General features: G+C 65.8%; 50 protein-coding genes (2 of these 50 only partly in view). 21 read left to right on the top strand and 29 right to left on the bottom strand.

Annotated features, from left to right (window positions below):
- Positions 1 to 209 carry the end of a single-stranded DNA-binding protein gene (gene ssb, locus SPHI_RS05635; protein ID WP_076743898.1) on the top strand. The gene continues 334 nt to the left of window position 1, outside the view, so the window shows 209 of its 543 coding nt (coding positions 335-543); its start codon lies beyond the left edge, outside the window; the stop codon is at positions 207 to 209.
- A 350-nt stretch (positions 210 to 559) separates the two neighbouring features.
- The gene (locus tag SPHI_RS05630) at positions 560 to 2041 is read left to right on the top strand and encodes a sensor histidine kinase (RefSeq protein WP_076743897.1); all 1482 of its coding nucleotides are present in this window, start codon (positions 560 to 562) and stop codon (positions 2039 to 2041) included.
- Here SPHI_RS05630 and SPHI_RS05625 read toward each other — a convergent pair.
- Genes SPHI_RS05625 through metX form a run of 3 tightly spaced genes read right to left on the bottom strand, consistent with a single transcriptional unit; the run spans position 2019 to position 4146 of the window.
- Positions 2019 to 2408 carry a response regulator gene (locus SPHI_RS05625; RefSeq protein ID WP_198927817.1) on the bottom strand — a complete coding sequence of 130 codons (390 nt, stop codon included), beginning with the start codon at positions 2406 to 2408 and terminating at the stop codon, positions 2019 to 2021. The genes SPHI_RS05630 and SPHI_RS05625 overlap by 23 nt on opposite strands.
- A 23-nt stretch (positions 2409 to 2431) precedes the next feature.
- Positions 2432 to 3031 carry a methionine biosynthesis protein MetW gene (gene metW, locus SPHI_RS05620; protein ID WP_076743895.1) on the bottom strand — a complete coding sequence of 200 codons (600 nt, stop codon included), beginning with the start codon at positions 3029 to 3031 and terminating at the stop codon, positions 2432 to 2434.
- Positions 3028 to 4146, bottom strand: coding sequence for a homoserine O-acetyltransferase MetX (gene metX / locus SPHI_RS05615; protein ID WP_076743894.1), 1119 nt, complete (start codon positions 4144 to 4146; stop codon positions 3028 to 3030). The genes metW and metX overlap by 4 nt, the downstream gene beginning before the upstream one ends.
- Before the next feature lie 85 nt (positions 4147 to 4231).
- Here metX and SPHI_RS05610 point away from each other — a divergent pair, with 85 nt between their 5' ends.
- From SPHI_RS05610 to SPHI_RS05600, 3 genes are all read left to right on the top strand, one after another.
- Positions 4232 to 5821, top strand: coding sequence for an alpha-amylase family glycosyl hydrolase (locus tag SPHI_RS05610; RefSeq protein ID WP_076743893.1), 1590 nt, complete (start codon positions 4232 to 4234; stop codon positions 5819 to 5821).
- Entirely contained in the window at positions 5821 to 6828 is a 1008-nt protein-coding gene (locus tag SPHI_RS05605) for a glycosyltransferase family 4 protein (protein WP_076743892.1), read from the top strand. The genes SPHI_RS05610 and SPHI_RS05605 overlap by 1 nt, the downstream gene beginning before the upstream one ends.
- 209 nt (positions 6829 to 7037) lie before the next feature.
- Positions 7038 to 8210, top strand: coding sequence for an alpha-hydroxy-acid oxidizing protein (locus SPHI_RS05600; protein ID WP_076743891.1), 1173 nt, complete (start codon positions 7038 to 7040; stop codon positions 8208 to 8210).
- A 166-nt stretch (positions 8211 to 8376) separates the two neighbouring features.
- Here SPHI_RS05600 and SPHI_RS05595 read toward each other — a convergent pair whose 3' ends face one another.
- On the bottom strand, positions 8377 to 10857 hold the full coding sequence (locus tag SPHI_RS05595) for a PhoX family protein (protein ID WP_076743890.1): 2481 nt from the start codon (positions 10855 to 10857) through the stop codon (positions 8377 to 8379).
- 421 nt (positions 10858 to 11278) lie between these two features.
- On the opposite strand from SPHI_RS05595, the gene rplJ reads away from it, so the two are divergent.
- Positions 11279 to 11794 (top strand): 50S ribosomal protein L10, encoded by a 516-nt coding sequence (gene rplJ / locus SPHI_RS05590; protein WP_076743889.1) that lies wholly within the window; start codon positions 11279 to 11281, stop codon positions 11792 to 11794.
- 48 nt (positions 11795 to 11842) lie between these two features.
- The gene (gene rplL / locus SPHI_RS05585; protein ID WP_076743888.1) at positions 11843 to 12220 is read left to right on the top strand and encodes a 50S ribosomal protein L7/L12; all 378 of its coding nucleotides are present in this window, start codon (positions 11843 to 11845) and stop codon (positions 12218 to 12220) included.
- Between the two features lie 158 nt (positions 12221 to 12378).
- Here the strand turns inward: rplL and SPHI_RS05580 are convergent, their stop codons facing one another.
- The 3 genes from SPHI_RS05580 to SPHI_RS05565 form a co-directional block, all read right to left on the bottom strand.
- Positions 12379 to 13209, bottom strand: a complete 831-nt coding sequence (locus tag SPHI_RS05580) for a PP2C family serine/threonine-protein phosphatase (RefSeq protein ID WP_076743887.1) — start codon at positions 13207 to 13209, stop codon at positions 12379 to 12381.
- Positions 13210 to 13340: 131 nt separating this feature from the next.
- The gene (locus SPHI_RS14840; protein ID WP_144036157.1) at positions 13341 to 14474 is read right to left on the bottom strand and encodes a superantigen-like protein SSL4; all 1134 of its coding nucleotides are present in this window, start codon (positions 14472 to 14474) and stop codon (positions 13341 to 13343) included.
- Positions 14475 to 14528: 54 nt separating this feature from the next.
- A complete protein-coding gene (locus SPHI_RS05565; protein WP_076743885.1) occupies positions 14529 to 16451 on the bottom strand; it encodes a CocE/NonD family hydrolase in 1923 nt (640 codons plus the stop codon).
- Between the two features lie 321 nt (positions 16452 to 16772).
- On the opposite strand from SPHI_RS05565, the gene rpoB reads away from it, so the two are divergent.
- The 3 genes from rpoB to SPHI_RS05550 all read left to right on the top strand — a co-directional run bounded on the left by rpoB (position 16773) and on the right by SPHI_RS05550 (position 26067).
- Positions 16773 to 20924 carry a DNA-directed RNA polymerase subunit beta gene (gene rpoB / locus SPHI_RS05560; protein WP_076743884.1) on the top strand — a complete coding sequence of 1384 codons (4152 nt, stop codon included), beginning with the start codon at positions 16773 to 16775 and terminating at the stop codon, positions 20922 to 20924.
- Between the two features lie 124 nt (positions 20925 to 21048).
- On the top strand, positions 21049 to 25341 hold the full coding sequence (gene rpoC / locus SPHI_RS05555; protein ID WP_076743883.1) for a DNA-directed RNA polymerase subunit beta': 4293 nt from the start codon (positions 21049 to 21051) through the stop codon (positions 25339 to 25341).
- 303 nt (positions 25342 to 25644) lie between these two features.
- Positions 25645 to 26067: a hypothetical protein gene (locus tag SPHI_RS05550; RefSeq protein ID WP_076743882.1), complete on the top strand. Its 423-nt coding sequence runs from the start codon at positions 25645 to 25647 to the stop codon at positions 26065 to 26067.
- Positions 26068 to 26225: 158 nt separating this feature from the next.
- Here SPHI_RS05550 and SPHI_RS05545 read toward each other — a convergent pair whose 3' ends face one another.
- The 4 genes from SPHI_RS05545 to SPHI_RS05530 form a co-directional block, all read right to left on the bottom strand.
- Entirely contained in the window at positions 26226 to 26717 is a 492-nt protein-coding gene (locus tag SPHI_RS05545; protein ID WP_096348723.1) for a GNAT family N-acetyltransferase, read from the bottom strand.
- A gap of 32 nt (positions 26718 to 26749) precedes the next feature.
- On the bottom strand, positions 26750 to 27550 hold the full coding sequence (locus SPHI_RS05540) for a LysR family transcriptional regulator (RefSeq protein ID WP_076743880.1): 801 nt from the start codon (positions 27548 to 27550) through the stop codon (positions 26750 to 26752).
- Between the two features lie 224 nt (positions 27551 to 27774).
- Positions 27775 to 28173: a Co2+/Mg2+ efflux protein ApaG gene (gene apaG / locus SPHI_RS05535; RefSeq protein WP_076743879.1), complete on the bottom strand. Its 399-nt coding sequence runs from the start codon at positions 28171 to 28173 to the stop codon at positions 27775 to 27777.
- Positions 28170 to 29378 carry a trans-sulfuration enzyme family protein gene (locus tag SPHI_RS05530; RefSeq protein WP_076743963.1) on the bottom strand — a complete coding sequence of 403 codons (1209 nt, stop codon included), beginning with the start codon at positions 29376 to 29378 and terminating at the stop codon, positions 28170 to 28172. The genes apaG and SPHI_RS05530 overlap by 4 nt, the downstream gene beginning before the upstream one ends.
- A gap of 591 nt (positions 29379 to 29969) precedes the next feature.
- On the opposite strand from SPHI_RS05530, the gene SPHI_RS05525 reads away from it, so the two are divergent.
- The gene (locus tag SPHI_RS05525; RefSeq protein ID WP_076743878.1) at positions 29970 to 31181 is read left to right on the top strand and encodes a glycosyltransferase family 39 protein; all 1212 of its coding nucleotides are present in this window, start codon (positions 29970 to 29972) and stop codon (positions 31179 to 31181) included.
- A 69-nt stretch (positions 31182 to 31250) separates the two neighbouring features.
- On the opposite strand, the gene SPHI_RS05520 is transcribed toward SPHI_RS05525, so the two are convergent.
- The 6 genes from SPHI_RS05520 to SPHI_RS05495 all read right to left on the bottom strand — a co-directional run bounded on the left by SPHI_RS05520 (position 31251) and on the right by SPHI_RS05495 (position 36722).
- Complete coding sequence (locus SPHI_RS05520) at positions 31251 to 32351, bottom strand: glycosyltransferase family 2 protein (protein ID WP_076743877.1); 1101 nt, start codon at positions 32349 to 32351, stop codon at positions 31251 to 31253.
- Positions 32348 to 33388 carry a 3-isopropylmalate dehydrogenase gene (leuB, locus tag SPHI_RS05515; RefSeq protein WP_076743962.1) on the bottom strand — a complete coding sequence of 347 codons (1041 nt, stop codon included), beginning with the start codon at positions 33386 to 33388 and terminating at the stop codon, positions 32348 to 32350. Before leuB ends, SPHI_RS05520 begins: the two co-directional genes overlap by 4 nt.
- 46 nt (positions 33389 to 33434) lie before the next feature.
- Positions 33435 to 34166 carry a DNA repair protein RecO gene (gene recO, locus SPHI_RS05510; protein WP_076743876.1) on the bottom strand — a complete coding sequence of 244 codons (732 nt, stop codon included), beginning with the start codon at positions 34164 to 34166 and terminating at the stop codon, positions 33435 to 33437.
- 183 nt (positions 34167 to 34349) lie between these two features.
- Positions 34350 to 35132 (bottom strand): GNAT family N-acetyltransferase, encoded by a 783-nt coding sequence (locus tag SPHI_RS05505; RefSeq protein ID WP_233130704.1) that lies wholly within the window; start codon positions 35130 to 35132, stop codon positions 34350 to 34352.
- A gap of 98 nt (positions 35133 to 35230) precedes the next feature.
- Positions 35231 to 36181: a polysaccharide deacetylase family protein gene (locus tag SPHI_RS05500; protein ID WP_076743875.1), complete on the bottom strand. Its 951-nt coding sequence runs from the start codon at positions 36179 to 36181 to the stop codon at positions 35231 to 35233.
- Between the two features lie 97 nt (positions 36182 to 36278).
- Positions 36279 to 36722 (bottom strand): EF-hand domain-containing protein, encoded by a 444-nt coding sequence (locus tag SPHI_RS05495; protein ID WP_076743874.1) that lies wholly within the window; start codon positions 36720 to 36722, stop codon positions 36279 to 36281.
- Between the two features lie 220 nt (positions 36723 to 36942).
- Between SPHI_RS05495 and purB the strand changes: the two genes are divergently transcribed.
- Positions 36943 to 38253 (top strand): adenylosuccinate lyase, encoded by a 1311-nt coding sequence (purB, locus tag SPHI_RS05490; RefSeq protein ID WP_076743873.1) that lies wholly within the window; start codon positions 36943 to 36945, stop codon positions 38251 to 38253.
- A gap of 53 nt (positions 38254 to 38306) precedes the next feature.
- Here purB and SPHI_RS05485 read toward each other — a convergent pair whose 3' ends face one another.
- The 3 genes from SPHI_RS05485 to rpsD all read right to left on the bottom strand — a co-directional run bounded on the left by SPHI_RS05485 (position 38307) and on the right by rpsD (position 41749).
- On the bottom strand, positions 38307 to 39272 hold the full coding sequence (locus tag SPHI_RS05485; RefSeq protein ID WP_076743872.1) for an agmatine deiminase family protein: 966 nt from the start codon (positions 39270 to 39272) through the stop codon (positions 38307 to 38309).
- On the bottom strand, positions 39269 to 40915 hold the full coding sequence (locus SPHI_RS05480) for a M28 family metallopeptidase (protein WP_076743871.1): 1647 nt from the start codon (positions 40913 to 40915) through the stop codon (positions 39269 to 39271). Before SPHI_RS05480 ends, SPHI_RS05485 begins: the two co-directional genes overlap by 4 nt.
- Positions 40916 to 41134: 219 nt before the next feature.
- The gene (rpsD, locus tag SPHI_RS05475) at positions 41135 to 41749 is read right to left on the bottom strand and encodes a 30S ribosomal protein S4 (RefSeq protein WP_076743870.1); all 615 of its coding nucleotides are present in this window, start codon (positions 41747 to 41749) and stop codon (positions 41135 to 41137) included.
- A gap of 295 nt (positions 41750 to 42044) precedes the next feature.
- On the opposite strand from rpsD, the gene SPHI_RS05470 reads away from it, so the two are divergent.
- Genes SPHI_RS05470 through SPHI_RS05460 form a run of 3 tightly spaced genes read left to right on the top strand, consistent with a single transcriptional unit; the run spans position 42045 to position 45942 of the window.
- A complete protein-coding gene (locus SPHI_RS05470) occupies positions 42045 to 42356 on the top strand; it encodes a chorismate mutase (protein ID WP_076743960.1) in 312 nt (103 codons plus the stop codon).
- Positions 42357 to 42397: 41 nt separating this feature from the next.
- Positions 42398 to 44869 (top strand): DegT/DnrJ/EryC1/StrS family aminotransferase, encoded by a 2472-nt coding sequence (locus SPHI_RS05465; protein ID WP_076743869.1) that lies wholly within the window; start codon positions 42398 to 42400, stop codon positions 44867 to 44869.
- Complete coding sequence (locus tag SPHI_RS05460) at positions 44866 to 45942, top strand: glycosyltransferase family 2 protein (protein WP_233130702.1); 1077 nt, start codon at positions 44866 to 44868, stop codon at positions 45940 to 45942. The genes SPHI_RS05465 and SPHI_RS05460 overlap by 4 nt, the downstream gene beginning before the upstream one ends.
- Here the strand turns inward: SPHI_RS05460 and SPHI_RS05455 are convergent.
- On the bottom strand, positions 45924 to 46628 hold the full coding sequence (locus SPHI_RS05455; RefSeq protein ID WP_076743867.1) for a murein L,D-transpeptidase catalytic domain family protein: 705 nt from the start codon (positions 46626 to 46628) through the stop codon (positions 45924 to 45926). The two genes, SPHI_RS05460 and SPHI_RS05455, sit on opposite strands and share 19 nt — an antisense overlap.
- A gap of 205 nt (positions 46629 to 46833) precedes the next feature.
- On the opposite strand from SPHI_RS05455, the gene SPHI_RS05450 reads away from it, so the two are divergent.
- Entirely contained in the window at positions 46834 to 47460 is a 627-nt protein-coding gene (locus SPHI_RS05450) for a L,D-transpeptidase family protein (RefSeq protein WP_076743866.1), read from the top strand.
- A gap of 132 nt (positions 47461 to 47592) precedes the next feature.
- On the opposite strand, the gene SPHI_RS05445 is transcribed toward SPHI_RS05450, so the two are convergent.
- A complete protein-coding gene (locus tag SPHI_RS05445) occupies positions 47593 to 48549 on the bottom strand; it encodes an isopenicillin N synthase family dioxygenase (protein WP_076743959.1) in 957 nt (318 codons plus the stop codon).
- Between the two features lie 156 nt (positions 48550 to 48705).
- On the opposite strand from SPHI_RS05445, the gene SPHI_RS05440 reads away from it, so the two are divergent.
- The 3 genes from SPHI_RS05440 (at position 48706) to SPHI_RS05430 (ending at position 49853) form a co-directional block, all read left to right on the top strand.
- A complete protein-coding gene (locus tag SPHI_RS05440; RefSeq protein ID WP_076743865.1) occupies positions 48706 to 49056 on the top strand; it encodes a DNA primase in 351 nt (116 codons plus the stop codon).
- A gap of 88 nt (positions 49057 to 49144) precedes the next feature.
- Positions 49145 to 49474: an MliC family protein gene (locus SPHI_RS15475; protein ID WP_083719843.1), complete on the top strand. Its 330-nt coding sequence runs from the start codon at positions 49145 to 49147 to the stop codon at positions 49472 to 49474.
- Between the two features lie 40 nt (positions 49475 to 49514).
- Positions 49515 to 49853, top strand: a complete 339-nt coding sequence (locus SPHI_RS05430) for a DMT family protein (RefSeq protein WP_076743864.1) — start codon at positions 49515 to 49517, stop codon at positions 49851 to 49853.
- A 3-nt stretch (positions 49854 to 49856) separates the two neighbouring features.
- Here SPHI_RS05430 and SPHI_RS05425 read toward each other — a convergent pair whose 3' ends face one another.
- Positions 49857 to 50435, bottom strand: coding sequence for a nitroreductase family protein (locus SPHI_RS05425; RefSeq protein ID WP_076743863.1), 579 nt, complete (start codon positions 50433 to 50435; stop codon positions 49857 to 49859).
- Between the two features lie 181 nt (positions 50436 to 50616).
- On the opposite strand from SPHI_RS05425, the gene SPHI_RS05420 reads away from it, so the two are divergent.
- On the top strand, positions 50617 to 52221 hold the full coding sequence (locus tag SPHI_RS05420; protein ID WP_096348721.1) for a peptide MFS transporter: 1605 nt from the start codon (positions 50617 to 50619) through the stop codon (positions 52219 to 52221).
- A 173-nt stretch (positions 52222 to 52394) separates the two neighbouring features.
- Positions 52395 to 53075: an NnrU family protein gene (locus SPHI_RS05415; protein WP_076743861.1), complete on the top strand. Its 681-nt coding sequence runs from the start codon at positions 52395 to 52397 to the stop codon at positions 53073 to 53075.
- Between the two features lie 270 nt (positions 53076 to 53345).
- Here the strand turns inward: SPHI_RS05415 and mobA are convergent, their stop codons facing one another.
- The 6 genes from mobA to SPHI_RS05385 form a co-directional block, all read right to left on the bottom strand.
- A complete protein-coding gene (gene mobA, locus SPHI_RS05410) occupies positions 53346 to 53873 on the bottom strand; it encodes a molybdenum cofactor guanylyltransferase (protein ID WP_076743860.1) in 528 nt (175 codons plus the stop codon).
- Positions 53874 to 53981: 108 nt separating this feature from the next.
- Positions 53982 to 54554 carry a glycine zipper 2TM domain-containing protein gene (locus SPHI_RS05405; RefSeq protein ID WP_076743859.1) on the bottom strand — a complete coding sequence of 191 codons (573 nt, stop codon included), beginning with the start codon at positions 54552 to 54554 and terminating at the stop codon, positions 53982 to 53984.
- Positions 54555 to 54647: 93 nt separating this feature from the next.
- Complete coding sequence (locus SPHI_RS05400) at positions 54648 to 55076, bottom strand: OsmC family protein (protein ID WP_076743858.1); 429 nt, start codon at positions 55074 to 55076, stop codon at positions 54648 to 54650.
- Positions 55077 to 55149: 73 nt separating this feature from the next.
- Positions 55150 to 55458 carry a glycine zipper 2TM domain-containing protein gene (locus SPHI_RS05395; protein WP_076743857.1) on the bottom strand — a complete coding sequence of 103 codons (309 nt, stop codon included), beginning with the start codon at positions 55456 to 55458 and terminating at the stop codon, positions 55150 to 55152.
- A 128-nt stretch (positions 55459 to 55586) separates the two neighbouring features.
- Positions 55587 to 56402 carry a 2,3,4,5-tetrahydropyridine-2,6-dicarboxylate N-succinyltransferase gene (dapD, locus tag SPHI_RS05390; protein WP_076743856.1) on the bottom strand — a complete coding sequence of 272 codons (816 nt, stop codon included), beginning with the start codon at positions 56400 to 56402 and terminating at the stop codon, positions 55587 to 55589.
- Positions 56399 to 56769: the 3' portion of a pyrimidine 5'-nucleotidase gene (locus SPHI_RS05385; protein ID WP_076743855.1), read on the bottom strand. It continues 295 nt past the right edge of the window; only the last 371 of its 666 coding nucleotides appear in the window; its start codon lies off the right edge, out of view; it ends in the stop codon at positions 56399 to 56401. Before SPHI_RS05385 ends, dapD begins: the two co-directional genes overlap by 4 nt.

Raw genomic sequence — 56769 nt, 5'->3', positions numbered from 1 at the left:
CAATGCTCGATGGCCCCGGCGGCGGCGGCGGTGATCGCGGCGGCAGCCGTGACGACTTCGGCGGCGGCGACGATTTCGGCGGTGGCGGCGGCTTCGGCGGCGGTCGCGGCGGCGGCGGTGGCAATCGTGGCGGCGGCAGCAACGGCGGCGGCTTCGGCCAGTCGCGCGGTGGCTTCGCCGACGATCTCGACGACGACGTCCCGTTCTAGGATCGGCCGGCGCGGCGGGGGGCCCGCCTCGCCACACTTCAAACGTCATCCCGGCCTTGCGCCGGGATCCCACGACCCGCAGGCGCTGTCGCTTGCGCCTCCAGCCTCCCAGCCCCCTCCAGCGTCAGCCCGCGCGGCACCATGGATCCCGGCGCAAGGCCGGGATGACGACGCATGCGAGGCGCGGTAGAAGCCAATCATCCCGCATGAACATCACGCAACCGCGGGATCGTTAATCACCACCGCTTCGTTCTGATCGCACGCCCCACCCCGGCCGCGACCAACCACCCAAAGGACCTGTGACGCCCCCCGCCCCACCTCCGCTCGACGAGACCGCCCGCGCGCGCATCATGGCGCGCTACGATCTCGCCGGCGCGCGTGACGAGGGTGCGCTCGACGATCTCGCCGCCTTCGCCGCGGAGCTGTGCGCCGTCCCGATCGCCATCGTCAGCCTGGTGGAGGAGGAAACCCAGTTCTTTGTCGCCCGCGTCGGCCTCGCCGCGGACGGCACCCCGCGCTCGCAATCCTTCTGCGCGCACGCAATGCACGGCCACAGCGTGATGGAAGTGCCGGACGCGACGCAGGACGCGCGCTTCGCCGCGAACCCGCTCGTCACCGGCGCGCCGCACATCCGCTTCTACGCCGGTGCCCCGCTCGTCTCGCGCGAAGGCGTGCCGCTCGGCGCGGTCTGCGTGATCGATGATCAGCCCCGCGCCGGCCTCACCCCCTTCCAGACGCGCGGGCTGGAGATCCTCGCCGCCGCCGCCATGTCGCGGCTCGAGGCCCGCCGCGCCGCGCGCGACAAGCGCGAAACCGCCGCCGAGAATCGCGCCGCGCTCGCCGACAGCGAAGGCCGCTTCCGCACGCTCGCCAACGCCATGCCGCAGATGGTCTGGTCGACGCTGCCCGACGGCTATCACGATTATTACAACGCCCGCTGGTATGAATTCACCGGCGCGCCCGCCGGCACCACCGATGGCGCAGGCTGGAACGACATGTTCCACCCCGAGGACCAGGACCGCGCGTGGAAGGTCTGGCGCCACAGCCTGGAAACGGGCGAACTGTATCAGATCGAGTATCGCCTGCGCCATTTCGACGGCACCTATCGCTGGGTGCTCGGTCGCGCGCTGCCGATCCGCGATGCCGAGGGGAACATCACCCGCTGGTTCGGCACCTGCACCGACATTCACGAGCAGAAGCTCGCGATGGAGGAGCGCGAGGTCATCAGCCAGGAACTGTCGCACCGCATCAAGAACATCTTCGCGGTGATCGGCGGCCTGATCCAGTTCGCCGCGCGCACCCATCCCGCGCTGGCGCCGCTCGCCGCGGACCTGCGCGCGCGGATCGCCGCGCTCGGCCGCGCGCATGATTTCGTTCGCCCGCACAGCAACAATTCGCGCCCTTCGGCACATCAGGACAGCCTGCGCGGGCTACTCGAACAGCTGCTGGCGCCTTATCAGTCGCATCCGGGCGAGCGCGTGACGATTGACGGGGTGGACATCCCGGTGGACGATCGCGCCGCCACCCCGCTGGCCTTGCTGTTCCACGAGCTCGCCACCAATGCGAGCAAGTACGGCGCCCTGTCGACCAACGAGGGTCATGTCACGATCGACATCCACACCGTGGGTGATCGTGCGCGGCTTACCTGGCGTGAGGAAAAAGGTCCGGCGCTGGCAGGCAGCGGCATGCCAAGTGGCTTCGGCAGCCAGCTGATTGAACTAAGCGCCGTGCGTCAGCTCGGCGGCACCGTCACGCGCGATTGGCGGCCGGATGGGCTGACGATCGTGATCGAAGCGCCGCTGGCGGCGCTCAGCCGAGCGCGCCGATCCTGATCACGTCGTCGCTGGCCATCTGCTGCCCGCTCGCCAGTGCGGCGGCGGCAAGGATCGCCTGGTCGCTGAACGGCTTGCGGACATAGCCCAAGGCTTCGCACGGAATGCCGATCTGCGACGGATTGGCGGTGACGAACACCACCTTCACGCCATGGTCGCGCGCGAGCTGCTCGGCGATCTGCGGACCGGTCGCCCCGTCGCGCAGGTTGATATCGACAAAGGCGATCTCGCATCCCGGCGCGGCGGCCAGCGCCTGCTCGCTGTCGGCGGCGATCCCCGCCACCCGATAGCCGGCGTCGGTAAGGATGCGCTCCAGGTCGAGCGCGACGAAGATCTCGTCTTCGATGATGAGGGCGGTCTTGCTCATGATATGTCGGTCGGCAACAATGATTAACCTTGGTTGGTTCCCCGAAGCAGGAAGATTGCATGTTCGGCGAGGAAATTTGCCGCCGCCGATGTGGTTTTCTTGTCACCCGACAGGAACCACGCGCCCTCCACCGCCACGCCGCGTTCCTTCAGATGGGCGCGGAAATCGTCCACCGTCAGATGGTGGATGTTGGGGGTGTCGTACCAATGCTCGGGTAACAATCGCGTTACCGGCATCCGCCCGCCCCACAGCAGCGAGGCGCGCACGCGCCAATGGGCGAAATTGGGGAAGCTGACAAAGGCATGCCGCCCGATCCGCAGCAATTGCCCCAGCACCGCATCGGGCGCCCGGCAGGTCTGCAGCGTCTGGCTCAGGATCGCATAGTCGAAGCTCGCATCGGGATAGCCGGCCAGATCGACGTCAGCGTCGCCCTGGATGACACTGAGCCCGCGCCCCACCGCCGCCGCAACGTTACGCGGGTCGAGCTCCAGCCCGCGCGCATCTGCCTGCTTGCTATCGCGCAGCGCCGCCATCAGCGCCCCGTCCCCGCAGCCCACGTCGAGCACCCGGCTTCCGCCCGCAACATGATCTGCGATGATCGCGAGGTCCGCGCGGAGGCTCACAAACCCGTCCCCATGAACCCTGCGACCACCCGGTTCATCTCTGGCGAATCAAGCAGAAAGGCATCGTGTCCGTACGGGCTGGACAGCTCAACGAAACTCACCGGCGCTCCGGCGGCGTTCAGCGCCTGCACGATCGCGCGCGATTCTCGCGTCGGATACAGCCAATCGGTATCGAAGCTGATCAGCGCGAACCGTGCCTTGGTCTGCCGGAAAGCATTGGCGAGCAGCCCGCCATGCTCTTCCGCCAGATCGAAATAATCCATCGCGCGGGTGATATAGAGATAGGAGTTCGCATCGAAGCGATCGACGAATGCGATGCCTTGATAGCGCAGGTAGCTCTCGACCTGGAAATCGGCGTCGAAGCCGAAGGTCTTCGCCTCGCGCGCCTGTAGCTTGCGCCCGAACTTCTCCGTCAGCCCAGCTTCGGAAAGGTAAGTGATGTGAGCCGCCATCCGCGCCACCGCGAGGCCCGCCGCGGGCGTCGAATGCCCGTAGTATTCGCCCCCGCGCCAATTCGGATCGGCCATCACAGCTTGCCGTCCGACCTCGTGGAACGCGATGTTCTGCGCGGAATGCCGCGCGGCAGAGGCGATCACGACCACCGCCTCTACACGATCGGGGAAGGTTGCAGGCCAGCTCAGCGCCTGCATCCCGCCCATTGATCCGCCGATCACCGCCTTCAGCCGCCCGATGCCCAGGTAATCGAGCAGCATCGCTTGCCCGCGCACCATGTCGCGGATGGTGATAACCGGGAAGCTCATTCCGAACGGCGCGCCGGTCGCCGGATCCACCGTCGCCGGCCCCGAAGATCCCATGCAACTGCCCAGCACATTGGCGCACACAACGAAAAAGCGGTCAGTATCTACCGGTCGCCCGGGCCCAACCATCTGCGTCCACCAACCCGGCTTGCCCGTGCGCGGATTAGCGCCCGCGACATGCTGATCCATGGTCAGCGCGTGACAGATCAGCACCGCATTGCCGCCGTCGGGCGCCAGGGTGCCATAGGTCTCATACGCGATCTCGACCGGCGCGAGCCGTCCCCCGCCGTCGAGCGGCAGCGGGCCGGGCAGGATGACGTGGCGCTGGAGACCGAAACGCTGGTCGTCGGCGGACATGCGGGCCGCGCTAGCATCATGAAACGATCGGGGGAAGCACGGAGGCGATGGTGAACCCATCCGTTGCCGCTGCGTTACGATTGCCATGAGCGAGGGAACTCCCGCCGCGCCCTGGTGGCAGCGCGGCGTCATCTATCAGGTCTATCCGCGCTCCTTCGCGGACAGCGATGGCGACGGCATCGGCGATCTCGCCGGCATCGAATCGCGCCTAGATCACATCGCGAGCCTTGGCGTGGACGCGATCTGGCTCTCGCCGATCTTCCCGTCGCCGATGGCCGATTTCGGCTATGACGTCGCCGATTACACCGGCATCGAGCCGATGTTCGGCGATCTCGCGGCGTTCGGCCGGCTGCTCGCCGCCGTCCATGCACGCGGGCTCAAGCTGCTGCTCGATTTCGTCCCGAACCATTCATCCACGCAGCACCCGTGGTTCGTCGAAAGTCGCTCCTCGCGCGACAATCCAAAGCGCGATTGGTACATCTGGCGCGACCCCGCGTCGGACGGCGGCCCGCCCAATAATTGGATCAGCGACATGGGCGGCCCCGCCTGGGAGTTCGATCCCGCGACCGGCCAATATTACTTGCACACCTTCCTGAAGGAACAGGCCGACCTCAACTGGCGCAACCCGGCAGTCGCGCAGGCGATGACCGACGTCATGCGCTTCTGGCTCGATCGCGGCGTGGACGGCTTCCGCATCGACGTGCTCTGGCACATCGTGAAGGCGGAGGGCTTGCCCGATAACCCGGCGAACCCCGACTGGCGCGAAGGCATGGCCGAGAAACTGCGCCTCCTCCAGCATCATTCTACCGACCAGCCCGAAGCGCACGCCCATACTCGCGCCATGCGCCAGCTCGCCGACGATTATGGCGAGACGCTGCTGGTCGGCGAAATCTTCCTGCCGCGTGATCGCCTGATGCGCTGGTACGGCACCGCCGCCGAGCCCGGCGTCCACCTCCCCTTCAATTTCGAGCTGATCGAGAACCGTTGGGATCGCGACACGCTGGCGAAGCTGATCGCGGACTATGACGCCGCCATTCCCGCACACGGCTGGCCGAACTGGGTGATCGGCAGCCACGACGCGCCGCGCATTGCCGCGCGCATCGGAGAGGCGCAGGCGCGTGTCGCCGCCATGCTGCTGCTCACGCTGCGCGGTACGCCGACGCTCTACCAGGGGGACGAGATCGGCATCGGCACCGTCCACATCCCGCCCGATCGCATCCGTGACCCACAGGATCTGCGCCAGCCCGGCATGGGCCTCGGCCGCGACCGCTCGCGCACCCCCATGCCCTGGGACGCTTCGCCCAACGCCGGCTTCTCCAGCGCCGAGCCATGGCTCCCGCTTCATCCCGATTGGCGCACCCGCAACGTCGCCGCGCAGGACGGAGATCCGCAATCGATGCTCACGCTCTACCGCCGCCTGCTTGCCGCGCGCCGGAACAGCCCCGCGCTATCGCTCGGCACGCTGACGATGCGCGATGCACCGCCCAACGTTCTCGCCTTTGAACGCTGCCACGGTGAGCAACGAATATTCGTGGCGCTCAACCTAGCGGATGAGCCGCGCGAAATCTCACGGCCGGGCGCCACCGGCGCGATCCTCGTCGCCACCGGTGATCGAAGCGCGTTCGACGGGCGTATCGAAGCAAATGAAGGGTTCGTCGTGGAGCTGAATAACTGATGCGCATCGCCATGTTGTCGTCGATCTCTTGGCCCACGCCGCCGACCGGCTATGGTCCCTGGGAATTGGTGACGAGCCTGCTGACCGAAGCGCTCGTCGCTCGCGGCGTCGACGTTACGCTCTTCGCCACGCAGAACTCACACACCGCCGGCAAGCTCGAAGGCGTTGCTCCGCGCGGCTATTCCGAGCCGCCACACCTCGATGCCAAGGTGTGGGAAGCGATGCACATCGCCAATTGCATCGAACAGGCCGGCAAGTTCGACCTCATCCACAACCAGGCCGATTTCATGCCGCTCGCTTGGTCAAGGCTGATCGACACGCCAATGCTGACGACGATCCACGGCTTCTCGTCCGAGCGGATCGTGCCGGTCTACCAACGGTACGACGACAACGTACACTACGTTTCGATCAGCGACGCCGATCGCCACCCGTCGCTCAGCTATGCCGAAACGATTCATCACGGCATTCCGCTGGATGATTTCCCCTTCGATCCGGTCGGCAGCGACGATCTTCTGTTTTTCGGCCGAATTCACCCCGACAAGGGCCCACACGATGCCATTTCCGCCGCCCGGATCGCCGGAAAACGCCTGGTCATGGCCGGCCTGGTCCAGGACGAAGGCTATCACGAGCGCCACGTCGCGCCACACATCGACAACGACCGTGTGATCTTTCACGGTGTGGTCGGCGGCGAGGCTCGCACCCGCGCGCTCGGGCAGGCGGGCGCGCTCCTCCACCTGATCGGCTTCGACGAACCCTTCGGCTTGTCGGTCGTTGAGGCCATGGCTTGCGGCACCCCGGTGATCGCCTTCAATCGCGGCTCCATGCCCGAGTTGATCGAGCACGGCGTCACCGGATTCCTCGTCGACACGGTGGAAGAGGCGGTGGAGGCAATCGCCCGGGTCGCAGAGATCGACCGCGCCAAGTGTCGTCAGCGTGTCGCCGAACGCTTCAGCGTTGAGCGCATGGCGGATGATTACGTCAGGCTGTACGAGCGGCTGATCGGATAGCTCCACCCGCTCGCCCTGCGTTTATGAAAAGCGAGCCGCGCCTCCCCGGTTCGTGCTGAGCCTGTCGAAGCACGGACCAAGCAGCGCCATGCCCTTCAACAAGAACAGGGGCGAACGGGAATCGACGCGCCTCCTGAATCCCCAGTCAGGTGATGGTGGACATCACCTCCCCCCGTCCGCAACACTGCGCGCCAAAGGAGAGCAAATCCATGCCGCATTACGGCGACCTGCAAACCCAGATCTACGGCGCCGGCCTTTCCGGCATCGTCCCCACCCTCCCCGTCGATTTCGCCACGCTGGAAAAGCGCGCCCAGGCGGCCCTCCCGTCCCACGTCCTCACCTATGTCCAGGGCGGCTGCGGCGACGAATTCACCCAGGATGAGAACGCCCGCGCCTTCCGCCATTGGGGCATGGTGCCACGGATGATGGTCGACGCGACTCATCGCGATCTCACAACGGATCTGTTCGGCCTAAGGCTTCCCTCGCCCGTTTTCATGGCTCCGATCGGCGTCACCGGCATGATGTCGCAGGATCAGCACGGCGACATTGCGGCCGCGCAGGCCTCCGCCGCCACCGGCGTGCCGCTCACCGCCTCGACGCTGTCCAACGACCCGCTGGAGGACGTTCAGGCCGCCTGCGGTGACACCCCGGCCTTCTTTCAGCTCTACACCCCGCGCGACCGGGAACTTGCGGAAAGCCTCGTCAGCCGGGCCGAGGCCGCGGGCTACAAGGCAATCATCGTCACGCTCGACACCTGGGTCACCGGCTGGCGCCCGCGCGATCTAAACCCGTCAAACTTCCCGCAGCTGCGCGGCCACGTGCTCCAGAACTATTTCACCGATCCGCGCTTCCGCGCCATGCTGGGCGGCAAGTCGCCCGAGGACGACCTGCGCACCGCCATTGGCACCTGGGGCGCGACCTTCGGCAAGGTGCTGACGTGGGAAGACATGTCGTGGCTGAAATCGATCACCAAGCTGCCGATCGTGCTGAAGGGCATCTGCCACCCGGACGACGCCCGCCGCGCGATTGATGGCGGCGCCGACGGCATCTATGTGTCGAACCACGGCGGCCGCCAGGCGAACGGCGGTATTGCCGCAATCGACATGCTGCCCGCGGTGGCCGAAGCGGTGAACGGCCGTGTGCCGGTGCTGTTCGATAGCGGCATTCGCTCGGGCACCGATGTGGTAAAGGCAATCGCACTCGGTGCCGATGCCGTTGGGATCGGGCGTCCTTATGCCTACGGCCTTGCGCTAGGCGGCGCAGAAGGCTGCGCGCATGTTCTTAAATGCATTCTCGCCGAGGCCGACCTGCTGATGGCGGTCAACGGCTGGCCGACGCTGGCGGAAGTGCGCGCGGCTGGGGCGATTCGAACAGATCGGTAAAGCCGTCCACGCCCCGCCAAAACGCGTCATCCCCGCGCAGGCGGCGATCCATAAGCTTCGAACCAGCGGCTGGAGCCGCGACGTTCGCCGATATGGATCCCCGCCTGCGCGGGATGAATCTGCGGCGGGGCGCCCCTGCCGTCGAGGCAAGCGCGCCCCAGCCCGATCAGATCCCGACCAGACCGCCGTCAGTGCGGGTGATCACGATCGTCGCCGAACGCGGGCGGCTGGCGGTCGCCGGCGTGCCGGTCTGCGAGGCCGGCCAGCTCGACGTGATGTTGGCCGGATCGCCATTTTCGCCGGGGTGCTGGATGTTGACAAACAGCGCCTTGCCATCCGGCGTCGAGGTAATGCCGGTGATCTCGCACTCTTTGGGACCGACCAGGAAGCGCTTCAGCGTCGCGCCCGGTGCCTTGCCGACCCGCGTGGTCGCGGTGCCGGTGCCGGCCGCGGTGGTGTTGGTGATCGTCTTGGTGCCGCCGTCACCGACGCGGCCCGGGATCGCCGCCAGCATCTGGTTGTTGGTGACGTCGGTATAGGCACCGTCGTCGGTCTGCAGCCACATGACCGGGCTCGCACCCTGGCCCGCGACGTTCGACGGCAGGCTGAACCAGATGCCGTCGGGCGACGAGAAGTCGTTGGTGTCGTCCAGACCCGACAGATTGATGTTGTCCTTGTTCAGGTCGCTGCCAGCGCCAAAGGCATAGATGTCCCAGGTGAAGGCAGTCGCCTCGCTGGTATCGCCATTCTCGCGCAGGCGGATGACATGGCCGTTGACGTTGCCGCTGCCGGTGCGACCGTCGGTGCGCGGGTCCAGATAGGCACGCGGGTTGGCGGCGTCGGTGCGGGCCGGGGTGCGCGACGAATTGTTGGTGAGCGTGCAGTACATCTCACCATTCGCCGGGTTCACCGCCGTCCATTCCGGACGGTCCATCGGCGTGGCTCCGACCAGATCGGCCGCGATGCGGCAATTGATCAGCACGTCGGCCTGATCCGCAAACGGATAGGTCGCATTGCCGCTGGTCAGCGGGCCCTGGTTGAACACCAGAGGCAGCCACTGGCCCGTGCCATCAGCGTTCATCTTCGCGACGTAGAGCGCGCCGGCATCGAGATACTTGTCGCCGATCGCCAGACGATCCGCCGCATTGGCGTCCGCTGCCGACCACGCCGTGTTCGACACGAACTTGTAGATATATTCGTTCTGCGCGTCGTCACCCATGTAGAAGGCGGGCTTCACGCCGGCGATCATTCGGCTCGGCTCGACACCCTCGTGGTTCATGCGGCCAAGCGCGGTGCGTTTACGCGGCACCGAATTGACGTTGTACGGATCGATCTCGACGATCCAGCCATATTGGAACGGCTCGTGGCGGAAGTCGGCCGTGCCGTCCGGGGCGGCGTCGGCAACGGCGGTCGCGTTCCACTTGCGGAACACGGTGTTCGACGAGTCGGCCGGGGTCACCGTCGTCCAGCCGTAGTTGCCGGCGCGGCCTTCGCTGATGCCGTAGCGCGACAGGCTGGTGTTCTCGTTCGCCTTGCCGGCGGCGGTACGCACGGCCGCATCGCCGCGGTCGCGACGGAAATATCCCGCCCAGTTTTCCTCAGCCGTGGCATAGGTGCCCCAGGGCATCGTGCCGTTGGCGCAATTGTTGATCGTACCGCGACCCTGCGTGCCATCCTTCGAATAGGCGGTGCGCAGCATCGGGTGGCCTTTCACCGGGCCGTTGAACGCCATGGGCGTGTTGGGGGTGATGCGGCGATTGAGTGCCGATGTCTGGACGTAGCTCCACGCCGATGCGCCGCGCGTGACTTCGATCACCGATACGCCATGCGCCTCGATCTCCTTGATCGCCTCGGCTTCCGGCCGCGCGCCGTTGACGCGGGTCTGGCCGTTCACGTGCAGGTAGCTTTCGGTGATATTCTCGTGGTTGAGAACCAGCAGGCCACGCGTGCTGCCCGACGGGTCGCGCGCCGCTCCCGTTGCTGCCAGACCGAAGAAGCTCATGCCGTCATGATGATCGCCGGCGCGCGCGCCGAAATTGGTGTCGGTGCCATTGTTGGCATAGGCCGGGGTGTTGGCGTTGATCGGGTCCCCTAGGCGATACAGCACCGTCACGGTGTAGCCGGCTGGTACCGTGACCAGGTCGTTGCGGTTCTTCGCCACCGCCGTGAAGTCCAGCGTTGCCGGCGAGATGGTGACGGTGGTGTCAGCGGTCGCGGTGTCGCCCACCCCGGTCGTGCCGGTGAAGCGGAAGACCAGTGGCGTGGCGGCGCTGACGGCCGGCGCGGTGAAGGAGGCGGTACGCGTGTTGGCATTGGCCAGCGTCACGGCTGGGCCGCTCACCTGGGTCCAGGCCACGCTCTGCGCCGTGTCGCTGGCGGTGCCCTGCAGCGTCACCGTCTTGCCGGCGTTTGCCGTTGCGGTCTGGCCCGCCGAAACCGTCACGCTGTCACGCGTCAGCAGATCGCCCTCGTCATCGCAGCCGGCGAGCAGCACGCCGCCGAACACCGCTGTGGTCATCGCGGTCAGGCCGCCCCGCAGCGTCTGACGACGCGAATAACGCTGACCGATCAGATCGTTGAGGTGCGTGTTGGCGGTACGGTTCGTATCGATGTCGCCGTCGTCGTACGTGAAGAGCGAGTCAGTCATTGTCCCCCCGAGGGTTTGGTTGTCTGACCAGACTCTGGCCGGGGCGTGTGACGCGGCAATTGCCACCCGAAGTCATTCCGATGGCGAATCCATGCCAGTTTGAAGACAGTTGACGTTCGACCGAAAAACGCTAAGTAGCCGCGCTTGCCATGCCTTCGGGCGTGGCGCCGTCCGAGACAGCGGGTGGGTGTTCGCGCCCTTAATGCCCCGCCGAGACGGGGACAGGATTTCACCGCGGCGCTTTGCGCTCCGGTCTGCCGCACGCTTCTCGTAAGCCTGCGACTGCTTCCCATTCCCCATCGCTCGGGTTCCATCAAAGTAATACTTTGATGGGCGCCCTTGGACAACCGCACGTGTATTTGCGCGTGCGGATCGTAACCGGCCGCAGCCTTCGGGATGCGGTCAAAGTGTGGAGAATGGCATGGATCGTGCTCAAAAGGCCGCAGCCGTCGCCGAACTCAAGCAGACCTTCTCCGAGGTCGGCGTGGTGGTCGTCACCCGCAACCTCGGCCTCACCGTCGCCCAGTCGACGCAGCTGAGGACGAAGATGCGCGAGGCCGGCGCCGTGTTCAAGGTCTCGAAGAACAAGCTTGCCAAGATCGCGCTCGACGGCACCGACTATCACGAGCTTGGTGACATGTTCACCGGCCCGGTCGGTCTCGCGACTTCGGTCGATCCCGTCGCGGCTGCCAAGGTAGCCGTGGATTTCGCCAAGACGACCGACAAGTTCGAGATCGTCGGCGGCGGAATGGGCGCGACGAAGCTCGACGTGGCAGGCGTTCAGGCGCTTGCGACGATGCCGTCGCTGGACGAGCTCCGGGCGAAGATCGTCGGTCTCATCGTGGCCCCGGCTACGAAGCTGGCGACCATCACCCAGGCGCCCGCCGCGCAGATCGCGCGCGTGCTTGCAGCTTACTCGGAAAAGGAAGCCGCCTGATCCTTCAGGCAGCATCGTTTCATTCGAACGTTTCAAAGGAAGTATATCATGGCAGACCTGAACGCGCTGGTTGACCAGCTGTCCGAACTGACCGTCCTCGAGGCGGCTGAGCTCTCGAAGCTCCTTGAAGAGAAGTGGGGCGTCTCGGCCGCAGCAGCGGTTGCAGCGGCTCCGGCAGCTGGCGGCGGCGCTGCCGCTCCGGCCGCTGAAGAGAAGACCGAGTTCGACGTGATCCTCACCGGCGACGGTGGCAAGAAGATCAACGTCATCAAGGAAGTCCGCGCGATCACGGGCCTCGGCCTGACCGAAGCGAAGACCCTCGTTGAGTCGGCTCCCAAGGCGATCAAGGAAGGCGTCTCGAAGGACGAGGCCGAGAAGGTCAAGAAGCAGCTTGAAGAAGCTGGCGCGACCGTCGAGGTCAAGTAAGCCGCTGCGGGGAAGACGGGCCACGCTGGCCCGCCTCCCCGCAAGGCCGGCCGGCGTGGGCCAGGGCCCACGACCGACGTCACGGGACTTGCTCCCGTGACGGCTCGCCACAGAGAAGAGGCGGGATCCGCAAGGAGGCCGCCTTTTTCTTTAGGCTGTCACCCCACGCCCGTCACCCGCACCCAAAGGGCGGTCGCATCATCGCTCCGCTTGAACCGGGGATAGCGCACGCACGCCGCATCCTCCGCCTCTACCGCGCGCAGCTCCTCTCCGAGCGCCGCCAGCCCGCGCGCTTCAATCGCAGCGAACAACTCCTCCGCACGATAAACCGCATAGGCATCGACCAGCGCGGAGAAACCGTCGGTCATCAGCAGCACCGAATCTCCCAGCGCAACCGCTGTCGACGCCGTGCTCATCGCTGCGGCCGATGCAGCCGCATCCACACCCAACACCCGTCGCCCCGGCCGCGCACGATGCGCGCGGCGATCCTCCAGCACCGCCGGCGACCGCAAGGCTTGCGCCCCGATCCCCAGCCCCAGCGCCGCCGCTGAAGCGGACTCGGTCACCCGGTTCGGCATGGGCGTACACCATCGCACCGCCTCGCCCGATCGGAGCAGGACCACGCAATCCGCCGCCCAGGCCACATCCATCGTCTTGCCATTCAGCTGGACGGCGGCAAAGGCTGCGCTCGGCAGCTCCCACACATGATCCACCGGTCGCCGCTTTTCCGCCGCGAAGCGCGCCGCGACATGGTCGAACATCTGCCGGCAGCTATCCGCCAACCGATCGGCTGAGGAAATGCTGAACCCCGCATCCGCCGTGGCCGCCAGCCACGCCGCGCCGCCCTGTTCACCCAGCAACCCAGGCCGGCCGAGGTCGGTCGCCCCGTCGATCACCCAGGCGCAGGTCGACTTGCTCCCCGCACGATCGTCATTGGCGATCCCCGCGCTGCCGTTCAGGCTAATCGATTGCACCAGATCGAAATGCATGGCGGCTCCTCGTAACCCGCGCGCCATAGCCCTTCCTCGCCGGCACGGGGAAGGGGACCGCTCGCGCAGCGAGTGGTGGAGCGGCATCGCCGCAAAAGGAGCCGACGGCGATCTATTTTAACGAAGGACAGTCACCGACCCGAGTGCGGCCGCACCCCGATCGTGTCGTACATGCGCATTGGCTGATCGAGCCAGAACGGCCCGAGCTTCGCCTGCCCCGGCCGCTCGATCCCGAGCGCATGGACCGAGGTGGTCTGCCCACCGGCATGAACCGCGCGGATCGCCACCACCGGCACGAACATCGGCCGCCCACCCGCCTGAAGCACGGTGATCGCGTCGCGCGGCATCGTAGCGAGCGCGCGGACCTTGCGCGCCTCACCCGGCGCGAGGTCGAACGGCGGCGTGGCCGGCCGCGGAACGGGGCCGGCGAACATCGCCGCGATCGCCGCATCCTGCCCCGGCTGCGCGCTCGTCAGCCGCACGTCCAGCGTAACGCCCTGCGCCGCCACGTCCGAAACGTTGCGAACGGTGACGGTCACGTCCGCCGTGGCGGTGACCATGTTGAGGCCGGCACGGCTCACCGCGGGCTCATCGAGATCAAGCCGGGGCGCCGGTGCCGACGCGGCTTGGTCAAGAAAGCGTGGCGCCGTGGGAGCCACGGGAACGGCAGGAGCCCGGCTGACAGGCGGCGCCTCCGGCGGCGGCACGGCATCGACCACGGGTAGGACCGGCACGTCCGCCGGCTCCGCCTGACGCCGGCGACGCCAGGCGAACAACCCCATACCCGTCAACAGGATCAGTCCCAACACCACGGGCCACAGCCATGCCGGGCGCTCACTGGGCGTTGCAGAAACTGGCTCAGCCACCGGGGGCGCCAGCGCTGTCGGAGCCACAGCGGGAGCGGCCGACGTCGGACTGGCGACCGGCTCGGGAGTGGCAACCGGTGTCGCGGTGGTGGATGGGCTCGGCGTAGCAACGGGCGTGGGCGTGGCCCGCGGCGTGGGTGTCGCGCTGGGCTGCGGCGTCGGCGTAGCCCGCGCCGTCGGGGTGACACGCGCCGTCGGTGTAGCCCGCGGCGTGGGGGTTGACGTAGCAACCGGTGCCGGCGGCACCACCAGCGGCACCACGGGCGTTGGCTGCGAACTCGGCAGGCTGTAATTGCCGAGATCCGGCAGCGTCGCGGGCGCGTCTTGCGCCGCGGCCATCCCTGCCCCCGATCCCAGCATGCCAAGCGCCGCCACCCCGGCCGCAAGCCGCATCTTCATCACCCCTGACATGCTCATCGCGCTACCGTCACCAACCTGAACGCCGACAACCGCTCAGCGCGCTTGCGGCTGATCGACCGGCACGACCGGCAGCCACACTGCGCTCGCCTTGGCGCCGCCGCGCTCGATCGTCACCGTTACCTTTTGATAATCTTCCTTCTTCGCCAGGAAGATGTTAGGCACGTACTTCTGCGGGTTGCGGTCGTACAGCGGGAATTGCGACGATTGCACCTGCACCATCATGCGGTGCCCCGGCTGGAAGACATGGTTCACCGTCGGCAGGCGGAAACGATAGCGCTGCGTCTTGTTCGCCGGGATCGCCGAGGGCTTCTCGAAGCTGTCGCGATAGCGCCCGCGGAAAATGTCCTGGCTGATCGCCAGCTGGTAACCGCCCTTCTTCGGATCGTTCGGATAATCGTCGGGATAGACGTCGATCACCTTGACCACGAAATCGCCGTCGGTGCCCGTGGTCTTGGCGAAGATGTCGGCGAACGGCGCGCCCGACACTCGCACTGCCTGGGTGAGCGGCGCCGTCTGATAGGTCATCACATCGGTCCGCCCGTCCACCGAACGCTGATCGGACACCAGCCACGCGCCCCAGCGCCCGTCGCCGAAGTTCACCGGGCGCGGCAGGTGCGGCACCGGCTTGGCGGGATCGGAGACATAACTATCCCCGCCGCTCGCGCCCTTGTCGAAGCCGAGCGCACCGTCCGCCTGGAGGTAGATCGGCTTCAGCGGCGCGGCGCAACTCGCCTCGCACGCGAGCGGCCATTGCGCCAGTCTGTCCCAGCGATTGGCGCCGGTATTGTAGATCAGCGCCTGTGGCGGGGTGAACGCGGGGCGGCCGTCACGAAGATATTGGTCGAAGAACGGAAACAGATACTCTTCACGCCACTCGGTCGCGGTGTCGCCGTTCCACTTGAAATCGCCCAGCGACGATCCGTCGTAATTTGCCTGGCTGTGCCGCCACGGCCCCATGACAAGGAAATTGTTGCCCGCCTTGCCCTTGGCCTTCAGCGCCTCCCAGGTCGTAATCGCGCCGTACATGTCCTCCTGATCGAACAGTCCTTGTTCCCACATCGTCGGCACGTTCGACGGATTGGCGGCGATCAGCTTGTCGAGCGCCTGCCCCTGCCAGAAGCCGTCATAGGCAGGATGCGCCACCATGCGCTGCCAATACGGCAGCTTGGCGTAGCCGGACCGCTCCGCCCAGGCACCAGCCGAGCCGACGCGGCGGAACTGTTCGTAATCGTCATAGATGCCCGACACCGGCTGTGTGCCCGCACCTTTAAACCCGGTCTGGCTGCCCAGCCATCCGATGTTGGCGAGGCGAAACGCGCCATGGTGGAACCAGTCGTCGCCCATCCACCCGTCGATCATCGGGCTCTCTGGCGCGGCGACCTTCAGCGCCGGATGCGGATTGAGCAGCGCCATCACGACCGTCAGCCCCTCGTACGAGGAGCCGAGCATCCCCACGCGGCCGTTCGTCTCGGGCAGGTTCGCCTTGTTCACCAGCCAATCGATTGTGTCGTAAGCGTCGGTGGTGTGGTCCACCTTGGTTGGGTTGAGCGGGCCGACCACCGGGCGGGTGACGACATAGTCGCCCTCAGACCCGTACTTGCCGCGGATGTCCTGAAACACGCGAATATAGCCCGCACGGACGAACGGCTCATCCGCCTGCGGCAGGAGCGAGGCCATATTGGGGCTGTTGGCGACCCGGTTGGCGCGCCCGGCGGCATTGTAAGGCGTGCGGGTCAGCAGGATCGGCGCGTTGGTGGCGCCCTTGGGAATGACGATGACGGTGAACAGCTTGGTCCCGTCGCGCATCGGGATCATCACCTCGCGCCGGACATAGTCACGCGCCTCGATCGGATAAGCGAAGCCGGCCGGAACGTCGCCAGACGGCACCGGCGTCTGCTGCGCCGCCACGGGGCTGAAGGCCAGCACAACACCGGCAAGCAGCAGCAGTTTCTTCATGTGAACGCGCCTCCCAACACGCCGTCAGTCCCGCGAAGGAGGAATGACGGTTGAAGCGCGTGGCGATACTCGCCCATCGGTTCGACAATCAACCGTTAGGAGGTGCACGCCGGTTGACGCGATCCAACACGTCGCCTATATCGCGATCCTCACCACAGCTTCGGGAAAAGACATGGCGTCGCGCACCATGTCGAACGGATTGAAGTTGCGGGTTTCATAAGACGCTTCAAGGCTGCCGTCGTTCCGCTACCGGAACCTGACGTGCGGCCTTTTCGTGTCTTGTCCGCGCTCGGACGAATTAGACCAAGGCAGGTAAGCTACATGGCAACCAAGGCGATCGAAGGCGGCACCGCAAAGCGCCGCATCCGCAAGGTCTTCGGCAACATCCACGAAGTGGTGCAGATGCCGAACCTCATCGAGGTGCAGCGCGAAAGCTACGAGCAGTTCCTGCGGTCCGATCCCTCGATCGGCTATGTCTCGGGCCTCGAGAAGACGCTGCGCAGCGTGTTCCCGATCCGTGACTTCGCCGGCACCGCGGAACTCGATTTCGTGAACTACGAGCTCGAGCCGCCGAAGTTCGACGTCGAGGAATGCCGCCAGCGTGGCATCACCTATGCCGCGCCGATGCGCGTCACGTTGCGCCTGATCGTGTTCGAGGTGGATCCCGATACGGAAACCCGCTCGGTGCTCGATATCAAGGAGCAGGACGTCTACATGGGCGACATGCCGCTGATGACGGAGAACGGTACGTTCTTCATCAACGGCACCGAGCGCGTGATCGTCAGCCAGATGCACCGTTCGCCGGGCGTGCTCTTCGACCATGACCGCGGCAAGACGCACGCCTCGGGCAAATATCTCTTCGCTGCCCGCGTGATCCCGTACCGCGGCTCGTGGCTCGATTTCGAGTTCGACGCCAAGGACATCGTCAACGTCCGTATCGACCGTAAGCGCAAGCTGCCGGTCACGGCTTTGCTGTACGCGCTTGGTCTCAACAGCGAGGAAATCCTCAACCACTTCTACAACCGCGTCACCTATGTGCGCGGCGAGGGTGGCTGGCGCATTCCGTTCGCGGCCGAGAACTGGCGCGGTGCGAAGCCGACCTTCGACCTGGTCGACGCCAACTCGGGCGAAGTGGTGTTCCCCGCGGGCACCAAGGTGACCCCGCGCGCCGCCAACAAGGCGGCCAAGGACGGCCTCACCGACCTGCTCATCCCCACCGAGGAAATCTACGGCCGCTACTCGGCCTATGACCTCATCAACGAGGGCACCGGCGAGATCTACGTCGAGGCCGGCGATGAGATCGGCCCCGACAACCTCGAAAAGCTCGACCGCGCGGGCATCGACCGCATCGAGCTGCTCGACATCGATCACGTGTCGACGGGCGCCTGGATCCGCAACACGCTCAAGGCCGACAAGGCCGAGGAGCGCGAGCAGGCTCTCAGCGACATCTATCGCGTGATGCGCCCCGGCGAGCCGCCGACGCTCGAGACCGCAGAGTCGCTGTTCGCCGGCCTGTTCTTCGATCCGGACCGCTACGATCTGTCGGCCGTCGGCCGCGTCAAGCTCAACATGCGCCTCGACCTCGATGCCGAGGACACGGTGACGACGCTGCGTACCGAGGACATCCTCGCGGTGGTCAAGACCCTCGTCGACCTGAAGGACGGCAAGGGCGAGATCGACGACATCGACAATCTCGGCAACCGCCGCGTGCGTTCGGTGGGCGAGCTGCTTGAAAACCAGTATCGCGTCGGCCTGCTCCGCATGGAGCGCGCGGTGAAGGAGCGCATGAGCTCGGTCGATGTCTCGACCGTCATGCCGAACGACCTGATCAACGCGAAGCCGGCCGTGGCTGCCGTTCGTGAGTTCTTCGGCTCGTCGCAGCTGTCGCAGTTCATGGACCAGACCAACCCGCTCTCCGAAGTGACGCACAAGCGTCGCGTTTCGGCGCTCGGGCCGGGCGGTCTCACCCGTGAGCGCGCCGGCTTCGAAGTCCGCGACGTTCACCCGACGCACTATGGCCGCATCTGCCCGATCGAGACGCCGGAAGGCCCGAACATCGGCCTGATCAACTCGCTGTCGACCTTTGCGCGCGTCAACAAGTACGGCTTCATCGAGACGCCGTATCGCCGCGTGGTCGACCGCAAGGTGACGGGCGAGGTCGTGTACCTCTCCGCGATGGAGGAGCAGAAGCACACCGTCGCGCAGGCGAACGCCGAGCTGGATGCGGAAGGCCGCTTCACGGAGGATCTGATCTCGGCACGTCAGGCAGGTGAATTCCTGATGGCGCTCCCTGAGAACATCACCCTCATGGACGTGTCGCCCAAGCAGCTCGTCTCGGTCGCCGCCTCGCTGATCCCGTTCCTCGAGAACGACGACGCGAACCGCGCACTGATGGGCTCCAACATGCAGCGGCAGGCTGTGCCGCTGGTCAAGGCCGAGGCACCGTTCGTCGGCACCGGCATGGAAGAGACCGTCGCTCGTGACTCGGGCGCTGCCATCTCGGCACGTCGCGCCGGCATCGTCGACCAGGTCGACGCCAGCCGCATCGTGATCCGTGCGACCGGTCAGGTCGATGCGGGCAAGTCAGGCGTGGACATCTACACGCTGATGAAGTTCCAGCGTTCGAACCAGTCGACCTGCATCAATCAGCGTCCGCTGGTGAAGGTGGGCGACGTGGTCAACGCCGGTGACATCCTCGCCGACGGTCCGTCGACCGAGTTCGGCGAGCTGGCGCTGGGCCGTAACGCGCTCGTCGCGTTCATGCCCTGGAACGGCTACAACTACGAGGACTCGATCCTCATCTCCGAGCGGATCGTGAAGGACGACGTGTTCACGTCGATCCACATCGACGAGTTTGAGGTGATGGCCCGCGACACCAAGCTCGGGCCAGAGGACATCACGCGCGACATCCCCAACGTCGGCGAGGAAGCACTGCGCAACCTCGACGAAGCGGGCATCGTGTACGTGGGTGCCGAGGTCGAGCCGGGCGACATCCTGGTTGGCAAGATCACGCCGAAGGGCGAGAGCCCGATGACGCCGGAGGAAAAGCTCCTCCGCGCCATCTTCGGTGAGAAGGCCAGTGACGTGCGCGACACCTCGCTTCGCCTGCCGCCGGGCGTTGCCGGTACGATTGTCGACGTTCGCGTCTTCAACCGCCACGGCATCGACAAGGACGAGCGCGCGATGGCGATCGAGCGTGAGGAAATCGAGCGCCTGAAGAAGGACTCGGATGACGAGCGTACGATCCTCAATCGGGCGACCTGGAGCCGCCTGCGCGAGATGCTGATCGGCCAGACCGCCACGGCGGTGCCGAAGGGCGGCCCCAAGAAGGGTGCCGTGATCGGTCAGGACACGCTCGACAGCGTCGATCGCCACGAATGGTGGAAGTTCGCCGTCGCCGACGATCAGGTCCAGTCGGATCTGGAAGCGGTCAAGGCGCAGTATGACGAAGCCGCGAAGCTCATTAAGGAGAAGTTCGAGGATCGTCGCGAGAAGCTGGAGCGTGGCGACGAGCTGCCGCCGGGCGTGCTCAAGATGGTCAAGGTCTTCGTTGCGGTGAAGCGCAAGCTTCAGCCGGGCGACAAGATGGCCGGCCGTCACGGCAACAAGGGCGTTATCTCCCGCATCCTGCCGGTCGAGGACATGCCGTTCCTCGCTGACGGTACGCCGGTCGATCTCGTGCTCAACCCGCTGGGCGTGCCGTCGCGCATGAACGTCGGGCAGATCTTTGAAACGCACCTTGGCTGGGCCGCGCGCGGCCTTGGCCAGCAGGTGGCGCAGCAGCTCGAAGACTGGCGCGAGGCCAATCCGGACGCCGCGGCGGGCGCCATGCCCGAGGCGGTCAAGGAGCGGCTCAAGACGATCTATGGCGAGCACTACGCTGACGAGATCGACGCGCGCGACGCGACCGGCATCATCGAGCTGGCGAACAACCTGAAGCCCGGCATTCCGATGGGCACCCCGGTGTTCGACGGTGCGGTGGAGCAGGACGTGGCCGATATGCTTGAACTGGCGGGTCTTGACCCGTCGGGTCAGTCGGATCTGTTCGACGGGCGCACCGGCGATCAGTTCGACCGCAAGGTGACGGTGGGCATCATCTACATGCTCAAGCTGCACCACCTTGTGGACGACAAGATCCACGCACGCTCAATCGGGCCGTACTCGCTCGTCACCCAGCAGCCGCTGGGCGGCAAGGCGCAGTTCGGCGGCCAGCGCTTCGGCGAGATGGAGGTCTGGGCACTGCAGGCATACGGCGCCGCCTATACCCTGCAGGAAATGCTGACGGTGAAGTCGGACGACGTGGTCGGCCGCACCAAGGTCTACGAAGCAATCGTCAAGGGTGACGATACCTTCGAGGCTGGCATTCCGGAGAGCTTCAACGTGCTCGTCAAGGAAATGCGCTCGCTGGGCCTGAACGTCGAGCTGAAGAGCCACGAGGAAGTCGACGACGGCCTCGCCGAGGCGGCGGAGTAACGCGGTACCTTCTCCCCTCCCGCCCTGCGGGAGGGGTCGGGGGAGGGCCTGTCCTCCACGCCGACGCCTACGACATCCCCTCCCCTAGCCCCTCCCGCAAGCGGGAGGGGAATTGGAGCGAAAAATGAACGAACTGACCAATTTCGCGAACCCCGTCGCCAAGACGGAGACCTTCGACCAGATCCAGATCGGCATCGCGTCCCCGGACCGCATCCGCTCCTGGTCGTTCGGCGAAATCAAGAAGCCCGAGACGATCAACTATCGCACGTTCAAGCCCGAGCGTGACGGCCTGTTCTGCGCGCGCATCTTCGGTCCGATTAAGGACTACGAATGCCTGTGCGGCAAGTACAAGCGCATGAAGTACAAGGGCATCGTCTGCGAGAAGTGCGGCGTCGAGGTCACCGTTTCGAAGGTCCGCCGCGAGCGGATGGGCCATATCGAGCTCGCCGCCCCGGTTGCACACATCTGGTTCCTGAAGTCGCTGCCCTCGCGTATCGGCCTGCTGCTCGACATGCAGCTCAAGCAGCTCGAGCGCGTGCTGTACTTCGAGGCCTATATCGTGATCGAGCCGGGCCTGACGCCGCTCGAGAAGTTCCAGTTGCTGACCGAGGACGAGCTCCTCGAGGCGCAGGACGAATATGGTGAGGACGCCTTCTCCGCCGGCATCGGCGCAGAGGCGGTGCGCATCATGCTCGAAAGCCTCGATCTCGAAGGCGAGAAGACCGCGCTGCTTGAAGAGCTGGCGACGACCAAGTCGGAGCTGAAGCCCAAGAAGATCATCAAGCGCCTCAAGGTCGTCGAGAGCTTCCTGGAGTCGGGCAACCGTCCGGAGTGGATGATCCTCGAGGTCGTTCCGGTCATCCCGCCCGAGCTTCGCCCGCTGGTGCCGCTCGACGGCGGCCGCTTCGCGACGTCGGATCTCAACGATCTGTATCGCCGCGTGATCAACCGCAACAACCGCCTCAAGCGCCTCATGGAGTTGCGCGCGCCGGACATCATCGTCCGCAACGAAAAGCGCATGCTTCAGGAAGCGGTCGACGCGCTGTTCGACAACGGCCGCCGCGGCCGCACGATCACTGGCGCCAACAAGCGTCCGCTGAAGTCGCTGTCCGACATGCTCAAGGGCAAGCAGGGCCGCTTCCGTCAGAACCTGCTCGGCAAGCGCGTCGACTATTCGGGCCGTTCGGTCATCGTGACCGGTCCGGAGCTGAAGCTGCACCAGTGCGGGCTCCCGAAGAAGATGGCGCTCGAGCTGTTCAAGCCGTTCATCTATGCCCGCCTCGACGCCAAGGGTCTGTCCATGACCCTGAAGCAGGCCAAGAAGTGGGTCGAGAAGGAGCGCAAGGAAGTCTGGGACATCCTGGACGAGGTGATCCGCGAGCATCCCGTGATGCTCAACCGCGCACCGACGCTCCACCGTCTCGGCATTCAGGCGTTCGAGCCAGTGCTGATCGAGGGCAAGGCGATCCAGCTTCACCCGCTGGTCTGCTCGGCCTTCAACGCCGACTTCGACGGCGACCAGATGGCCGTGCACGTCCCACTGAGCCTTGAGGCACAGCTGGAAGCGCGCGTCCTGATGATGTCGACCAACAACATCCTCTCGCCCGCCAACGGCAAGCCGATCATCGTGCCGTCGCAGGACATGGTGCTCGGTCTCTACTATCTCTCGATGGAGAAGCAGAACGAGCCGGGCGAAGGCATGCTGCTGGCTGACATGGAGGAGGTCCACCAGGCGCTGTTCAACGGCGCGGTGACGCTGCACACCAAGATCGTCAGCCGCGTTCCGCAAACCGACGAGAACGGCAACCAGTATCTCAAGCGCTACGAAACGACCCCCGGCCGCATGCTCCTCGGCGAGACGCTGCCTAAGTCGCACCGCGTGCCGTTCGAGACCGTCAATCGCCTGCTGACCAAGAAGGACGTCACCGACGTCATCGACGAGGTCTATCGTCACACCGGCCAGAAGGAGACGGTGCTGTTCGCCGACGCGATCATGGCGCTTGGCTTCCGCCACGCGTTCCGTGCCGGCATCTCGTTCGGCAAGGACGACATGCTCGTCGCGCCGGACAAGGACAAGCTGGTCGACGAGACCCGCGAGCAGGTGAAGGACTTCGAGCAGCAGTATCAGGACGGCCTGATCACGCAGCAGGAGAAGTACAACAAGGTGATCGACGCCTGGAGCCGTTGCGGTGACCAGGTGGCGAACTCGATGATGAACGAGATCAAGGCCGTTCGTCATTATGACGAGAATGATGGCGAGATGGCCGGCCGTGAGAAGCCGATCAACTCGATCTACATGATGGCGCACTCGGGTGCCCGTGGTTCGCAGGCGCAGATCAAGCAGCTTGCGGGCATGCGTGGCCTGATGGCCAAACCGTCGGGCGAGATCATCGAAACGCCGATCATCTCGAACTTCAAGGAAGGCCTGACCGTCCTTGAATACTTCAACTCCACCCACGGCGCGCGTAAGGGCCTCGCGGACACGGCGTTGAAGACCGCCAACTCGGGCTACCTCACCCGCCGTCTCGTTGACGTGTCGCAGGATTGCGTCATCGTCGAGGAGGATTGCGGCACCGAGCGCGCGCTGGAGATGAAGGCGATTGTTCAGGGCGGCTCGGTCATCGCGTCGCTCGGCGAGCGTATTCTCGGCCGTACGACGGCGGAGGACATCGTCGACGCCAAGACCGGCGAAGTCGTCATCCCGACGGGCACGTTGCTCGACGAGGCGATGATCACCCGGATCGAGGCCATCGGTCTCCAGGGCTGCAAGATCCGCTCGCCGCTGGTCTGCGAGAGCAAGATCGGCGTCTGCGGCAAGTGCTACGGGCGTGATCTTGCCCGCGGTACGCCGGTGAACATCGGCGAGGCCGTTGGCGTCATCGCGGCGCAGTCGATCGGTGAGCCGGGCACGCAGCTAACGATGCGTACCTTCCACATCGGCGGCGCGGCGCAGCTCAATGAGCAGTCGAACCTCGAAGCGCCGGTGGACGGCACGGTCGAGTATCGCGATCTGCGCATCATCGTCGACCAGCGTGGTCGCCGCGTGGTGCTCAGCCGCTCGGGCGAGATCGCGATCGTCGACATGGATGGCCGCGAGCTGGCGGTGCACAAGATCCCGTACGGCGCGAACGTGCTGTGCGACGATGGGCACATCATCAGCGCCGGCGATCGCATCGCCGAGTGGGATCCGTTCACCATGCCGGTGATCACGGAAACCGGCGGCACGGTGAAGTATCAGGACCTCATCGAGGGCAAGACGCTGACCGAGCAGGTCGACGAAGCGACGGGCATCGCCCAGCGCGTCGTCACCGAATATCGTGCAGCGGCGCGCACCAAGGAGGATCTGCGTCCGCGCATCACCCTGCTCGACGAGGGCTCGGGTGAGGCTGCGCGCTACATGCTTGCGGCGGGTGCGGTGCTCTCGGTAGACGACAATTCAACGGTCTATGCCGGCGACGTCGTCGCCCGTGTCGCTCGCGAGTCCGCCAAGACGCGCGACATCACCGGCGGTCTGCCGCGCGTCGCCGAGCTGTTCGAAGCGCGCAAGCCGAAGGAAAATGCGATCATCGCCAAGGTCTCTGGCCGCGTGGTGTTCGGCAAGGACTATAAGGCGAAGCGCAAGATCGGCATCCAGCCCGAGGACGGCGGCGAGGTGGTGGAATACCTCATCCCGAAGTCGAAGGTGATCGACGTTCAGGAAGGCGACTACGTCAAGCGTGGCGACAATCTGATCGGCGGCAGCCCGGATCCGCACGACATTCTCGAGGTGCTCGGCATCGAGCCGCTCGCGGAATATCTCGTGTCGGAAATCCAGGAAGTCTATCGACTTCAGGGCGTGAAGATCAACGACAAGCACATCGAGACGATCGTTCGTCAGATGCTGCAAAAGGTCGAGATCACCGAGGCCGGCGACACCACCCTGCTCCCCGGCGAGCAGGTGGATCGTGCGGAGATGGACGAAGTCAACGCCAAGCTCGGCAAGAACGAGGCACCGGCGCAGGGCAAGCCCATCCTCCTCGGCATCACCAAGGCGAGCCTGCAGACCCGGTCGTTCATCTCGGCCGCGTCGTTCCAGGAGACCACCCGCGTCCTCACGGAAGCGGCGGTCCAGGGCAAGCAGGACACGCTGATGGGCCTGAAGGAGAACGTCATCGTCGGCCGGCTCATCCCGGCAGGCACTGGCGCCGGCATGAACCGCCTGCGTGTTGCTGCAACGTCGCGCGACGTTGCGCTCCGTGCGCAGCAGCGCAAGCTGTCCGAGATGCTGGTCGCGCCCAACAGCGCCGACGAGCTGCGTGCGGCCGAGAACGCCCGCAGCGTGCGTGACGATGCCGGCACCGGCAGCGATCCGCTCGCCACCGTCGTCCCGTCGGGCGACGGCAGCGACGAGGCAGCCGGCGAGTATCTGAACGACTGATCGTTCGGGTAAGCTGACGCGAAAAGCCCCGCCGGAGCGATCCGGCGGGGCTTTTTGTTGGCGGATTACGAACGCCGCGCACCACATCTGCCGTCACCCTGAACTCGTTTCAGGGTCCACGCGTCGGCAAGTCCGGTCGCGGCTGGCACCTGGGTGAATGCCGAAGCAAGCTCAGCGTGAAGGCATCTTCGAACAGATGCGACTTTCGCCCTGAACTATCGGGATCCGCACACCTTCGCTCGCGCTGCTCCTGACGGTAAAACCTGTTAAGAACGGCTAGGGGCACCTGATAGGAGATGGACAATGCATTTCGCCTTCACGGCGATGAGAATCGCGGCTGTTTGTCTCGCTTCGACTCCAGCTGTCCTGGCTGCCCAGCTTCCGCCACCTCCACCGCCCGGCTCCCCCAACTACGTTCAGCTGCTGGAAGAGTCCTACAACAACCGATCCATGAAGGATTATGGGGCACTCTTCGCCGAGAATGTTACCGTGTACGTTGACGGCAAGATCGTCGCAAAGGATCGCGAAGCGTTTCTGCAACGGGTTCAATCGGAATTTGACAGCAACCTTCACATACGTTCGATGTCGTGGGCTCAAGGATCGCAGGTGCTTGTCATGGATGAGGTGATGGGCTGCATTCCGTTGAAGCCTTCGCCTGGAGCTGTGTTCATCCCTGTTATAAGGCGCGCGCAGTTCGCTATGATCTCGGAGATGATCATAAGATAAGTGCCGTTCACATTCTTCAAGCAGATCTCGCTTGGAACATGCACCCCAGCGCTGAATAACTTCACGAGCGCGAACTACATTCCTCCGCCGTGTGCTTGCACACGTGCTGGCCCCGATACCTGATCTCAGAGCGCATCGCCGCTTCACAGCGGCAAGGATTACCTCTCCACCCGCCACTCGTCGCGCAACAGCCCCCAGATCACACTGTCGCGCACGCCGATATGCGTCTCCCATTCCGCACGCAGCAGCCCCTCGCGCTGGAAGCCGAGCCCCATCAGCAGCGCGATCGAACGGGCATTGTCGGGATCGGTGTCCGCGAACACCCGGCGCGCCCCTTCCGCGAACAGTAGGTCGATCAGCGCGCTCACCGCCTCCGCGGCATAGCCCTGCCCCGTCGCCGCGGCGGACAGGAGATAGCCGATCTCCATCACCCCGCGCCGCCGCTCGCCCGCGGCCAGCGTGCCGATCGCTCGCGCGGTCGCGCGCTCGATGATCACCCATTGTCGCCACTGATCGCCGGCATGAGGGGTGACATAGTCGATCGTCTCAGCAACCGATCCATGCGGCGGGCTGGACCAGAAGCGCATCACGCCCGGATCACGATACGCCTCGTAGAGCGCCGGCGCATCCTCCGGAGTCGGTGCGCGCATCTCCAGTCGCTCGCTCTCGAACGGGTCCGCCCTCACCCCCCGAGCCCGGCCAGCGCTTCGACCAGCGCCTGTACCTTGCGCTGGCGCCATTGCGGGAGTGGTGCGACGAGCCAATAGCCAAGCCGCGACGGCTGTGGCTCGCCGATCTGGATCACGCCGCCAGCCGCAATGTCACGCGCTGCGAGCAATTCGGGCACGGTCGCCCGTCCCAGCCCCTGCGCCGCGGCATCAAGCGCAAGCCCCGCGTCGCCGACACGGATCAGCGCGCCGCCATCTTCCGCGCCGCAGCCCGGCCAGGCGATCGTCGCCGCCGCGCCGCCGCCGGGGCGCTCCACCGTAACCATGCCGTCGCTCTCGATCGCCTCGCCCTCATGAATACCGGGCCCCTCGCCCCAGCTCACCGCCACGTCGAGGTTCGCTTCGGTAAAGTCGGGCGCCGTATCGGCAGCGATCACCACGAAGCGCAGGTCGCCATCGGCCCGCGCGATCTCGGCCAGGCGCGGCAGCAGCCACTTTTCGGTCAAGTCACGCGGCGCCGCGATAGTCAGCGACTTGGACGATTGCCCCGCCTGCATCGCGCGTACTGCTTCCTCGAACTGGAGGAAGCCGTTGCGCAGCGCGGCGAGCCCCGCCTCGCCCTCCGGGGTCAGCTCCAACCCCTTGGTAGTGCGCCGGAACAGCACCACGCCCAGCGTGTCCTCTAGTGCGCGGATCTGCTGGCCCACCGCAGCGGGCGTGACGGCCAGTTCATCGGCAGCACGGGTAAACGACAGATGCCGTGCGGCGGCGTCGAGCACGCGCAGGCCGTTCAACGGGAGGTGCGTCCGCTTCATACTAACTCCCCTCCCGCGTGCGGGAGGGGCTGGGGGAGGGCCTGTCGACTAATCACAATGCTAAAGGCCATGCCCTCCCCTAACCCCTCCCGCAAGCGGGAGGGGGATATTAGCGCGCCGCCTACCCCGTTCGTGCCGAGCGAAGTCGAGGCACAAGCCTCGAACGACACGCCTGTCCCATGTCCCTCGCCTAAGTTCGGGACGAACGGGAGGATCGCTTGGATCTAGTCCGCCACCGCGCGCGCAGTCAGCGCGAACTTGGGGATCGCCACGTCGAACATCGCGCCATCCTCACCGATCATCCGATAGCTGCCCTGCATTGATCCGGCCGGTGTAGCCAGCGGACAGCCCGACACATAATCATAGCTGGCACCCGCCGCGATCAACGGCTGCTCCCCGACCACGCCCTCGCCCTCGACGCTATGCCGGGCGCCGCGACCATCGGTGATAACCCAATGCCGTGTCAGCAGCTGCACTGCCTGCTCGCCATCATTCTCGATGCGGATGTGATAGGCCCAGAACCAGCGCCCGCGCGCCGGCTCGGATTGTTCGGGCAGGTAACTGACGGAGACGCGCACCGTCACCCCCCGCGTCGTTTCGGACGAGGGGAAGAACGCCTTCACAACCCGATCTTGCCCAGCGCGCGATCGAGGTCGTCGATCAGGTCCTGCGGATCCTCCAGCCCGACGTTCAGCCGCAGCATCCCCTCGGTCACGCCCATCTCCTCGCGCTTCTCCGGGCTCACCGAATTGTGCGTGGTGGAGGCGGGATGCGTCATCAGCGAGCGGGAGTCGCCGATGTTGTTCGAAATGTCGATCAGCTCCAGCCCATCGAGCAGCCCGTGCGCCTGCGTGCGCCCGCCGTCCAGCAGCACCGCGAAGATCGGCCCCGCGGCCTCCATCTGCGACATGGCGAGGTTATGCTGCGGATGGCTCGGCAGCCCGGGATACAGCACGGTCGGCACGCGCGTCTCCAGGAAGCTCGCCACCTTCATGGCATTCTCGGATTGCCGCCGGATGCGCAGGTCCAGCGTCTCCAGCCCCTTCAGCACCACCCAGGCGTTGAACGCCGACAGCGTCGGCCCGGTGTTGCGCGTGAACGGCAGCAGCGTCTTGTCGATGAATTCCTTGGTTCCGCACACCGCACCGGCGAGCACGCGCCCCTGCCCGTCCATCATCTTGGTCGCGGAATAGGCGGTCACATCGGCGCCGAACTCCATCGGCCGCTGGAGCGCCGGCGTGGCAAAGGCATTGTCGACCACGCTGGTGATGCCGCGCGCCCGCGCGATGTCGCACACGGCCTTCAAGTCCACCACGTCCATCGTCGGATTGGCCGGCGTTTCGAAGAAGAACACCTTGGTTTCGGGCCGAACGGCATCCTCGAACTGCTGCGGGTCGCGCGCGTCGACCACCGTGGTGGCGATGCCGAACTTGGGCAGCAGCGTATCGACCAGCCACCGGCACGACCCGAACGCCGCACGCCCCGCGACGACATGGTCGCCGGTCTGCAACTGGCTCAGCAGCACCGCGGTCATCGCCGCCATGCCGGTCGCCATCGTCCGGCACGCCTCGGCCCCCTCGAGCAGCGCGATGCGATGTTCCAGCATCTCGACCGTCGGGTTCTGGAGCCGGGAATAAGTCATCCCCTGCTGCTCGCCCGCAAAGCGCGCCGCGGCATCGCCCGCGCAATCATAGGCATAGCCCGACGTCATGAAGATCGCTTCGGAGGTTTCCCCGAATTCCGATCGCGCCGTCCCCCCGCGCACGGCCCGGGTGGCCGGGCGCCAGGTGTCAGTGATCGAGCGGTCTTGTCCGGTACGGCGTTTCATGGCCACGCTTTCGGCCAATCCGGGCCCGCTTTCAAGCGCGATGGCTCGTCACCTCCGCCAGCGGACTCGTTCCGCGGGCCCGCCCCTCACCCGCAACCCATTGGTTTGCGAGACCGTCGCGAACGCCGCTCCGCGTCCGCGAAAGCTCCGTCACCCCGGCCCTGTGCCGGGGTCCACCCCTCCGCAAACCCGGCGCCCTGACGGTGCGCGGCACAGTGGATGCCGGGACAGGCCCGGCATGACGGCAGAGCGGCAAAGCGGCAGAGCGCCAAGGCGACCAACCCTGTCCTACACCACCCACCTCATGGCAAAACCACCCCCATACACCCCGTCACCCCGGACTTGATCCGCGGTCCCGCTTCTTCCCTGGCGTTGCCAAGGCAGCGGGACCCCGGCTCAAGGCCGGCGTGACCATCATTGACGGCCCACATGCGCCTCGGGGAACCGCGAATGTTGAATCAAACGCCAGCGCCTCAACTTCCTCAACATTCGCCACCTTCCACCCCATCCAAACCGCCAATGTTGAACCAAATCACGCCACAGCCTCAACTTCCTCAACATTCGCGCCTACGTCCGCTAAGCCCCGCAGCCATGCTCCGCCGCCCGCTGCCGCTCGCGATCGTCGTCTTCCTGCTGGCGGAGGCGCTGTTCCTGCTCCGCCTGCCTGTCCCGCATCAGTTGGTGTTCGACGAGGTGCATTACGTCCCCGCCGCCCGCGCGCTGATCGCCTTGTCCGGCCCGACCAACATCGAGCATCCCCTGCTCGCCAAATGGCTGATTGCGCTCGGCATGCGGCTGTTCGGGGACACGCCGTTCGGTTGGCGCGTCATGGCGACGCTCGCCGGCAGCGCCACGGTGGCGGCGGTGTTCGGCATTGTCTGGCAGATCACCGCCCGCGCCCGCTCCAGCCTCGTCGCCGCCGCGCTGACATTGCTAGGCTTCACGGTCTACATCCAGGCACGCATCGCGATGCTCGACGGCTTCATGCTCGGCTTCCTCACCGGCGCGATCTTCATGGTCGGCTGGGCGCTGCGCCGCGGCGGCTGGGCGCGCTGGACCGGCGCGGCGATCCTGCTCGGCTTGGCGGTGGCGTGCAAATGGCTCGCCGCCCCCTATGTCGCTTTCGCCGCGATCGCCTTCGTCATCCTGAAGCGCGAGGATCCCCGCCGTTTTCCCGGCCTCACGATCGTGCCGGCGGTGGCGCTACTCGGGCTGGTGTCGATCGCGACCTATTTCGTTACCTTCGCCCCCGCCTTCTTCTACAGCAACGATCCCCTGACGCTCGCCCGCCTCATCCCCTTCCAGCTCGACATGTACCACCGCCAGACGCAGGTGCTGCCCGCGCACACCTATCAGTCGAACTGGTGGACCTGGCCGCTGCTGATCCGCCCGATCTGGTATCTCTATGAGCCCGCCGACGGGGCGCAGCGCGGCATCCTGCTCATCGGCAATCCAGTGATCATGTGGCCCGGGTTGGTCGCGGTGGCCGCCTGCTGGTGGGGTTGGGTGAAGAGCGGATCGGCACGCCTGTTCGCCGCCGCCGCACTCTGGACCGGCAGCCTGGGCATCTGGGCGCTGATCCCCAAGTCACTGGGCTTCTATTATTATTACTATCCGTCCAGCGTGTTTCTGGTGATCGCCATCGTCCTCGCGCTCGATTACTGGCGCTGCCGCTTCTGGGACATCGCCTTGCTGGCCGTCGCGACGGCGCTGGCGATCTACTTCTTTCCCGTCCTGTCAGCCCAGGCGCTGCCCGATCCCAACGCCTTCCAGCACTGGACGTGGTTCACAACATGGGTGTGAGCGCATGCCCTTTCCTCTGTTCGCGCTGAGCCTGTCGAAGGGCGTGCCAAGAAGCGCATCGGCTCAGGCTCAATACCGTCCCCATACGAAGCGCGACGACAGCGCATAATTCCACACCGCGCCCACCAGCACCCCGGCCAGCGCCGACAATGCCCAGGCCCCGTGCTGGAAATCGTACAGAAACGCCGCCACCCCGACGTTGGCCACCGCCCCCACCGAACAGACGAGGCAGAACGACACCCAGCCGTCCAGCATCTGCCGCCATCCTTTCAGCCGCCGGTCGCGATAGGTCAGCGCATTGTTGAGGAAGTAGTTGAACGTCATCGCCGCCACCGTGGCGACGATCTGCCCGGCCAGAAACGCCGCCCCAAGGCCAAGGTAGAGCAAGGAGAGCACGCCCATGTGGATGCCGACCCCGATCACGCCGATCGCGGAAAACATCGCAAAGCGCACCGGCACCACCTTGCCGAACTTCCGATCGTACAAGGCGATCAGATATTCGAGCGCCACGACATGATCGAGCTTCGATTCCCCGACGCTCCGCGTGCGAAAGACATAGGGCAATTCGGCGAAGCGCAACGGCCGCTCGCCCGCCGCCATGATGTCGAGCAGGATCTTGAATCCGATCCCCGCCAGCTTCGGCGCCACGCCACGAAGCACCGCGGTACGGATCATGAAGAACCCGCTCATCGGATCGCTGAGCCCGACGTTCAGCACCCGCTGCGACAGCTTGGTGGCCAAAGCGGACTTGGCGACGCGGTCGCGGTCCCACTCCCCAGTCCCGCCACCCTCTACGAAGCGAGATCCGATGACAATGTCGAGCGCCGCATCACCGTGCAACGCCGCCAGCATCTGCGGCAGGATCGTTTCGTCATGCTGCAGGTCGCCGTCGATCACCGCCACTGCCGGCGCCGCGGTGGCGCACATCCCCTCGATGCACGCCGTCGCCAGCCCGCGCCGCCCGATCCGCTGGATCACTCGCACCCGCCGGTCGATCCGCGCCAGCTCACGCACCGCATCGGCGGTGCCGTCGGGACTGTCGTCGTCGACGAAGATCGCTTCCCAGTGGATCCCCGCCAGCGCCTGGTCCAGCTTGGCGACCAGCACCGGAACATTGCCCTTCTCGTTGAACGTCGGAATGACGATTGCGAGATCGAGCAGATCACTCACAGCGCAGCGAGCACCGCGTCACCCATCGTCCGCGTCGAGCAATCACCACCCAGATCGGCGGTGCGATGATTCACCAGCGCCGCCGCGACCGCCGCCTCGACCCGATCGGCCGCTTCCGGCAACCCGAGCGAATGGCGAAGCATCATCGCCGCCGAAAGAATCGCGGCGCACGGATTGGCCTTGCCCTGCCCGGCGATGTCGGGGGCGGAGCCATGGATCGGTTCGTACAGCCCCTTGCCCTCTGCATCGAGCGAGGCCGAGGGCAGCAGCCCGATCGATCCGACGCACATCGACGCCTGATCCGAAAGGATGTCGCCGAACAGATTGCCCGTGACGATCACGTCGAACTGCCCCGGATTGCGCACCAACTGCATCGCGGCATTGTCGACATACATGTGGCTCAGCGCCACATCGTCGTAATCCGCCGACACCTCGACCACCACGTCGCGCCACAATTGCGAGGTTTCGAGCACATTGGCCTTGTCGACCGAGCACAACTTGCCCCGCCGCCGCCGTGCCGCCTCGAACCCGGCCACGGCGATGCGACGCACCTCTGCTTCGTCGTAGCTCATCAGGTCATAGCCCTGCCGCAGACCCGTCGGCGTGGTGCGCATGCCCTTTTCGCCGAAATACACGTCGCCATTCAGTTCGCGCACGATCAGAAGGTCGATCGCCCGCGCGACTTCCGGGCGAAGCGCGGAAGCATCCTCCAGCCCCGCGAACAGCTTGGCCGGACGCAGATTGGCGAACAGCGTCAATTCCTTGCGCAGCCCCAGGATCGCCTGTTCTGGCCGAAGGTGCCGTTCCAGCGCGTCACACGACGGATCACCGACCGAGCCGAACAGGATCGCATCGGCGCGCCGCGCGAGATCCAGCGTCGCCGGCGGCAATGGGTGCCCCGTCGCATGATAGGCCGCCCCGCCAACCGCAGCCTCCTCGAACGCGAGGTCGAGCGCCAGCGCCTCGAGCACGCGCCGCGCCTCGGCGGTCACTTCGGGGCCGATGCCGTCGCCGGGCAGGATCGCGATCAGGGCCATGCGTATCTCCGTGAAAAGCGCGCGTCCCTTGCCGCCCGCCACGGTATCACGCAACCGCTCTCTTCATCCGGTCGATCAGCCGCTCACGCGCGGCCAGCGTCTCTGCCCGGCGATCGACAAGCACGTCGCGCGCGAGAAAGCGCCCAGTGATCGCCAGCGCGGCAAACACTTCCGGCCAGTCCGGCTCACCGCCCGCGCGAAGAAACGCCGGAAGCGGCAGCAGCCGATCCTCATAACCGATCGCCGCCGCCCGGCTTACCGCCCCGCCGCTCTTCGGACTGACGAAAGCGATGTCATCACTCGACCCCGTCACCAAGCAACGATCGAGGTCGAGCCCGAACCCGAGTTCGGCGAGAAGCAGCAACTCATAACGAGCCATCGTCCCCGCCCAGCCGCGCGCTGCGGGAGCCGCCTCGATCGCGTCGAGCACACCCGACAAAGCGGCATGCAACCGCGGGTAGGGCTGCGCTTCGGGCAGTGCCGCTGCGGTTAGCGCCGTCAGCCAGTCGAGGGCAGCAGCCGGTAGCGGCTCGCCGTGAAGCGCCGCGCGACTGTGCACGAGTTCGACGGTCAGCGCGGGAAGTTGATCGTCGGTGCGCGCCCGCCATTCTCCGAGAATGATATTGGCCGGCTGAAGCACCGGCCGCAGCGCGCGGGATCGCCCTCCGCGGACATAACCCGGTCGAACGCCATCCTCCGGTGTTAGCGCGCGAACCACGGCACCATGTTCGCCATGCATACGGATCGCGAGAACAATGGCAGGCGCAGCAAGATGCATGGTGGGAGTTTATGGTAGCGGTGGCGTCGAAGCTATGGGGCTTGCCGGCACCCCATCCGAACAGCGTCACCCTGAACTTGTTTCAGGGTCCACTCTTCCGCCAGCACCGCCACCGCTTGTGGCACAGTAAATGCTAAAACAAGTGTAGCATGACGGCATTGGAGGACGCGCAGGACCAAAGCCTCAAGCGCGTCGGACGCGACGGGCAACACCTTGCAGCAACGGCACCGACGCAGCCCGCTTCGCCACCCGCATCGCCGCATCGAAGCCGCCAACCAGTGCCACCGCGCCACGATTGCCCAGCGTTGGCCGAAGCAGCAGCAGGTCGCGGCACGCGATGCCCGCGCTCGCCATGCCGCGCTTATGCTGTCCCTCGCCCTCCGTGAAGTCAAACCGTGCGAAACGATCGGAGAACAGATCGACCAACGCCGCTTCCATCAGCACGCTGCCCGACGACAGCGCGGCGAACGCCGGATCGTGCCCGACGTAATCGTAGCGCAAGGTCCCGCCATCGGCGCCGCACCAAAGGTAAGCGGCCGGCGCATCAGCGACGTAGAGCAACCATGCACGCACATCGTCCTCACCGGCCGTGGCGATCATCCGCCGCACCCAGGCGGGATCATCGGGAAGGCCCGCACCCATCAAACGCTCTTGGTAAGTCTTCTCCGCCAGCGCGCGGGCGATCGGGTGAAACGCCGCAAGCTCGTCCGCCGTCCGGAAGCGCCGCACGTCGAGCGCGCCACCGGACGTCGCCGCCAGCTTCTTCGCCTTGCGCTTCAGTGTCGATCGGGTCTGGCCGGACAAGCCCGCCCGCCATGCCGCCTCGCCAGCCGCGAGATCGACGTAATAGCGCGTGTACCGCTGCCGCTCGAAACGGAGACCCGACCAGACCGGTGCAACGGCCTCGGGCAACGACGTGACGAGATAACCGTCCTCCCCACCCGGAAGCGGTGGCAGTGTCGGCATGCGACCAGCCAGCGCGCGGTCCAGCGACAAGGAAACCCGGCTTAACCGGCGGGGAATGGTCGCAATCGTCCGTGCCCCGATCTGCAATCGCAGGCCGCTCACGCTGTCCGCTCGGCGAATAGGTTGGACCATGCTTGCTCCGCCTGCCGCCGACCGCGCCGCCAGCGGTTCGCCGGCAGCGGCTGATCGTTGCGGTCGAGTGGAAAGCCGGAACAATCGGCGAAATGGGCGGTAGGCGCTCGCTCGCGCCAGGCGGAGAGCAAGGCGCACAGCGCCTGGAACCGCCGCACATGTACCCGGTTCGGCGCCAGGCCCGCTCGGTTGGCAAGTTCAAAGCTGTGACCAACGATGACGGTCGCGGCGTGATTCTCGTCGATCGCATGGTTGAGCGCCGCGCGCATCTCGTCGGTGGACAGGGCGCAAATCTGAAAGTTGCGCCACACGCCGGGCGTATCCTCGATCACCGTCACCGGCACTTCGATCACCCCACGCCGTGCCACCGGTGCGATGCGTGATGCCGGGAGGCCGATGGCACTCGGCCAAGGATGGTGCGCGCCGTTGTGGCTGCTGTCATAGCCGATGCCGATCGCTGCCAGTGCGGATAACGTGTCGTCATTCGCGGAATAGCTGCCGCTGCGGAAAGCAACGGGACGCGGTGCACCCGCAGCGACCAGCAACGCCGCTGCTTCGGCAAGCAATTCGCGCTGGCCATCCGCCGAAAGGTCGATCAACTCGAACGAGCCATGCGCGCGGCGATTAGCCAACGTCGCTCCGGCCCAATTCGGATGAGCGTGGAGCTGCACCTCCTGGCCCGCGTCCAAAACCGCCGCTACGATGCGCCTGAACGGATCTAGCCCATAGAGGCGTGCCGGCAACGGATCGACGAAGAAGCTGGCCTTGAGCCCATGACGCGCGAGGAGATCGAGCTGCCAGCGCAGTCCGACGCCACCTGGCTCGATGGAGCGCGCCTCGACGGCTGCCGGCTCCAGCCCCGCTGCATGGTGCCGCCAGGCGATCTCAATGTCGATCGTCAGAAAGACCTGGGTCATGAGCGATCGCGATAAAGCCATCGCGTAAACATTGTCCCAAGGGCAACAACGGCGGCAAATTGACCGGCCGCCGCCGCCTGGCCATCACGCCAGGCGCTTACCCGCGCAGGAAGTGGGTCAATTCGGTCTTCGAAACGGACGTCGACTGATCTTTGTCGGCTTGCGCAAAAGCGGCGTTGTTCCACGTCTCGCTGCTCGGCTTGGCGCCTTCGGGCGCGCGCGCCTTCAGCGCATCCATCCAGGCGGTGAATTCGGCCTTTTCGAGGGCGCCATTCCCGTTCTTGTCATAAGCGGCGAATTCGGCATGGACGATGGTGGATACATGATCGCCGCCCGGCGACGCCGCGGATGAATCGCTCGCGGCTTGGCGCGTCCCCCGTTGGGCAACCGCCACAGCATCCTCGTTCTGATCGGGTACTTCCGGAACACTTGCAGCACCCGGCACAGCCGTTGGCGCAGTCGGCTTCGGCGTATCGGCCTGCTGCGCCAACGCTGGCACAGCAACGATCATCGCGCTCGCGAACAAAGCGCTCTTCAACATCCATACTCTCCTAAACTTTACTCTTTTTTGCCCACCCAGACGGGGGCTTTTCTGTCGCCTCTTTTGCGACATGTTGCCCTGTATCAACAGACAACAACGAAGCGGAGTTCCCGGCCCACGGGTTTGAAGCGGTGCCGCTTGCCTGCTACCGGCACGCCAATCCACCGCTCTTGCACCGACTCACGGCGAGCCGTTGCCCTCCACGACCAAGGAAAACGACATGGTTCCGCGCTATTCCCGACCCGAAATGACGGCGATCTGGACGCCCGAAGCTCGTTTCCGCATTTGGTTCGAGATCGAAGCGCATGCGACCGAGGCGCTGGCGGAGCTCGGCGTGGTGCCCAAGGAAGCCGCCGACGCGCTCTGGACATGGTGGGCGACCAACCCGACGATCGACGTCGCCGCGATCGACGCGATCGAGGCGGTGACCAAGCATGACGTGATCGCCTTCCTCACTTGGGTTGCCGAGCAGGTCGGTGATCAGGCGCGCTTCATGCACCAGGGCATGACCAGCTCCGACGTGCTCGACACCTGCCTCGCGGTGCAGCTGGCGCGCGCGTCCGACATCCTGATCGCGGATATGGACGCGCTGCTCGCCGTGATCCGCCGTCGTGCCGAGGAGCATAAGCTGACGCCGACGATCGGCCGTAGCCACGGCATCCACGCGGAGCCGGTGACGTTCGGTCTGAAGCTGGCGCAGGCCTTTGCCGAATTCGACCGCTGCCGCGCGCGGCTGGTCGCGGCGAAGGCCGAGATCGCGACCTGCGCAATCTCGGGCGCGGTGGGCACCTTCGCCAACATCGACCCGCGCGTGGAGGAACATGTCGCCGCCAAGCTCGGCCTCGCGGTCGAGCCGGTCTCCACTCAGGTCATCCCGCGCGATCGCCACGCGATGTTCTTCGCGACCCTGGGCGTGATCGCCAGTTCGATCGAACGGCTCGCCACCGAGGTCCGCCACCTCCAGCGCACCGAAGTACTGGAAGCGGAGGAATATTTCTCGCCCGGCCAGAAGGGCTCGTCGGCGATGCCGCACAAGCGCAATCCGGTGCTGACCGAAAACCTGACGGGTCTCGCCCGCATGGTGCGCGGCTATGTCACGCCGGCGCTGGAGAATGTCGCGCTCTGGCACGAACGCGACATCAGCCACTCATCGGTCGAGCGCTATATCGCGCCGGACGCGACGATCACGCTCGACTTTGCGCTCGCCCGTCTCACCGGCGTGATCGACAAGCTGCTGGTCTATCCCGAGCGGATGCAGCGCAACATGGATCGCATGGGCGGCCTGATCCACTCGCAGCGCGTGCTGCTGGCGCTGACCCAGGCTGGGGTGAGCCGCGAGGATTCGTATCGCCTCGTTCAGCGCAATGCGATGAAGGTGTGGGAATCGGACGGCGCGCTGTCGCTCAACGAACTGCTGAAGAACGATCCCGAGGTGACCGCCGCTTTGTCACCGGAAGCAATCGATGCCGAATTCGACCTCGGCTATCACCACAAGCACGTCGACACCATCTTCGCCCGCGTCTTCGGCTGACCAAGCTACGTCACCCCGGACTTGATCCGGGGTGACGATTTCATCGCAGGGCCTTACGCCGGGATCTGCTGCGAAATGCAGTGGAAGCTGCCGCCCCCGGTCAGGATCGCATCCGCCCGCAGACCGACCACGCTGCGACCGGGGAAGATCGCCTGGATCGCCGCAACCGCCGCATCATCGTCCGGCGCTCCGTACACCGGCACCACGACCGCCGCATTGCCGATATAGAAGTTCATGTAGCTCGCCGGGATCACTTCCCCGTCGCGCAGCACGCGACCGGGCGATGGCACCGGCACTACTTCGACTCCGAAGGCGCGCGCGCGATCCGCCGCCTGCTGGTACACCTGCCAGTTCGGATCGTTCTCCCCCGCGACCGGCAGCGCTAGCCGCCCCTCGCCCACGAAACGCGCGAGATTGTCGACATGGCCATCGGTATGGTCGTTGAGCAGCCCGTCGCCGAGCCACAGCACGCGGTCATACCCCAGATCGGCATCCAACCGCGCCTCGATTTCGACACGGCTCAGGCCGGGGTTCCTGTTCGGGTTGAGCAGGCATTGCTCGGTGGTCACTACCAGACCGGTGCCATCGCCATCGATCGCGCCGCCCTCCAGCACCCAGGCATGGCTTTCTACCGCCTTGCCGCGCTGGGTCGCGAGACGGCGACCGATGTCATCGTCGCCGGGAAGATCGTATTTGCCGCCCCAGCCGTTGAACATGAAATCATGCGCCACGCGATCGCCCGCGATGATCGGGCCGGTATCGCGCAACCAGATATCGCCGAACGGCTCGACGACGATCTCGGCGAACGGGGCAAGCGCGCGAGCCGCCTCCGCCGCCTCGTCGTCAGCGGCAACCAGCAGCACCTCCTCGCCCTGGCCATCGGCATGGACCGCAGCGGCGAAGGCAGCTACCTCGGTGCGCGCTTGGTCGAGATCGTCTTCCCACAAGTCGGGATGGCTCGGGAAGCCGATCCAGACCGCCTTGTGCGGCGCCCATTCGGGCTTGGGTGCGCGGGTCATTTCGCCTCCAGACGCGACTTGTCGCGGATCGCCTTGAACTCGGCGGTGGGATACCAATTCGGCCAAGCATCGCCATCGGCGAGCTGCCGGCCGAGCTGGTAATAGATGGTCAGATCCTGCACGGCACCGTCCCAATTCCACTTGGGATCATATTCGTCCTTCGGCCCGTGATAGCGTTTGGCGAGATAGTCCTTCGCCGCCGCGCGGCCGGCCGCCACACCGCCGTTCACCAGATCCTCACCACTGCCCGCCGACAGCATCGGCACGCCCAGCTTGGCGAAGCTGAAATGATCCGAGCGATAATAGCTGCCCGATTCCGGCGTCGCCTCCGGCGCGACGCGCCGGCCCTGCGTGGCGAGCAGCGGCTTCACCATATCCTCCAGCTCGGATTTGCCCGCGCCGATGATCTCGAAATCGCGGGTTGCGCCGACGACGTTCAGCCCGTCCATGTTGACCCCGCCCACCGTCTTGCCGAGCGGAAACACCGGGTTCGCGGCATAATATTGCGAGCCGAGCAGCCCGCTCTCCTCCGCCGTCACCGCGACGAAGCCGACCGAGCGCCGCGTCGGGCCGCCGGCGCGATACGCCTCGGCCATCGCAACCAGCGCCGCAGTGCCCGTCGCATTATCGACCGCGCCGTTGCAGATGTCGTCACCCTCCACCGCATCACAGCGGCCGAGATGGTCCCAATGCGCGCTGTACAGCACCACCTCGTCGGGCGCCTGCGTGCCTGGCAGCACGCCGACCACGTTCTTCGACATGCTGCGCTTGATCTCGTTGGAGAAGCTGCCGGACAGCCTCATACCAAGCGGCACGGCGCGGAACCCCTTCCGCTTCGCCGCCGCGGACAACTGAGCGAAATCCTTGCCCGCGCTCGCGAACAATTCCTTCGCCTTGGGCAGCTGAATCCAGCCGACCACCTGGCTCTGATCCATGTGATCGTTAGGCGCAGCTAGCCCATATTGCGCGCCGGTCCATGACGATTGCACCACCGACCAACCATAAGCGGCGGGTTCGGTGTCATGGACGATGATCGCACCGGCCGCACCCTGCCGCGCGGCTTCCTCGAACTTGTAGGTCCAACGCCCGTAATAGGTCATCGCGCGACCTTCGAACGGCCCGGCGGTCGCCCCGGCTTCCTTCACCTGCCAATCGGGATCGTTGACAAGAATGACGACAGTCTTTCCTTTCACGTCCAGCCCGGCATAATCGTTCCAGCCCTTCTCGGGCGCGTTGATGCCATAGCCGACGAAGACGAGTTCGCTGTCCTTCAGCGCGATCTTTGGCACCGCGCGATAGGTGTTCACGACCATGTCGGTGCGATGGTTGAAGGTGACCGGCGCCTTACCGCCGGTCGCGGTGAACGGCGAGACGTTGGTGGCGGTGATCTCCACCATGGGCACGTCCTGCGTCCACTGCCCCTTGTTGCCCGGCTTCAGCCCCGCGGCGGCGAAGCGCTTCACCAGATAGTCGATCGTCTTCTGCTCGCCCGCGGTGGTCGGCGCCCGGCCTTCATAGGCGTCCAGCGACAGCTCCTGCGTCACCGACTTCAGCGTCTCGACCGAGATCTGCGGCGCGGCGATCTGGGCCAGGGCGGGCGTGGCAACGGCGAGCGCAAGAACCGAGCTGAACAAGAGACGCATCAACGGGACCCCCTTTTTTGACGATGTGCCGCCGTGTCTTAGCGGCTCGTACTCCGACCGCAACGCGGTAGGGCAGAACGAAGAAGGGCGGCCCCATGCGGGACCGCCCTCTTCTTGTCTGTGGCCTGCTGCGGCAGAGCTGCGGCGCCAGTCCTCGCCTGCGCGAGGCCAGCCAGCCTGCTGACATGAGCCTCGCTCCAGCTTAGCTGGAGCTTGGCATCAGCGGCTGTAATATTCGACCACCAGGTTCGGCTCCATCTTCACCGGATAGGGCACTTCGTCCAGCGTCGGCACGCGGATGAAGGTCACCTTGCTGGTGCCGTCCTGCACGACATAGTCGGGCACGTCGCGCTCGGCGAGGCTCTGCGCCTCGAGCACCAGCGCCATCTGCTGCGCCTTGGTACCGATCGTGATCTCGTCGTTCACCGAGCAGCGGCGCGACGCGATGTTGCACTTCACGCCATTGACGTAGACGTGGCCGTGGCTGACGAGCTGGCGCGCAGCCCAGATCGTCGGCACGAACTTCGCGCGGTACACGATCATGTCCAGGCGACGCTCGAGCAGGCCGATCAGATTCTGCGAGGTATCGCCCTTCATCCGGGCCGCTTCGTCATAGCAGTGACGGAACTGCTTTTCGGTGACGTCGCCGTAATAGCCCTTGAGCTTCTGCTTCGCGCGCAGCTGGATGCCGAAGTCGGACACCTTGCCCTTGCGGCGCTGACCGTGCTGGCCGGGGCCGTATTCACGCTTGTTGACCGGGCTCTTCGGGCGACCCCAGATGTTCTCGCCCAAACGGCGGTCGAGCTTGTGCTTGGCGCTATGGCGCTTCGACATTTCAATTCCTAAGACTTGCTGACAACGTTGGTCCCGGTATCGCACCGGCCGCACGAAACGGACGGGCCGCCTGCTTCACCGGGATGCAGGGGCAATCGCGAAGCGGGCCGCCTAGCCGCGTGTCGGTTCGGAGTCAAGGTAACGGCCACACCACACCGGCATCGTTACCCCGGTCCACTGATCCGCACTCCCGATGATACAGGACGTGCGGCACGGTGGATGCCGGAACACGCCCGGCATGACGAACGGCGTCACAGGCTGGACACCCGCCGCTCGCCTCGTCAGAGCGCCCGGCATGACCACCCTCCCCGGACAAGAATGCACCACCATGGCCGAGGTGCGCGCCGGCGTCGACGCGCTCGATCGCGAGTTGATCGCCCTCCTCCGCCGCCGGTTCGACTATATGGACGCTGCCGCGCGCATCAAGCCGGAGCGCGGCCAGGTCCGCGACGAAGCCCGCAAGGCGCAGGTCATCGCCAATGCCAAGGCGCAAGCCGTTGCCGCAGGATTGCCCGAACAAGAGATCGGCCAGTTGTGGGACACGCTGGTGGAAGCATCGATCGCCTATGAACTTGCAGAATACGACCGGCGGGTAACCAAGTCTTAGGCCGGGTCGGGCAAGTCGGCGGCGGGAGGATACACCGTCCGATGAAGCGCTTGCCGTTGATTACCCCGCATCCGCCGCGGCTTAGCACCTTGACCGAGGGGCTCGCCCGGATCGAGGAATCGGGGATCTACAGCAACAACGGCCCCGTTCTGCGCGCGTTCGAGGCCGATGCCACGACGCGTCTGTTCGGTGGGCGCGGCGCGTGCCTGGCCGTGGCCAATGCCACGCTCGGACTGATGATTTCCTTGCGAGACGCGGTCAGCGACGGCCCGGCCGGCCGCTTCGCGCTGATGCCCGCGATCACCTTCGCCGCGACGGCGCAGGCCGCCTGGTGGGCGGGTCTGACGCCGCTGGTGTGCGATGTCGATGCCGACAACTGGAGCGCCGCCGCCGACGAGGAAGAGCGGCTGCTCGAACGATATGGCGCGCAGATCGCGGCCGTCGTGCCTTATGCCACCTTCGGCTATGGCATCGACCTCGATCGGTACCGCTGGCTGTCGAAGCGCTTCGGCGTTGCCGTGGTGGTCGATGCCGCCGCTTCGCTTGGCACCACCGACGCGTCGGGCCTCGGCTTCGGCGCCGGTGCCCCCTTCCCGGTCGTCTTCTCCATGCATGCGACCAAGCCGTTCGCCACGCAGGAAGGCGGGCTGATCCACTGCGCCGACCCAGACCGGATCGAGCGGCTGCGCGCCATGGCGAACTTCGGCTTCACCGCACCGCGCACCGCCACCCTGCCCGGCCTCAATGCCAAGATGCCCGAGGTGATGGCGCTCGTCGCGAAGGCCCGCCTCGACGATTTTGCCGAGGTCGCCGGTCACCGCGATCAACTGGCGGACGCCTATCGCCACGCGATCGCCGGCCGCTACACCGCGCAGCCACGCCCCACCGGCCGCCAGGCGCTTGGCTTTTTCCCGCTCCTGCTGCCCTCCGAGCGCACGCACGAGCGCGACGCAATCATCGCCCGGCTCGGCGAAGAGGGAATCGGCGCCGGCAAGTATTTCAGTCCGCATCTTGGCGAGCAGCCCTGGGTGCATGAGATTGCGCAGATCGAACCCACGCCGGTCGCCGATATGGTCGGCAGCCGCCTGCTCTCGCTTCCTCTTTCCGACACCATGACGGTGGAGGACGTGGCGCATGTGGTCGACACGCTTGACCGCATTGTCGCGATCAAAGCGCGTCCCCGCGTCGCTGCCCCCCCGCCAATCGCGGAGACGATGATCATCGGCGGCGGTCCGGCGGGCACCGCGATGCTCACCGCGGCAAGCCGCCACGGCCTGTTGCCCGAACTGTCGCGCGGCCTTGTCCTCGTCGAACGCGACCAGGCGATCGGCGGCGGGCAGCTCGGCCGCTACGCGATCACTTCGGACTCCACCGCGCAAACCTTCCTCTCGGCAATTGAGGGCAATCCCGACCCCGCCATCGCCGCTCTTGCCGATCACCCCGCGACGTTGGCAATCGCGCGTCACCGCGCCTCGCTTGGCGTCCCACTCGCCGAAGTCGGCCCGATGCTGCGTGCGATCGGCGATCGCCTTCACGCCAGCGTGACGGCCAATGGCGGCACGGTGCTGACCGGCACGGAGGCGCTTCACGCCCGCCGCAAGGAAGGGCTGTGGCACGTTCGCCTGCGCGACACCGCCACGCATCGCGATACCGAACGAGTCGCGCGCAACCTCGTCATCGCCACTGGCGGGCACCAGCCACTCGACCGGCTTGTCACACAACGGGTGGCCGGCACGTCGCTGATGGAGATCGCCGGCGATCGGCTGGTCCAGTCGGATTCGGTGCTAGCGCGCGGCGGGTTTGAAATGGTCGCCGACTTGCTGTCGAGCAAGCGCGCGCCGCGCGTGGCGGTGATCGGCGGCTCCACCAGCGCGCTCACCACCGTTGCGCTGCTGCTGCGCGAGCGTCCCGCGCTGCCATTCGGCGCCGGCGGCATCACCCTGCTCCACCGCAGCCCACTGCGCCCCTTCTACCATTCGGTCGAGGCGGCGCATGCGGAAGGATTCACCGACTTCGGGCCGAACGACATCTGCCCGGTCTCCGGCTTCGTCTATCGTCTCGCGGGTTTCCGGCTGGAGGCACGCGAACTGGTGCTGCGGATGCTGGGTGTCGACGGCCGGGCGCCCGAGCCGCGCGTGGCCCTTCACCGTGTCACCGGCGACGACGATCTCGCGGCCCGCAACGTGCTGGCCGAAGCCGACCTTGTTATCGCGGCGCTCGGCTATCGCCCCCGCGCGCTGCCGCTGGAGGAAGCCGATGGCCGCCCGCTCGGTCTCGCCGCGCACGGCGGCGCACCCATGGTGGACGATGCCTGCCGCGTCCGCGACCGGTCCGGCGCACCGATTCCGGGCCTTTACGGTATCGGCCTTGCCGCGGGCTTCGTGCCGCACGGCAAGCTGGGCGGCGAGGCGAGCTTCGTCGGCCAGGCGAACGGCCTGTGGCTGTGGCAGAACGATGTCGGCATGATGATCGTCGACCAGCTGCTCGCCGGACGAGCCAGAGCCGCCGCGTGAGCCGCTCGTCCAGTGCAGATCCGACCGTCAGCGTCATCATGGCGGCGTATAATGGCGCCGACCTGCTGCCGGCGACGCTCGCTACCTTGCAGAAACAGACCTTCAACGACTTCGAAGTGATCGTCGTCGACGATTGCTCGCGCGACGGCACGCGTGATGTGCTTCGCACCTGGCCCGATCCGCGCGTGCGGATGATCGCGCTGGAAGAGAATGGCGGCCCCGTCCGCGCCCGCAACCGTGCCTTCGCCGAGGCACGCGGCCGCTACGTCGCCGCGCTTGACCAGGACGACCTCTGCCTTCCCGAACGGTTCGCGAAGCAAGTGGCGTACTTAAACGCCAACCCCGAGACTGTGCTGGTCGCCAGCGCGACGGAGGTGCTGGAAGGCGCCCGCCTGCTGCCCTCGCCACACGTGGCGCACACCACGCCGGCGCTGCTGCGCTGGCTGATCCGGATCGAAAATCCGCTCGTCTGGTCCTCGGTCATGATCCGCGCCGACGCCGCACGACGGCTGCAGCCCTTCACTCGCCCCGACATCCTCTACGCCGAGGATTTCGACCTCTACCATCGCCTGTCCATGCTCGGCCCGATCGCGCGGATCGACACGCCTTTGCTAGCCTATCGACGCCACGCCGGCGGCGCATCGCAACGCTATGAAGATACGATGCTGGCTAATGCGCGGCGCGTGCTCACCGGCGCCTATGCCGCCGCGCTCGGCGAGGATGCCAGGGTCGCGGCCGATCTGGTCGTAGAACATCTGATGCACCGGCAGCCGGTGCCGGATCGGTCAACGCTCGCCCGGCTCGGCCGCTTCCTGGTGCGCATGCAGGAAGCGTTCCTCGCCGAACAGGCATGCAGCGCCGCCGACATACGCATGGTCCGCTGGGCGACCGCGCGCCGCTGGGCCGACGTCTCACGCGCCTCGCTGCGCGCCGGAACGCTCACCTTTGGCGGCGCGCTGAGTGTCCGGCCGCCCCACCTCGGCCTCGGCCATGCAGGCATCGAACAATTGCTATGGGCGCGGCTGATCGGCCGCGCCCGTCGCTTGGGGAAACGTCACACCTTGGCGGCGTAGATCATCCGGCCTTGGCCCAGCCGCTCGAACACCTCGGCCAACTCACGCTCACCCACCGCGAAGCAACCCTGGCTGCGGCCCAGCCGGCCGTGTGTGCGGATCATGTCGGGGTTCGAATACCAGGCGCCATGCACCACGATGGCGCGCGCCAGGGCATTGTCGTTGGTCGGATCGAGCCCGATCAGCCGCTGCGACTTGCCGTGCTTGCCGACATAATAGTCGCTGGCCAGGAAAGCGCCTTCGCACGACGCATTCGATCCATTCTTGTTCGAAAAGCGCTGAAGAAAGCCGGTATGCCCCGGATCGGAGCCGCTGCCATGCGCGACCAGCTTCGACACGCTCTTGCCGCTCACCAGATCGATGAAGTGAAAACGCGCTTGGTTTGATGGCGCGGAGAAATCCGCGATCACCATCCGGTCGCGCAGCGCGAGCCGGCTGCCGTGCCGCTCCATCGCAGCGAGCGCTTCACGCATCAGCTCCGGTCGCACGACTCGCGGCGAGCTCGGCACCACCCGCGGCGCGGGCCGTACGGGCGCCAGACTGGAGGAGGTCAGCGGCACCCGCTTCGCGTCCGTCGCGCGCATTGCTGCACTCACGGCGTCCGGCACCACCATCGCACCGGCCAGTGCCCCAGCCGTCTTCAGCAAGCCACGGCGCGTCGGCGCGGCTTCAACCATGTTCACCATCAATGTCGCAATCCCCGTTCCCGGTAAGCCACTGTATAGCAGGGAAAAGGTGAACAATCCTCAACTTTGCAGCCGTCGGACGGGGAGGTTTCCGCATCTGCCGTGAAAATAGCGCGGCTCATCGTATGGCACAAAAGTCAAGGGTGCGCGTTTATGATGCGACGGCCCGAAATGATCGGGCCCCCACATTGAAAGGGGTCGCACCATGCGCACGATTCGCGCCTTGCTGCCGGCTGCCCTCGGATTGGCAGCCCTTACATCTATGCCCGCTTTGGCAGAAACGTCAACGCCTACAGTCGCCGGACAATCATCCGCTTTCGCGCTTGTGGAGGCAGCGGCGAGCCTCACGCCCGGCCAATATCTCTGGGAACAGGATGCCGCTGCCGGCCCGGTCAGTATCCTGATCAGCATCCCCGATCAGAAGGCTTATGTCTTCCGCGGCGATTCGCTTGTGGCCGTGTCAACGGTATCGACCGGCAAGGAGGGCAAGGAAACGCCTGTCGGCAAGTTCACCATCCTTCAAAAAAAGGAAATGCACCACTCCAACCTTTACGACAATGCGCCGATGCCGTTCATGCAGCGGCTGACGTGGGATGGCGTGGCGCTTCACGCGGGCAAGAATCCGGGCTTCCCGGCGTCTCACGGCTGCATCCGCATGCCCACCAGCTTCGCCAAGAAGCTGTTCGCCGCAACCGAAATGGGTGCCACGGTGGAAGTGACCGACCTCGCTTATTCGGGCGACATGATGGCGCCGCGCAGCGATGCTCAGTTGACGGCGGAGGCGAATGCCACCGCGCCTAAGGATCTCGGCCAGTTCCTGGCGAGCCGGTGATCGCGGGCGGGCGCTGCCGGCGCAGCGCCCCATCCCGCCCCCTGACCGTGATACACGCAGTCCTCGCGGAGCACCCCAGGCCTGCATTTACAAACTCCCGCCGGCTGCAACGCGAATGACGCGCAGCTCACCTCACTTCTTGATCAGCCCGATCTCTACCAGCCGCTCATGCAAATAGCCGTTTGCGGTGATCGGCGTGGGATAGCGGTTCGGGTTTTCCGCCGTGATGGTCTGCGGCAGCGTTTCGATCAGGAAATCGGGTGCGGGATGCAGAAAGAACGGCATCGAATAGCGCGAATGGCCGCGTCGCTCGGGCGGTGGGTTGACGACGCGGTGGGTGGTCGATGGCAGCACGTGGTTGGTCAGCCGCTGCAGCATGTCCCCGACGTTGACGACCATTGCCCCTTCCGGCGGCTTGATCGCCAGCCAGCGCCCTGAATCGCGATCAAGCAGTTCGAGCCCGGCCTCTTCAGCACCCAGGAGCAGGGTGATGAGGTTGATATCCTCATGCGCGCCCGCCCGAACGCCCTCGGCATCAACCGGGATCGGCGGATAGTGCAGCAGGCGCAGCACTGAATTGCCGTCCTTGACCGCCGGATCAAACCAGTCCGGGGCGAGGCCTAGGTGCCGCGCGATCGCCGACAGCAGCTTGTCGCCGGCGGTATCGAACGCCGCGAACAATTCGACAAACGTGTCCTTGAAGCCCTCCGGCCGCGCCGGCCAGATGTTCGGCGCCATGTCGCCGGCGTAGCGGTGCCCCGCGGGCAGCTCGCGCCCGACGTGCCAGAACTCCTTCAAATCGACGTGCTTGGCGTCCTTGGCGATCTCGGTCTTGAACGGCGTGTAGCCGCGCGCCCCGCCGCCGCCCTCGACGAAATAGCCGCGCTTCTCGTCGTCGGCCAGCTTGAACAGCGCCTCCGTTTCCGACCAGGCACGCGCGATCAGATCGCCGGGGATGCCGTGATCAGCGACCACCGCAAAGCCAAAGCGGCGGAACGAACCGCCCAGATCGGCCGCGAACCGCTCGGGATCGCGCGCCTGATCGGCCAGGCTGAGCGTCGGCACATTGGCCAGCGGAGTATCAAGCATCTCAAACGCTTTCGTCGTACGAACCGGAAAGCGCCACATAAGCATGCGGCGAAGAAGCCGCCACCCTCGCCGCGAGATCAGGCGCCGATCGTCTTCGTCGCCGGAACCCGGCGCGGCTCGCGGCCGTTCCAATGCCCACGATCAGGAGGTACGATCATGGGCGGCCATCAAGTGACCAGCCAGGGTTCAGGCGACGACGGCTTCGACGAAGACGGCTATGACGAAAGCCAGCGCGCCGAAATCCTCGAAGCAACGCGGGACGGGCCGGGCGACGGCACGATCATCACCGATCTCGATCCAGACATCGACGCCGGCGATGACGACGAGGATGCCTCGGACGAGGACGAACTGCTGATGCGCGACGATCAGGTCGCCGAGCACGACGACGATTCCGATCAGGACGAAGACGATATCGACGAAGATGTCGTTCAGGACGAATTCGATGATGGCTCCATCGACGAGGATGAAGATCTCGGCGACGCGGACGATGTGGCGCTCAACCCCTGAGCCACGCGGCACGCTGCGCTTCGGCGCAGCGGCCCTGGCGCTCTCGACCGGCTGCTCGCCGCTGCAGCCGCGATCGGAATAAGTCGACATCGCCAATGCCGCGCGGGCGGCGCAGCAATCGGTCGGAAACTATGCAGCCGAGCAGGAGCCGACGTCTCCCGTTACCGCACCGACGACTCCAGGCCGCATCGTTGCGACCTATCGCTGCGACGACAGCACCGGCTTTCGCGCTATCTTCGACAATCAACGTGATACCGCCACGCTCGCGCTAGCTGCCACCACCGTCCGGCTAGCCGGCCAGCGCCCCGCCTCCGGCATCTGGTATGCCGGCGAGGGCCATGAGCTACGCGGCAAGGGCAAAGTTGCGACCCTGACCCGGCCCGGAAATCCGCCGCTCACCTGCCACGCCGCAGACTGAGCCGCTTTCGCCGACGTTGGCGCGGCGCTACCGCTCGGCCATGCCCACGATCGCGCTGCTGCTCGTTTCCAACGTCTTCATGACGATCGCCTGGTATTGGCACCTCAAGGGTGGCATGGCGAAGCCGCTGCCGACCGTGATCCTGCTCAGCTGGGCGATCGCACTGGTCGAATATTGCTTCGCTGTCCCCGCCAACCGGCTCGGCTACGCCAGCGGCTGGACCGGCGGGCAGCTAAAGGTGGCGCAGGAAGTGATCACCTTGCTGGTGTTCGGCGCCTTTGCCGTGTTCGTGCTCGGCGAGCAATTGAGCTGGCGCCACGCCGGCGCCTTCGCCTGCCTCGTCGGGGCGGCGGCCTTCATGTTCGCCGGGCGAAGCTGACCCTCACGGCGCCCAGGTGCTCACCGTCGCCGCCAGATCGGGCCGCGGTCGCTCCTCCAGCAGGCGCGACGGCGTACCGATAAAGATGAAACCCGCGATCCGTTCCGGCGCCGCGCCGAACGCATCGCGCACCCGATCGTCGAAGGCCGCCCAGGTCGTCAGCCATCCGCCGGCAAAGCCCATCGCATGCGCCGCATGAAGCAGGTTCATGCACGCCGCCCCGGCCGATAATTCCTGCTCCCAAACTGGGATCTGACTTTCGATCCGCGGAGAGGACAGCGCCACGACAAGCGCCGGCGCCTGATGGGCGAATTGTTCGATCGATTCGAGTTCAAGCCGCTTCGCGTCCGGCCGCCCGGCACAATAGGCATCCAGAAGCAGTGCCGCGAACGCCGCGCGCTGCGCCGCGGTCACGGTCACGAACCGCCACGGCGCCAGCTTGCCATGATCCGGCGTGCGGCAAGCGATGGCGCAGATCTCGCGCAACTGCGCCTCGCTCGGCCCGGGCGCGACGAGATCGCGCGGCTTGCCTGAACGGCGAGTGGTAAGAAGCGAAAGCGGGGTCGTGGTGTCGTTGAACATGCGCCCTCTTATCGCGACACGTTCGCAAGTCGAGCCTGTAACGGGCAACGCAGCGTTGCGCCTCAGCAGCATGGCGATTGTCTCACCCGCAACAACTGCTTTGGCATCGCCAATTTGCGCGCTAGGCTCGGCCCCATTTGGGGGAGCGTTGATCCCCGCCTGATTGCCAGGGAGCGTATTCTTGCCCATCATTCCATCGATCGCGCTGGGGTTTCTCGCGATCCTGCTGGCCGGCGGCGCTGTCGGCGTCACGCGCAAAGGCCCCGATTTCCTTGGCCATCCCAAGGGCCTTTACGTCCTGTTCTTCGCCGAAATGTGGGAGCGCTTCTCCTATTATGGCATGCGCGCGCTGCTGATCTTCTACCTGACGAAGCATTGGCTATTCGATGATTCGAAATCGAACCTGATCTACGGCGCCTATACCAGCCTCGTGTACATCACTCCGGTGCTGGGCGGCTATCTCGCGGATCGCTATCTCGGTCAGCGCAAGGCGGTGGTGTACGGCGCGGTGCTGCTGACGCTTGGCCACCTGCTGATGGCGGTCGAGGGCGACGGTGGGCAGGGATCGGCCGCAATCAACGTCTTCTGGCTGGCGCTCGCTTTCATCATCGTGGGCTCGGGTTTCCTGAAGGCCAACATTTCGGTGATCGTCGGGCAGCTCTATCCCCTCACCGACATCCGCCGCGATGGCGCCTACACCATCTTCTACATCGGCATTAACACGGGCGCCGCGCTCGGCACGATCATGGCGGGCTGGCTGGGTGAAACCTATGGCTGGGCGTACGGTTTCGGCGCCGCGGGTGTCGGCATGCTGCTCGGCCTTATCGTCTTCGTCCTCGGCAAGCCGCTGCTGATGGGCAAGGGGGAGGCACCGCGCCCACTCGCCAGGGGCACCGAGTGGACGCTTTACGGCATCGGCCTCGCCGCGATTGCGGTGATCTGGGCGCTGGTTCAGTATCAGGACGTGATCCAGACGCTGCTGATCATCTCGGGCGTCGCCTTGCTCGGCTACGTCCTGTTCGAAAGCTTCAAGCTCCCGCCGCACGCCCGCGATCGGATGTTCGTGGTGCTGTTCCTGATCGCGCTCAACCCGGTGTTCTGGGGCCTGTTCGAACAGGCGGGCGGCAGCCTCAACCTCTACACCGATCGCTACGTCGATCGCGGTGGTGTGCCGGCCTCGCTGTTCCAGTCGATCAACCCGATCTACATTGTGCTGCTCGGCCCGATCCTTGCCGCGCTTTGGGTGTTTCTCGGCAAGCGCGGCCTGGAGCCCTCCGCTCCCGCCAAGTTCGGCCTCGCGCTGGCGCAGGTCGGCCTGTCGTTCCTCGTCTTTGTCTGGGGTGCGCAGAGCGTCGGCATGGAAGTCGCAACGCCGATCTTCTTCGTCTTCGCGATCTATTTCCTCCAGACCACCGGCGAGCTTTGCCTCTCCCCCGTTGGCCTCAGCGCGATGAACCGGCTGGCGCCCAAGCACCTCGCCAGCCTCATCATGGGCGCCTGGTTCTACATGACGGCGGTCGGCAATTTCGTCGCCGGCAAGATCGGCGAGGCGACCGGCGGCGAAAGCGGCGAGATGACCAAGGAAGCGACGCTGGCCGTCTATTCCACCATCGGCTGGTGGACGATCGGTATCGCCGTCGTCGTGCTGGCACTAAGCCCGCTGATCCGGCGTCTGATGCATCTCGACACGCTGCAGGACGAGGCCGGCCACGCCATGGCCGGCGAAAGCGAACTCGCCGAGCCGCAGGCCGCCGGCGTGCACACCTCGGGCGAAACGCGACACTGAGCCAGATGACATCGTCACCCCGGCCCTGAGTTGGGGTGACGGTTACCTCCCGTTCGTCCAGAGCAACGTCGAGGGACATGCCACGAGCGGCCACGAATAGTGTCTCGACGTCGCTCGACACGAACGGCCCTTATGGCGCACAATCGCCCAAAAGCGGCGGTGGGGGAACGGCAATGAACAATGTCGTGGCGGCGGCAATCGCTTTCGTGGGCACGCACTTCATCCTCTCCCACCCGCTCCGTTCGCCCCTCGTGCGCGCCACTGGCGAGAAGGGCTTTCTTGGCATCTACAGCCTCGTCGCCTTCGTCACCCTCGGCTGGCTGGTCATTGCGTATCGCGCCGCCCCCGCCGCGGCCCCTTTATGGCCCGTCGGCGACACGCTCTGGGCGATCGGCACCGTGCTGATGCTGGTCGGCGCAATCCTTTTCATGGGCTCGCTGATCCGCAACCCTGCCATGCCCGAGGTGAAGACCGACACCGTGCCCGAAGCGCGCGGCGTGTTCGCCATCACGCGCCACCCGATGATGTGGGGCTTTGCGCTCTGGGCCGTGGTCCACATCCTCGTCTTTCCCGATCCGTCCAACATCGTGCTGGCCACGGCGATCATCGTGCTCGCTCTGCTCGGCGCCCATCTGCAGGACCGCAAGAAAGAACGGCTCCGGCCCGACTTCTGGCGCGAATGGGAACGCCGCACCAGCTACTGGCCCTTCGCCGCCGTTGCGTCAGGCCGTGCCCGGATCGGCAAGATCGGCATGCACGCGCTGGCGGGCGGCTTCGTGGTCTGGCTCGCCGCCACCTGGGCGCACATGCCACTCGCCGGCTGGCCCGCCGGTATCTGGCACTGGATCGCTTGAGCGGCGTTGATTTGGTTCACGCGAAGACGCGAAGACGCGAAGAGGAAGGTGTTGTTCGCGCGGAGGCGCGGAGAGCGCAGAGGTGACGCGTCCGCGGGGTTGGTGCGACCGCCCGATGCGACGCCGAACATATCGAATTGTTGCTGACGCGAGATGTTCACCCCGCCCTTCTCCGCGTCCTCCGCGCCTCTGCGCGAACAACCTTCTCCTACCTTCTTCGCGCCTTCGCGTGAACAACACCCTCTTCTTCGCGCCTTTGCACGAACCAGCTCACCGCCGCAGCGCAGCCAGATCCTCCTGTGTATTCACATTGGCCGGCAAGCCCTCCAGCACCACCAAACGCGCCCCAACGGCAGCCGCCCACTGCCGCACCGCCCGCGGCCGATCCGCCGCCAGCCACTCCGCCAGATCGTCCGCCAGAACACTCGGCCACCACCCCAGCACCGGCAACCCGTCGACATAGGCCGCCCCCTCCCCGGCCAAGCGCATCGCCAGATCATCCGGCAACAACGGCACATCGCATGGCGCGCTCAGCACCGCTGCAAAGCCGTTCGCCTGCGCCCAGTGCAGTGCTCCGGCCAAGGCGCCGAGCGGCCCCAGCCCCCGCGCGGGTCGATCGGCAACGCTCGTCAGCCCGCCATGATGCCGCCCCACGACAACCACCGCATCCGTCTGCCCGCGCAGCCCCGTCGCGACATGATCGATCAGCGGCCGCCCCTCGAATAGCGCCAGCGCCTTGTCCGAGCCGAACCGCCGCGCCTCACCCCCGGCCATGATCGCCCCAAGGACACCCGCCATGCCCGCCTCCTAACCGCCACCCTGCGCACGCGAAAAGGCCCGGCGATCGCTCGCCGGGCCTCCCCGTACGCCTTTACAAGTTACGCGCCGATACTTCCGGCTGAACTTTTAGCGGCAGGTTACATTGCCACGATCGACCGAGCGGCCGAGCAATGCGCCCGCACCCGCACCGATCAGGGCGCCCAGCGTGTTCGAATTGCCGTTTGCCAGCAGGCTGCCCAGCACACCACCGCCCAGGCCGCCGACGATCAGCCCGGTCGTGCCATCATTGCGCCGGCAGTAATACCGGCCGTTGCTGCCACGATAGATGCGGTCGTTCCGGCCTAACCGACGCGTCTGATAATAGCGGCCATCGCGATAGAAGGTGTCTGCATAATAACCGCGCTGGCCCGGCGGCAGGCGATTATAGTCATAGCGACCCCACTGGTTACGATCCCGGCGCCAGTCGCGGCGATCCTCGCGCGCTTCGCGGCGGTAATCACGGCGCGCGTCGCGCACGTCGCGGCGATATTCGCGATTGGCCTCGCGCACGTCACGGCGCGAGTCGGCGTCATTAAGGTCGCGGCGGTAGTCGCGGCGCGCATCGCGTATGTCCTCGCGATATTCGCGTCCCGCCTGCGCCTGAACCGGGAGCGCGGTCACACTGGTCGCGGCGAGCGCAACGGCTATCATGATACGCATGGAACAACTCCTGACTGTGATGCCGATAAAACAACCCGGCACCCGGCTAAGTTGCGTGAACGCGAAACTACATGCCGTTCATCATGCCGACACTTACGCCGACAAGTTGTGGGTCAGCGTGATCTCTGCATTAAGTACTTTAGAAACCGGACAATTCGCTTTAGCCTCGCGGGCGATTCGCTCGAACTCCTCGGCGGAAATACCCGGCACCGTCGCTTGAAGGTCAAGCGCGGACTTGGTGATCGTGAACCCGTCTCCATCCTTGTCGATGGTCACCTTGGCACTCGTCTCCAGCGTGCCGTCGGAATAGCCGGCGCCTGCAAGAGCGAAACTCAGTGCCATGGTGAAGCAGCTCGCATGCGCCGCGGCGATCAGCTCTTCCGGATTGGTACCGGGCTCGTTCTCGAAGCGCGTGCCAAAGCCATAATGCTGTTCATTCAGCACGCCGGACTGGGTCGATGTCCAACCCTTGCCGTTCTTGCCCAGTCCTTCGTAGCGCGCGGTTCCACTGCGTGTCGGCATCGCCTCTTCTCCTCACGACATTTGGGCGCGGTCCAGCCGGACCGCGCCCTCAAGTGACTGATAGGTTGCGCGCTTAGCGGCAGCGACGCTTGCTGGTGCCGCGCTCGACCTCGCGACCGGCCAGCGCGCCGACGGCGGCGCCGCCCAGGGTGCCGAGCGTCCGGTCACCACGGGTATCGATCGTGCGGCCGAGCAGCGCGCCGGCAACGCCGCCCACAATCAGGCCGGTGGTGCCATCGGGCTTGCGGCAGCGCCAGCGGCCGTCATTGCCCTTCCACTCGCGATACTTGTAGCGCCGCTGCGCATCGGCATCGGTGGTGGTGACCATCACCGACGGCAGAACCATCGCGGAGGCGCCAAGCGCCAGCATCATCTTACGCATATTTACTCTCCCTCGAGAAAACGGAACGGCTGCGACACAACAGGTACGCGACCGTAACGTGCGCTAATGGCCGCGGTTGCATGAACCTCAAACAACCGCCCATTCATCTCGCTGGGCAGAGCGCGATATCAGTCCCGCAGCAGCTCGTTGATGCTGGTCTTGCTGCGGGTCCGCTCGTCCACCCGCTTCACGATCACCGCGCAATAAAGGCCCGGATTGCTGCCGGTCGTCCCCGGCACCACCACGGCATAAGGCGGCACTTCGCCGATGAAGGTCTCGCCGGTCGCGCGGTCGATGATCTTGGTCGATGCGCCGAGATAGACGCCCATCGACAGCACCGCGCCCTCGCCGACGCGCACGCCCTCCGCCACTTCGGATCGCGCACCGATGAACGCGCCGTCGCCGATGATGACCGGGTCGGCCTGCAACGGCTCCAGCACGCCGCCGATGCCAGCGCCGCCCGACAGATGGACGTTCTTCCCGATCTGCGCGCACGAGCCCACGGTCGCCCAAGTATCCACCATCGTTCCCTCGCCGACATAGGCGCCGATGTTGACGAAGCTCGGCATCAGGATTGCACCCTTGCCGATGAAGGCGCCGCGCCGCACCACGCTGCCCGGCACCGCACGGAAGCCCGCGTCGCGGAATTCGCCCTCGCTCCAGCCCGAGAACTTCGACGGCACCTTGTCAAACCAGTGGCCCGCGCCCGGCCCATTGTCGATCAAGGCATTGTCGTTAAGCCGGAACGACAGCAGCACGGCCTTCTTCAGCCACTGGTTGACCCGCCAACCACCATTGCCGTCCGGCTCGGCGACCCGTGCCGCGCCTGAATCGAGCAGCGCCAGCGCTCGATCCACCGCGATCCGAACCTCGCCAGCCGTCGTCAGCCCGATCTCGGCACGGTTCTCCCAGGCGGCGTCAATAGTGGTTTCGAGGTCAGTCATGCCTTGTCCAATATCCCTTCCAGCCACGCCGTCAGGTCGGGCGTGGTATAATCGATGAAGCTGCGATCGGTGTCGTGGGCCTGCTCCGACCCATTATCGACCCACACGGTGGTCATGCCGATCGCTTTCGCCGGCGCCAGGTTGCGCGCCATGTCGTCGGCGAACAGCGCCGTCCTGGGATCGATCGAGAGCGCCGCGCACAGCCCGGCATAGGCCGAAGGCGCCGGCTTGGGCGCCAGGTCCATGGCATGAATATCATGGATCGCCTCGAAGCTCTCGCCCAGCCCCAGCCGCTTCAGCACGCGCGTGGCATAAGGTCCGTCGCCGTTGGTGAACACCACCTTGCGCCCCGGCAGCTTGGCGACGG

Origin of the sequence: Sphingomonas jeddahensis (assembly GCF_001981525.1) — a bacterium.
Lineage (GTDB): Bacteria > Pseudomonadota > Alphaproteobacteria > Sphingomonadales > Sphingomonadaceae > Sphingomonas > Sphingomonas jeddahensis.
Note: the sequence above shows the minus strand (reverse complement) of the source record. Positions and strands in the feature narration are given on the sequence as shown.

What these genes read in the sequence shown, in the direction of transcription:
- SPHI_RS05630 (WP_076743897.1), top strand. Translation starts at nt 560, where the DNA reads ATGGCGCGCTACGATCTCGCCGGCGCGCGTGACGAGGGTGCGCTCGAC.
- SPHI_RS05625 (WP_198927817.1), bottom strand. Translation starts at nt 2,408, where the DNA reads ATGAGCAAGACCGCCCTCATCATCGAAGACGAGATCTTCGTCGCGCTC.
- metX (WP_076743894.1), bottom strand. Translation starts at nt 4,146, where the DNA reads ATGTCCGCCGACGACCAGCGTTTCGGTCTCCAGCGCCACGTCATCCTG.
- SPHI_RS05610 (WP_076743893.1), top strand. Translation starts at nt 4,232, where the DNA reads ATGAGCGAGGGAACTCCCGCCGCGCCCTGGTGGCAGCGCGGCGTCATC.
- SPHI_RS05605 (WP_076743892.1), top strand. Translation starts at nt 5,821, where the DNA reads ATGCGCATCGCCATGTTGTCGTCGATCTCTTGGCCCACGCCGCCGACC.
- SPHI_RS05600 (WP_076743891.1), top strand. Translation starts at nt 7,038, where the DNA reads ATGCCGCATTACGGCGACCTGCAAACCCAGATCTACGGCGCCGGCCTT.
- SPHI_RS05595 (WP_076743890.1), bottom strand. Translation starts at nt 10,857, where the DNA reads ATGACTGACTCGCTCTTCACGTACGACGACGGCGACATCGATACGAAC.
- rplJ (WP_076743889.1), top strand. Translation starts at nt 11,279, where the DNA reads ATGGATCGTGCTCAAAAGGCCGCAGCCGTCGCCGAACTCAAGCAGACC.
- rplL (WP_076743888.1), top strand. Translation starts at nt 11,843, where the DNA reads ATGGCAGACCTGAACGCGCTGGTTGACCAGCTGTCCGAACTGACCGTC.
- SPHI_RS05580 (WP_076743887.1), bottom strand. Translation starts at nt 13,209, where the DNA reads ATGCATTTCGATCTGGTGCAATCGATTAGCCTGAACGGCAGCGCGGGG.
- SPHI_RS14840 (WP_144036157.1), bottom strand. Translation starts at nt 14,474, where the DNA reads ATGAAGATGCGGCTTGCGGCCGGGGTGGCGGCGCTTGGCATGCTGGGA.
- SPHI_RS05565 (WP_076743885.1), bottom strand. Translation starts at nt 16,451, where the DNA reads ATGAAGAAACTGCTGCTGCTTGCCGGTGTTGTGCTGGCCTTCAGCCCC.
- rpoB (WP_076743884.1), top strand. Translation starts at nt 16,773, where the DNA reads ATGGCAACCAAGGCGATCGAAGGCGGCACCGCAAAGCGCCGCATCCGC.
- rpoC (WP_076743883.1), top strand. Translation starts at nt 21,049, where the DNA reads ATGAACGAACTGACCAATTTCGCGAACCCCGTCGCCAAGACGGAGACC.
- SPHI_RS05550 (WP_076743882.1), top strand. Translation starts at nt 25,645, where the DNA reads ATGCATTTCGCCTTCACGGCGATGAGAATCGCGGCTGTTTGTCTCGCT.
- SPHI_RS05545 (WP_096348723.1), bottom strand. Translation starts at nt 26,717, where the DNA reads ATGCGCGCACCGACTCCGGAGGATGCGCCGGCGCTCTACGAGGCGTAT.
- SPHI_RS05540 (WP_076743880.1), bottom strand. Translation starts at nt 27,550, where the DNA reads ATGAAGCGGACGCACCTCCCGTTGAACGGCCTGCGCGTGCTCGACGCC.
- SPHI_RS05530 (WP_076743963.1), bottom strand. Translation starts at nt 29,378, where the DNA reads ATGAAACGCCGTACCGGACAAGACCGCTCGATCACTGACACCTGGCGC.
- SPHI_RS05525 (WP_076743878.1), top strand. Translation starts at nt 29,970, where the DNA reads ATGCTCCGCCGCCCGCTGCCGCTCGCGATCGTCGTCTTCCTGCTGGCG.
- leuB (WP_076743962.1), bottom strand. Translation starts at nt 33,388, where the DNA reads ATGGCCCTGATCGCGATCCTGCCCGGCGACGGCATCGGCCCCGAAGTG.
- recO (WP_076743876.1), bottom strand. Translation starts at nt 34,166, where the DNA reads ATGCATCTTGCTGCGCCTGCCATTGTTCTCGCGATCCGTATGCATGGC.
- SPHI_RS05505 (WP_233130704.1), bottom strand. Translation starts at nt 35,132, where the DNA reads ATGCCGACACTGCCACCGCTTCCGGGTGGGGAGGACGGTTATCTCGTC.
- SPHI_RS05500 (WP_076743875.1), bottom strand. Translation starts at nt 36,181, where the DNA reads ATGACCCAGGTCTTTCTGACGATCGACATTGAGATCGCCTGGCGGCAC.
- SPHI_RS05495 (WP_076743874.1), bottom strand. Translation starts at nt 36,722, where the DNA reads ATGTTGAAGAGCGCTTTGTTCGCGAGCGCGATGATCGTTGCTGTGCCA.
- purB (WP_076743873.1), top strand. Translation starts at nt 36,943, where the DNA reads ATGGTTCCGCGCTATTCCCGACCCGAAATGACGGCGATCTGGACGCCC.
- SPHI_RS05485 (WP_076743872.1), bottom strand. Translation starts at nt 39,272, where the DNA reads ATGACCCGCGCACCCAAGCCCGAATGGGCGCCGCACAAGGCGGTCTGG.
- SPHI_RS05480 (WP_076743871.1), bottom strand. Translation starts at nt 40,915, where the DNA reads ATGCGTCTCTTGTTCAGCTCGGTTCTTGCGCTCGCCGTTGCCACGCCC.
- rpsD (WP_076743870.1), bottom strand. Translation starts at nt 41,749, where the DNA reads ATGTCGAAGCGCCATAGCGCCAAGCACAAGCTCGACCGCCGTTTGGGC.
- SPHI_RS05470 (WP_076743960.1), top strand. Translation starts at nt 42,045, where the DNA reads ATGACCACCCTCCCCGGACAAGAATGCACCACCATGGCCGAGGTGCGC.
- SPHI_RS05465 (WP_076743869.1), top strand. Translation starts at nt 42,398, where the DNA reads ATGAAGCGCTTGCCGTTGATTACCCCGCATCCGCCGCGGCTTAGCACC.
- SPHI_RS05455 (WP_076743867.1), bottom strand. Translation starts at nt 46,628, where the DNA reads ATGGTGAACATGGTTGAAGCCGCGCCGACGCGCCGTGGCTTGCTGAAG.
- SPHI_RS05450 (WP_076743866.1), top strand. Translation starts at nt 46,834, where the DNA reads ATGCGCACGATTCGCGCCTTGCTGCCGGCTGCCCTCGGATTGGCAGCC.
- SPHI_RS05445 (WP_076743959.1), bottom strand. Translation starts at nt 48,549, where the DNA reads ATGCTTGATACTCCGCTGGCCAATGTGCCGACGCTCAGCCTGGCCGAT.
- SPHI_RS05440 (WP_076743865.1), top strand. Translation starts at nt 48,706, where the DNA reads ATGGGCGGCCATCAAGTGACCAGCCAGGGTTCAGGCGACGACGGCTTC.
- SPHI_RS05430 (WP_076743864.1), top strand. Translation starts at nt 49,515, where the DNA reads ATGCCCACGATCGCGCTGCTGCTCGTTTCCAACGTCTTCATGACGATC.
- SPHI_RS05425 (WP_076743863.1), bottom strand. Translation starts at nt 50,435, where the DNA reads ATGTTCAACGACACCACGACCCCGCTTTCGCTTCTTACCACTCGCCGT.
- SPHI_RS05415 (WP_076743861.1), top strand. Translation starts at nt 52,395, where the DNA reads ATGAACAATGTCGTGGCGGCGGCAATCGCTTTCGTGGGCACGCACTTC.
- mobA (WP_076743860.1), bottom strand. Translation starts at nt 53,873, where the DNA reads ATGGCGGGTGTCCTTGGGGCGATCATGGCCGGGGGTGAGGCGCGGCGG.
- SPHI_RS05405 (WP_076743859.1), bottom strand. Translation starts at nt 54,554, where the DNA reads ATGCGTATCATGATAGCCGTTGCGCTCGCCGCGACCAGTGTGACCGCG.
- SPHI_RS05400 (WP_076743858.1), bottom strand. Translation starts at nt 55,076, where the DNA reads ATGCCGACACGCAGTGGAACCGCGCGCTACGAAGGACTGGGCAAGAAC.
- SPHI_RS05395 (WP_076743857.1), bottom strand. Translation starts at nt 55,458, where the DNA reads ATGCGTAAGATGATGCTGGCGCTTGGCGCCTCCGCGATGGTTCTGCCG.
- dapD (WP_076743856.1), bottom strand. Translation starts at nt 56,402, where the DNA reads ATGACTGACCTCGAAACCACTATTGACGCCGCCTGGGAGAACCGTGCC.